40 protein-coding genes (1 of these 40 running past the window's edge) are annotated in these 42653 nt (G+C 63.8%); 8 read left to right on the top strand and 32 right to left on the bottom strand.

Translation table 11 applies throughout. The features are described 5' to 3' along the window. The 7 genes from E6X30_RS07870 to pheS all read right to left on the bottom strand — a co-directional run. Positions 1-197: hypothetical protein (locus tag E6X30_RS07870; protein WP_316335992.1), on the bottom strand; the 197-nt coding region annotated here is incomplete at its 3' end. A 299-nt stretch (positions 198-496) separates the two neighbouring features. Further along, complete coding sequence (gene tyrS / locus E6X30_RS07865) at positions 497-1771, bottom strand: tyrosine--tRNA ligase (RefSeq protein WP_070435824.1); 1275 nt, start codon at positions 1769-1771, stop codon at positions 497-499. A gap of 72 nt (positions 1772-1843) precedes the next feature. Then, positions 1844-3304 carry an argininosuccinate lyase gene (gene argH / locus E6X30_RS07860; protein ID WP_316335991.1) on the bottom strand — a complete coding sequence of 487 codons (1461 nt, stop codon included), beginning with the start codon at positions 3302-3304 and terminating at the stop codon, positions 1844-1846. 5 nt (positions 3305-3309) lie between these two features. Next, positions 3310-4551: an argininosuccinate synthase gene (locus E6X30_RS07855; RefSeq protein WP_316335990.1), complete on the bottom strand. Its 1242-nt coding sequence runs from the start codon at positions 4549-4551 to the stop codon at positions 3310-3312. 50 nt (positions 4552-4601) lie between these two features. After that, positions 4602-5144, bottom strand: a complete 543-nt coding sequence (locus tag E6X30_RS07850) for an arginine repressor (RefSeq protein ID WP_061212217.1) — start codon at positions 5142-5144, stop codon at positions 4602-4604. 165 nt (positions 5145-5309) lie between these two features. Beyond that, positions 5310-7904: a phenylalanine--tRNA ligase subunit beta gene (gene pheT / locus E6X30_RS07845; RefSeq protein ID WP_316335989.1), complete on the bottom strand. Its 2595-nt coding sequence runs from the start codon at positions 7902-7904 to the stop codon at positions 5310-5312. Between the two features lie 3 nt (positions 7905-7907). Continuing rightward, complete coding sequence (pheS, locus tag E6X30_RS07840; RefSeq protein ID WP_034374040.1) at positions 7908-8978, bottom strand: phenylalanine--tRNA ligase subunit alpha; 1071 nt, start codon at positions 8976-8978, stop codon at positions 7908-7910. A 260-nt stretch (positions 8979-9238) separates the two neighbouring features. On the opposite strand from pheS, the gene E6X30_RS07835 reads away from it, so the two are divergent. Both E6X30_RS07835 and E6X30_RS07830 read left to right on the top strand, forming a co-directional pair. Continuing rightward, complete coding sequence (locus tag E6X30_RS07835; protein WP_040386612.1) at positions 9239-10342, top strand: S-(hydroxymethyl)mycothiol dehydrogenase; 1104 nt, start codon at positions 9239-9241, stop codon at positions 10340-10342. Between the two features lie 39 nt (positions 10343-10381). Next, positions 10382-11017, top strand: a complete 636-nt coding sequence (locus E6X30_RS07830) for an MBL fold metallo-hydrolase (protein ID WP_016662958.1) — start codon at positions 10382-10384, stop codon at positions 11015-11017. A gap of 18 nt (positions 11018-11035) precedes the next feature. On the opposite strand, the gene E6X30_RS07825 is transcribed toward E6X30_RS07830, so the two are convergent. Next, positions 11036-12043 (bottom strand): carbohydrate kinase family protein, encoded by a 1008-nt coding sequence (locus E6X30_RS07825; protein WP_084813894.1) that lies wholly within the window; start codon positions 12041-12043, stop codon positions 11036-11038. Between the two features lie 91 nt (positions 12044-12134). Here E6X30_RS07825 and E6X30_RS07820 point away from each other — a divergent pair, with 91 nt between their 5' ends. Next, positions 12135-13523 (top strand): hypothetical protein, encoded by a 1389-nt coding sequence (locus E6X30_RS07820; protein WP_016662960.1) that lies wholly within the window; start codon positions 12135-12137, stop codon positions 13521-13523. On the opposite strand, the gene E6X30_RS07815 is transcribed toward E6X30_RS07820, so the two are convergent. From E6X30_RS07815 to infC, 5 genes are read right to left on the bottom strand one after another with little or no spacing between them, the layout of a single operon-like run. Beyond that, positions 13511-15607 carry a cytochrome c oxidase assembly protein gene (locus E6X30_RS07815; RefSeq protein ID WP_316335988.1) on the bottom strand — a complete coding sequence of 699 codons (2097 nt, stop codon included), beginning with the start codon at positions 15605-15607 and terminating at the stop codon, positions 13511-13513. The two genes, E6X30_RS07820 and E6X30_RS07815, sit on opposite strands and share 13 nt — an antisense overlap. After that, positions 15604-16479, bottom strand: a complete 876-nt coding sequence (locus E6X30_RS07810; protein WP_040386323.1) for an RNA methyltransferase — start codon at positions 16477-16479, stop codon at positions 15604-15606. The genes E6X30_RS07815 and E6X30_RS07810 overlap by 4 nt, the downstream gene beginning before the upstream one ends. A gap of 8 nt (positions 16480-16487) precedes the next feature. Next, entirely contained in the window at positions 16488-16868 is a 381-nt protein-coding gene (rplT, locus tag E6X30_RS07805) for a 50S ribosomal protein L20 (protein WP_016662963.1), read from the bottom strand. Between the two features lie 48 nt (positions 16869-16916). Next, positions 16917-17111 carry a 50S ribosomal protein L35 gene (gene rpmI / locus E6X30_RS07800; protein WP_016662964.1) on the bottom strand — a complete coding sequence of 65 codons (195 nt, stop codon included), beginning with the start codon at positions 17109-17111 and terminating at the stop codon, positions 16917-16919. Positions 17112-17140: 29 nt separating this feature from the next. Beyond that, positions 17141-17713: a translation initiation factor IF-3 gene (gene infC, locus E6X30_RS07795; protein WP_226998187.1), complete on the bottom strand. Its 573-nt coding sequence runs from the start codon at positions 17711-17713 to the stop codon at positions 17141-17143. A gap of 407 nt (positions 17714-18120) precedes the next feature. Between infC and E6X30_RS07790 the strand changes: the two genes are divergently transcribed. Genes E6X30_RS07790 through E6X30_RS07775 form a run of 4 tightly spaced genes read left to right on the top strand, consistent with a single transcriptional unit; the run spans position 18121 to position 22077 of the window. Continuing rightward, a complete protein-coding gene (locus tag E6X30_RS07790; protein ID WP_016662966.1) occupies positions 18121-19122 on the top strand; it encodes a siderophore ABC transporter substrate-binding protein in 1002 nt (333 codons plus the stop codon). Between the two features lie 15 nt (positions 19123-19137). Further along, on the top strand, positions 19138-20157 hold the full coding sequence (locus E6X30_RS07785) for an ABC transporter permease (RefSeq protein ID WP_040386324.1): 1020 nt from the start codon (positions 19138-19140) through the stop codon (positions 20155-20157). Then, positions 20147-21328: an iron chelate uptake ABC transporter family permease subunit gene (locus E6X30_RS07780; RefSeq protein WP_016662968.1), complete on the top strand. Its 1182-nt coding sequence runs from the start codon at positions 20147-20149 to the stop codon at positions 21326-21328. The genes E6X30_RS07785 and E6X30_RS07780 overlap by 11 nt, the downstream gene beginning before the upstream one ends. Beyond that, positions 21325-22077 (top strand): ABC transporter ATP-binding protein, encoded by a 753-nt coding sequence (locus E6X30_RS07775; RefSeq protein WP_016662969.1) that lies wholly within the window; start codon positions 21325-21327, stop codon positions 22075-22077. Before E6X30_RS07780 ends, E6X30_RS07775 begins: the two co-directional genes overlap by 4 nt. Positions 22078-22177: 100 nt before the next feature. Here E6X30_RS07775 and E6X30_RS07770 read toward each other — a convergent pair whose 3' ends face one another. From E6X30_RS07770 to E6X30_RS07750, 5 genes are read right to left on the bottom strand one after another with little or no spacing between them, the layout of a single operon-like run. Beyond that, a complete protein-coding gene (locus E6X30_RS07770; RefSeq protein ID WP_061212228.1) occupies positions 22178-23551 on the bottom strand; it encodes an MFS transporter in 1374 nt (457 codons plus the stop codon). Between the two features lie 9 nt (positions 23552-23560). Further along, the gene (locus E6X30_RS07765; RefSeq protein WP_070458902.1) at positions 23561-24370 is read right to left on the bottom strand and encodes an SseB family protein; all 810 of its coding nucleotides are present in this window, start codon (positions 24368-24370) and stop codon (positions 23561-23563) included. Then, positions 24367-25131: a HisA/HisF-related TIM barrel protein gene (locus E6X30_RS07760; RefSeq protein ID WP_016662972.1), complete on the bottom strand. Its 765-nt coding sequence runs from the start codon at positions 25129-25131 to the stop codon at positions 24367-24369. Before E6X30_RS07760 ends, E6X30_RS07765 begins: the two co-directional genes overlap by 4 nt. 9 nt (positions 25132-25140) lie before the next feature. Further along, a complete protein-coding gene (locus tag E6X30_RS07755) occupies positions 25141-25299 on the bottom strand; it encodes a hypothetical protein (RefSeq protein ID WP_016662973.1) in 159 nt (52 codons plus the stop codon). Continuing rightward, entirely contained in the window at positions 25296-26054 is a 759-nt protein-coding gene (locus E6X30_RS07750; RefSeq protein WP_016662974.1) for a hypothetical protein, read from the bottom strand. The genes E6X30_RS07755 and E6X30_RS07750 overlap by 4 nt, the downstream gene beginning before the upstream one ends. 94 nt (positions 26055-26148) lie before the next feature. Between E6X30_RS07750 and E6X30_RS07745 the strand changes: the two genes are divergently transcribed. Further along, a complete protein-coding gene (locus E6X30_RS07745; RefSeq protein WP_016662975.1) occupies positions 26149-26538 on the top strand; it encodes a DUF3054 domain-containing protein in 390 nt (129 codons plus the stop codon). Between the two features lie 25 nt (positions 26539-26563). Here E6X30_RS07745 and dnaE read toward each other — a convergent pair whose 3' ends face one another. From dnaE to mraY, 14 genes are all read right to left on the bottom strand, one after another. Next, the gene (gene dnaE / locus E6X30_RS07740; protein ID WP_316335987.1) at positions 26564-30115 is read right to left on the bottom strand and encodes a DNA polymerase III subunit alpha; all 3552 of its coding nucleotides are present in this window, start codon (positions 30113-30115) and stop codon (positions 26564-26566) included. A gap of 66 nt (positions 30116-30181) precedes the next feature. Beyond that, positions 30182-31108 carry an RluA family pseudouridine synthase gene (locus tag E6X30_RS07735; RefSeq protein WP_316335986.1) on the bottom strand — a complete coding sequence of 309 codons (927 nt, stop codon included), beginning with the start codon at positions 31106-31108 and terminating at the stop codon, positions 30182-30184. Then, positions 31105-31659: a signal peptidase II gene (lspA, locus tag E6X30_RS07730; protein WP_246826680.1), complete on the bottom strand. Its 555-nt coding sequence runs from the start codon at positions 31657-31659 to the stop codon at positions 31105-31107. The genes E6X30_RS07735 and lspA overlap by 4 nt, the downstream gene beginning before the upstream one ends. Continuing rightward, positions 31656-32327, bottom strand: coding sequence for a DivIVA domain-containing protein (locus tag E6X30_RS07725; RefSeq protein WP_259899421.1), 672 nt, complete (start codon positions 32325-32327; stop codon positions 31656-31658). Before E6X30_RS07725 ends, lspA begins: the two co-directional genes overlap by 4 nt. 99 nt (positions 32328-32426) lie before the next feature. Then, positions 32427-32717 (bottom strand): YggT family protein, encoded by a 291-nt coding sequence (locus E6X30_RS07720; protein WP_316335985.1) that lies wholly within the window; start codon positions 32715-32717, stop codon positions 32427-32429. Between the two features lie 2 nt (positions 32718-32719). Continuing rightward, positions 32720-33202: a cell division protein SepF gene (locus tag E6X30_RS07715; RefSeq protein WP_061212235.1), complete on the bottom strand. Its 483-nt coding sequence runs from the start codon at positions 33200-33202 to the stop codon at positions 32720-32722. A gap of 139 nt (positions 33203-33341) precedes the next feature. Next, a complete protein-coding gene (pgeF, locus tag E6X30_RS07710) occupies positions 33342-34076 on the bottom strand; it encodes a peptidoglycan editing factor PgeF (protein ID WP_316335984.1) in 735 nt (244 codons plus the stop codon). A 3-nt stretch (positions 34077-34079) separates the two neighbouring features. Continuing rightward, positions 34080-35336: a cell division protein FtsZ gene (gene ftsZ / locus E6X30_RS07705; protein ID WP_040386615.1), complete on the bottom strand. Its 1257-nt coding sequence runs from the start codon at positions 35334-35336 to the stop codon at positions 34080-34082. Positions 35337-35583: 247 nt separating this feature from the next. Continuing rightward, on the bottom strand, positions 35584-36633 hold the full coding sequence (locus E6X30_RS07700; RefSeq protein WP_316335983.1) for an FtsQ-type POTRA domain-containing protein: 1050 nt from the start codon (positions 36631-36633) through the stop codon (positions 35584-35586). Continuing rightward, entirely contained in the window at positions 36630-38114 is a 1485-nt protein-coding gene (murC, locus tag E6X30_RS07695) for a UDP-N-acetylmuramate--L-alanine ligase (RefSeq protein ID WP_316335982.1), read from the bottom strand. The genes E6X30_RS07700 and murC overlap by 4 nt, the downstream gene beginning before the upstream one ends. Beyond that, complete coding sequence (locus E6X30_RS07690; protein ID WP_316335981.1) at positions 38111-39259, bottom strand: UDP-N-acetylglucosamine--N-acetylmuramyl-(pentapeptide) pyrophosphoryl-undecaprenol N-acetylglucosamine transferase; 1149 nt, start codon at positions 39257-39259, stop codon at positions 38111-38113. The genes murC and E6X30_RS07690 overlap by 4 nt, the downstream gene beginning before the upstream one ends. Then, positions 39256-40560, bottom strand: a complete 1305-nt coding sequence (locus E6X30_RS07685) for a putative peptidoglycan glycosyltransferase FtsW (protein ID WP_316335980.1) — start codon at positions 40558-40560, stop codon at positions 39256-39258. The genes E6X30_RS07690 and E6X30_RS07685 overlap by 4 nt, the downstream gene beginning before the upstream one ends. Then, positions 40557-42062: a UDP-N-acetylmuramoyl-L-alanine--D-glutamate ligase gene (murD, locus tag E6X30_RS07680; RefSeq protein WP_316335978.1), complete on the bottom strand. Its 1506-nt coding sequence runs from the start codon at positions 42060-42062 to the stop codon at positions 40557-40559. The genes E6X30_RS07685 and murD overlap by 4 nt, the downstream gene beginning before the upstream one ends. Positions 42063-42100: 38 nt before the next feature. Continuing rightward, on the bottom strand, positions 42101-42653 hold the 3' portion of the coding sequence (mraY, locus tag E6X30_RS07675; protein WP_016662989.1) for a phospho-N-acetylmuramoyl-pentapeptide-transferase. It continues 530 nt past the right edge of the window; the window shows 553 of its 1083 coding nt (coding positions 531-1083); its start codon lies beyond the right edge, outside the window — the gene reads right to left on this strand; its stop codon occupies positions 42101-42103.

Genomic DNA, 42653 nt, shown 5'->3' with positions numbered 1-42653 from the left:
AAACAATCAACATTACGCTGACCATCCAGAAATTGAACAAGAAATTCAATGTTCCTGCCAAAAAAATTGGCATCAATAAACAGACACACTATTGAGATATCAAACAACACACGCACACCCCACTCACCCCATTTTCGTGGGGCCCGCGAGGAGCTGATGTTCGCCGGAAGTTCACTCGACCTCTCGGCGCGAGTCACTAGCTTAGCAACCCTTTCCGACCCGGTCAAGTTGACTCACCGTGTTTCGTGCCACTCTTTACCGGATGCTCACCCGGGGTTCGTGCACGATCTTCACGGCGGCCACTTTCGGCCGCGGCTGGAAGTCGAATTTCTTCGGCTTCGCGAACCAACGAACAACGACATTACGCGACCCCACACCCCTGGTCAAGCCACATGGGCGCACGCGTGCTCACCGCCACAATGCAAAGCGCCTGCGGCCCTCAGCGAGGGGGCAGCAGGCGCTAGATAGGCGAGTTCAGCAGCAGTTCACCGCGTGCTCAACTTGCAACTTTCACCATGGCGGCATTCTTCTTTCCACGCCGCAGCAGCAGGTAGCCACCGGCAAGCAGGGTGTACGCGCCTAGCTCGGTCTCAAGAACGTCGACGTCGCCCGCAATCTTTTCGCCATTAACCGAGAGGCCCCCTTCCTTGAGCGCCCTCCGCACTGCGCCGTTCGAGTTCAAAAGCTCGGTAGCTGTAAAGGCCTCGACGATGTTCGCCGTCGCGGGAAGCTCCACACACGGAAGCTCCCCTGCGATCACGGCAACCGTCGGACCATCGAGCTCACGCACATCTCCGCGCCCAAACAGCACCGATGCCGCCGACTTCGCCTGGGCCGTGGCCTGCTCGCCGTGAACGAGGGTCGTCATATCGTCCGCGAGAAGCTTTTGCGCCGCACGTTCATGCGGGCGCTCGGCCGTTGCCGACTCGACCGCTGCAATTTCTTCCTCGGGACGGAACGTAAAGTACCGCAGGTACTTGAGCACGTCGCGGTCGTCAGCTCCGAGCCAGAACTGGTGGAAGGCATACGGACTCGTGAGCTCGGGATCGAGCCACACGGCGCCGCCCTCGCTCTTACCGAACTTCGTTCCATCGGCCTTCGTCACGAGCGGGGTCGTGAGGGCATGCGTTTGCACGCCCTCGACTTTGCGGATCAGTTCTGCACCGCCAACGATGTTGCCCCACTGGTCATTTCCGCCGTACTGAAGCGTCACGCCGTAGCGTCGGTACAGCTCAAGGAAGTCCATCGCTTGGAGAATCTGGTACGAGAACTCGAGGTAGCTGAGGCCCTCTTCGGAGTTCAGTCGTTTCGCGACGATTTCCTTCGACAGCATCGTGCCCATGCGGAACTGCGAGCCGTAATCGCGAAGGAAACTCAGGACGTTGAGATCCTTGGTCCAGTCGTAGTTATTGACCATCGTGACCCCGAATTCGCCATCGGGATCGAGGAAGCGCTCAATCTGGCCGCGGAGCGACTCAACCCAGGTCGCCACGATGTCGGCCGAGTTCATTTTGCGCTCGCCCGACATGCGGGGATCACCCACGAGCCCCGTAGCGCCGCCGACGAGGGCGAACGGCTTGTTGCCCGCGAGCTGAAAGCGGCGCATGGTGAGGATCTGTGTGAGGTGCCCAACGTGGAGGGAGGACGCGGTCGGGTCAAAACCGCAATAGAGCTTGATCGGGCCCTCGTTTGCTGCGGTGCGGATCGCCTCGATCCCGGTCGAATTCACCAGCAGGCCACGCCATTCAAGCTCGTCAACGATGTTGACCATCGTGCCTCTCCATTCCTTTCGTCAGGGCGGCTCTCACACACCGCGCATCTTCTCCACAGTAGCGCACGCCCCCTAGAGAGGCTTCGCGAACTCCCGCAGTTCGCTCGAGGTCACTTTTGCGTGTCGAAGCTGGGTCGCGACGCTTTTTCGCCCCGTTCCCCCTTTCGAGGAACGCGAGTCGATCGATCCGAGGGTTGTGAGAACGCCGCGCACCTCGGGCTTGAGAGAGGGCGAGACCGACGCGAGATCCTCGTCGCTCAAGTCCCACAGCTCTTCGCCTCGCGATTCTGCGAGTTGGACGCATCCGCCGGAAATCTCGTGAGCCTCGCGGAAGGGAACTCCCTGGCGCACGAGCCATTCGGCGATATCTGTTGCCAGGGCAAAACCGCGCGGCGCGAGATACGCCATTCGTTCGGTGTTGAAGGAGAGGGTACGCACCATGCCCGCGAATGCTGGCAGGAGCAATTCGAGCTGGTCGGTCTGATCGAACATCGGCTCCTTGTCTTCCTGCAGGTCGCGGTTGTAGGCAAGGGGCATCGCTTTGAGCGTTGCGAGCAGCCCGGCGAGATCGCCGATGAAGCGACCGGCCTTGCCGCGCGTAAGCTCGGCGACGTCGGGGTTCTTCTTTTGCGGCATGATCGATGATCCGGTCGAATAGGCGTCGTCCAGGGTCACGAAGTCGAATTCCTTCGTGTTCCACACGATGATCTCTTCAGACAGTCGCGAAAGGTCGACTCCGAGCATCGTGAGACACCACGAGTACTCGGCGTACACATCGCGCGCGGACGTGCCGTCAATCGAGTTTTCGCTCGCCGCATCAAAACCTAGTTCGACCGCTACTGCCTCGGGGTCAAGCCCGAGTGACGATCCCGCGAGGGCGCCCGAGCCGTAGGGCGAGATCGCTGCGCGCGCGTCCAGGTCACGTAGCCTCTCGACGTCGCGCATGAGCGGCCACGCGTGGGCGAGAAGGTGGTGCGCGAGTAACACGGGCTGGGCGTGTTGAAGGTGGGTGCGGCCCGGCATGGGAGCCTCGGGGTATTCCGACGCTTGCTGAATGAGCGCGTCTACGACATCGAGCGTGAGTGCCGCAATCACGCGGGCGTGGTCGCGAATATACATGCGCCCAAGGGTCGCGACTTGGTCGTTGCGTGAACGGCCCGCGCGAAGCTTCCCTCCGAGGGCCGGGCCAGCGATTTCAAGGAGGCCTCGCTCGAGGGCGGAGTGGACGTCCTCATCGCTCACGTGTGGCGTAAATTCCCCGGTTTCAACTCGTCGCCCGAGCTCGTCGAGGGCCGCGAGCATGTCGCGAAGCTCGCTCTCACTCAAGAGCCCCGCGCGTGCAAGGACGCGCGCGTGCGCCCTCGAGCCGCGCACATCGTACGGCGCGAGGCGCCAGTCGAAGTCGGTGGACTTGGACAGGGCGGCCATGACGTCGGCGGGACCGGAGGCAAAGCGTCCACCCCACAGGGCGACGCGATCGACGGATTCCTCCGGCGCATCTGTGCGCCTGTGTGTCTCGTGTGTATCGCTCACGTGTCTCACTCCTCGCTAGCGCCGACGTTAGCCTCGAGGGAGGGTGCGTTGCCGAATTTTTCATCGCGAGCCGTTGCCTGCTTCGAGCCGAGACCGTAGATCTCAATGAAGCCTTTCGCATGCGATTGGTCGAAGGTGTCGCCTTCGTCGTAGGTCGCGAGATTGAAGTCGTAGAGACTGCTGTCGCTGCGGCGACCGGTTACCGTCGCGCGGCCGCCGTGCAAGCGCATGCGAATCTCGCCACTCACGTAGCGCTGGGTGTCGTCGATGAAGGCCTCGAGTGAGCGCTTGAGGGGGCTAAACCACTGGCCGTCGTATACGAGATCAGTCCAGCGGTCCTGCACCTCTCGCTTGAAGCGCCCCTGCTCGCGCTCGAGGGTCACACGCTCGAGTTCGCGATGCGCCTCGATGAGCGCCATCGCTCCCGGGGCCTCATAAATCTCGCGCGACTTGATACCTACGAGTCGATCCTCGACGATGTCGATGCGGCCAATTCCCTGAGCTCCAGCACGGCGGTTCATCTCTTGGATCGCTTCGAGCGGACCCACTGCACGAGAGTCGATCGCGACCGGGATGCCGCGCTCGAACGTCACGACGAGCTCATCGGCGACCGGTGGAAATGCCGGGTCATCCGTGTAGTTGTACACGTCTTTCGTCGGCTCGTTCCAAATATCCTCGAGGAACCCGGTTTCGATCGCGCGTCCCCATACGTTCTGGTCAATGGAGAACGGGTTGTGCTTCGTCGTGGTGATCGGAAGGTTATTTTTCTCCGCGTAGTCGATTGCCTTGTCGCGAGTGAGTGCGAGGTCGCGCACGGGTGCGATGCACTGAAGTTCCGGGGCGAGCGAGGTAATTGAGACCTCGAATCGCACCTGGTCGTTACCCTTACCGGTGCAGCCATGGGCGACGGTGCTCGCACCGTATTTCTTCGCGGCCTTCACGAGGTGTTTTGCGATCACGGGGCGCGAAAGGGCGGAAACGACCGGATACGCGTCCATGTACAAGGCGTTCGCTTTGAGGGCGGGCATGCAGTATTCGCTCGCGAACTCCTCACGTGCATCGGCGACGTATGCTTCGACGGCTCCGCAGTCCAGTGCACGCTTGCGGATTACTTCGAGGTCTTCACCTCCCTGGCCAACATCCACCGCGCACGCGATGACGTCAGCGCCCGTGGCATCGTGGATCCAGCCGATAGCCACGGATGTATCGAGACCGCCTGAGTAGGCAAGAACGATGCGTTCTGTCATGGGATTTTTCCTCCTATGTCGAGTGGATCGGGGTGGCTCGCATCCGTGTTCTACGTGTGGTCGTCGGCTGTTATCCGGCGACCGTCGGCGAGCTCGCGCAGCGTAGACGCGAGTTCGCGCCCCTGCGCTGCGCCGCGAGCGACGATGAGGATCGTGTCGTCTCCCGCAACCGTGCCGAGGATCGAGGGAAGCACGGAGTGATCCAGTGCGCTCGCGAGATACTGTGCCGCCCCGGGCGGCGTGCGCACGACCACCAGGTTGTCGCTCGCCTCCGCGCTCACGAGCAGCTCTTCCGCAAGGCGTTGAAGCCTCGCCGCGTAGTGTTCTTGCGAGGGTGGGCGTCGCAAACTGTGAACCCGCTCGCCTCCTTCGGGAGGGAGCATGTACACGAGAGAACCGGAGCTCGAGCGCACCTTTTCGGCACGCAGCTCCACGAGGTCGCGCGACAGCGTCGCCTGGGTAACGCTCACGCCGTCTTTCTCCAAAAGCGCGAGAAGAGCGGTTTGCGATGTGACCTCGGTGCGGTTCAGGATGTCGACGATCTTGCGTTGGCGCGAGATCTTGGTCTGCGGTTGCTGCGGCTGATCGCTCATCGATGTCCTTTCATGCCGAGGGTCCTCGCGCGGGCGGCACACCGCGCATCACCAAAGCATTCTATTGCAGTCGCATGCATGACTATACATAAAAAGCCTGAGCCCCGCCGCTCAATGCAAGCGACGGGGCTCAGGCCGACTGCTTACCCGCGAGGGGCGAAGTCCTTAGGCGCGCAGCTCACCCCCCACGGCCGATTCAACCGCGGCGATGGCTCGGGCACGAATCTCGTCGATCTCGGCGCCCTTGAGCGTCTTCTCATGAGGCCTAAGTCGCACGGCGAATGCGAGCGACTTCTTGCCCTCAGGGACCTGGTCACCGCGGTATTCGTCAAAGAGGCGAACCTCTTCCGCAACATCGCCAATCCCCACGATGAGGGCCGCACGCACGGCCTCGGCAGGCGTGTCGTCATTCACGACGAACGCAAAATCTTCCTTGGCGATCGGGAACGTCGAGATCGGCTCCGCCGGCACCACGGCGGGTGCGGACTCAATCACGGCTTCGAGATCAAGCTCAAACGCAGCCGCGTTCTTCGGAAGACTGAACGCCTTGATGACCGCCGGGTGAAGCTCGCCGGCAATGCCCACACGCTCCCCCTCGATGGTCGACAGGATCGCCGTGCGACCCGGATGGAAAGCACTCGCCGTTCCCTGTTCGACCACGAGTTCGGTACCGGCAGCGGCAGCGACGCGACGCGCGAAGGCAATCGCATCGGCCCAGTCCCATGCACGAGGCTTGGTCAACGGTCCCGCAGCAGTGATGGGGCCGCCCGCCACGAGAGCAACGTGGCGATCTTGCTTTGCGAGCGAGGAAGCGATCTCCTCCAACTCGGCATCGCTGGGACGTGAGGAAGCGCTCGGCAGCGGAACGCGTTCGCCTCGCTTTTCGAAAACGAGACCGGACTCGAAGACCGCAACCGAATCCTCGCCGCGCGCGAGATTGCGCTGGGCAACGGGAAGAAGAGTTTCGAGAATCGCCGTTCGCATGAGCGGTTCATCGTCAGCGAGCGGATTGAGCAGTCGCACCGCATTGCGCAGCGGAGAATCCTCCGGCAAACGAAGCTTCGCGAAAGTTTTGTCGTTCGTGAACGGGAAGCTCACGACTTCGGTCGCGCCCGCCTCAGCGAGGGCATTTGCGACCGCACGCCTCGCCCGCTGGGCGCGAGTGAGGCCGCGCCCGCCGGGGGCCGACGGCAGCCTCGACGCAATCGCGTCATAACCCTCGAGCCGCGCAATTTCCTCGACGAGATCCTCGGGGATGCGAAGATCGCCGCGCCACGTGGGCGGAACAACCGTGAGAGTTTCCTCTCCGTTGTCTCCGCCGGCGGCGGAGGAAACGGTGCAGCCGATCTTCTCGAGCGATCCGACGACCTGCTCACGCGTGTATGCAACGCCCACAACACGCTCCGCGTAGTCAAGAGGCAGCGAAATCTCGGTCGCGACCTCCTTTCCGGCGCGCGCGTGCGTTCGGTTCGAGTCAAGCGTTCCACCGCCGTACTCGACGAGGAGCTGGGCGGCACGCCGGGCTGCAACCTCCACCAGCGCAGGATCGACCCCGCGCTCGCCACGCTTGCCGGCCTCGGACACGAGCTTGTGGCGGCGCGCGGTGCGCGCCTGAGTCGTCGGGTCGAAATGCGCAGCCTCAATCACGACGTCGACGGTCGAGGAGTCGACCTCGGTTTCGCTTCCGCCCATGACGCCCGCGAGCGCGACGGGACGTGCGCCGTGCCCGCCGGTCGAGTCCGCCACCACGAGGTCCTCGGGGTGAAGCGTGCGGGCCTTGTCGTCGAGAGTAGTGAGCACCTCGCCTTGCTTAGCGCGGCGCACCACGATCGGTTCCGTAAGCTTCGCGGCATCGAACATGTGCAGCGGCTGGCCGAGATCGAGCATGACGTAGTTGCCGACGTCGACGATGAGCGAGATCGGGCGCATGCCAGCGAGCGAAAGACGCTGCTGCATCCAACGAGGGCTAGGAGCCGAGGTGTCCACGCCGTTCACGCGCTGGGCGACATAGGAGGTCGCGCCGACGTTGCCGCGGATCGGGGCGTCATCTTCGAGGAGGACCTGAATGCCCTCACCGCTTGCCTCGGGCACCTCGATCTCAAGGGCGGGGTCGGTGAAGCGCGCCCCGGTCGCGTGGGAGTACTCGCGTGCAACGCCTCGCATCGAGAAACAGTAGCCGCGATCGGGCGTCACGTTGATCTCAACGACTTCCTCATCGAGGCCAAAAAGGGCGATCGCGTCATCGCCAGGCTTCGCTTCGATACCGTCGGCGATCCCGCGGCCGAGAACGATGATGCCGTCCTCGGGATCCTCGCCGAGGCCCAGCTCGCTGGTCGAGCAGATCATGCCGTCGGAAATGTGACCATAGGTCTTGCGTGCCGCAATCTCGAAGTTCCCGGGAAGAACGGTTCCGGGAAGTGACACCACGACGAGGTCACCTTCGACGAAGTTGTGCGCACCGCAAATGATGCCGCGGCTCGGCACTTCTTCGCCGGGCTGCGGATCTTTCGGGTTGTCGAGTGCTTCATTGTGCGCGTCGCCAACGTCGACGCGGCACCAATTGACGGTCTTACCGTTTTTGTGGGTTTCTTTGACGAGGTTCAAGACGCGGCCCACGACGAGGGGCCCCGTAACCTGAGCGCCAAAGATACCTTCTTCCTCGAGGCCGACGGAGACGAGCGAGGCTGCGACAGCCTCGGCGGTAGCGCCATCGGCAAGCTCAACGTGTTCGCCGAGCCATGAAAGGGGAATGCGAGGCATTGCTCAGATCTCCGTTCCGTAGTGCTGGGAGAAGCGCACGTCGCCCTCCACGATGTCGTGCATGTCCGTTACCGAGTTGCGCAGCATGAGGATGCGCTCAATTCCGAGGCCGAACGCGAAGCCGCGGTATTCACTCGGATCGATCCCGCAAGCGCGAAGCACAGCGGGGTTGACCATGCCGCAGCCGCCCATTTCAATCCAGCCCGTTCCGCTGCACACGCGGCACGCGGGATCCGCATCGGCATCGAGACCGTTCTTCGCCTCGCATTTGAAGCATCGGAAGTCCATCTCGGCGCTCGGTTCGGTGAACGGGAAGTATGAGGGTCGCAGACGCGTGATCGGCTTGCCGCCAAACAGAGCCTCGGCGACTTTGTCGAGCGTGCCCACGAGATCCGCCATCGTCAGATCCCGGTCAATCGCGAGCCCCTCGACCTGGTTGAACACGGGGGCGTGGGTGGCATCGAGTTCATCGGTACGGAAAACTTTGCCGGGGCAGGCGATGTAGAGGGGAACGCCGCGCTCAAGCAACGTGCGCGCTTGAACGGGAGAGGTGTGCGTTCGCAGCACCTGACCGCTTCCTTCGGGCGCCACGTAGAACGTGTCTTGCATCTGGCGCGCAGGATGGTCCTCGTCGAAGTTGAGCGCGTCGAAGTTGAACCACTCGGCTTCGATCTCTGGGCCTTCCGCGATTTCCCAACCGAGGCCAACAAATACGTCCGCGATGCGGTCCTGGAGGATTCCGAGTGGGTGGCGTGCACCGCGCGGAAGCCGGTCAACTGCTGTCGTGACATCCACGCGATCCTTCGCGAGCGCCTCGGCTTCCTCCTTCTCGGCGATCTCCTTCGAGCGCGCCGCGAGTGCCTGCTGCACGCGCCCCTTGGAACCGCCGATGAGCTTGCCAGCAGCGGCTTTCTTCTCGTTGGGTAGATCCTTAATGCCGCGGTTCGCGCGTGAAAGCGGGGAATCGTCCCCGACATGGGCGATGCGCACCTGCTTGATCTCGGCCGACGTCGTGGCCTCCGCAATCGCGGCGAGCGCAGAATCGACCGCGCGCGCGATCGCCTCCTCGCTCATGTCCACACTGTTCGTCACATCTGACACGAATTCTCCACATCCTCACGTTGACACAGCACGCGCGCATGCCCGCACTCGATCGCCGCTGGCATCGGATACATACGCGGGGTGCACGTTCTTTGCATTAGTAATGATACGTGGGCGATACGGTGGGGCTTGCACGCCCTCTCAGCGCAAAGCTCCGCACCTGGCGGCGCACGCGCACCCTTCCGGGCGTTCCCCCGCGCCTTGAACCGCGCGACAACAGAAAGGCTCCCCTCATGCCCACGACAGTCCAAGGACTCGTCTCCTTCGCCGCACATGAACCCGCGGAGGTCGTCGACATTATGATTCCCGAGCCCGGCCCGCGCGACGTGATCGTCGACGTGAACACGTGCGGGGTGTGCCATACCGATCTCGCCTACCGCAACGGAGACATCACCGACGACTACCCGTTTCTGCTCGGTCACGAGGCAACCGCAGTCGTAAGTGAGATCGGCGAGGATGTCACCCACGTCGAGGTTGGAGACACCGTCATCCTTAACTGGCGCGCCGTGTGCGGGCAGTGCCGCGCATGCAAAAAGGGCGAGCCGAAATACTGCTTCGACACCTTCAATGCCTCGAAACCGATGACCCTCACCGACGGCACCGAACTCACGGCCGCCCTCGGCATCGGCTCCTTCGCCGAAAAAACCCTCGTTCACGAACTCCAGTGCACGAAGGTCGATCCCAATGCCGATGCGGCAGCCGTCGGCCTCCTCGGATGCGGCGTCATGGCCGGAATCGGCGCGGCGCTCAACACGGGCGAGGTCCAGCGTGGTGAGTCGGTTGCGGTGATCGGCGCGGGTGGCGTCGGACTCGCCGCCGTTGCCGGCGCAAAACTCGGTGGCGCCACCACGATCATCGCTCTCGACCTCGACGACAAGAAGTTTGACAAAGCACGCGCCCTCGGAGCCACCCACACGGTTGCCACGAAAGGGCTCGAACCCGAGGAGGTTGCCGAAAGAATCCGGGAGCTCACGGGCGGCTTTGGTGCCGACGTCGTCGTCGATGCCGTCGGTATCCCCGCCACGTACACCGCAGCCTTCTACGGGCGCGACCTCGCGGGGCGTGTTGTCCTCGTCGGCGTACCAAACCCGACCGCCGAAATCACGCTGCCCCTGATCGACGTGTTCAGTCGGGGCGGCTCCCTCAAGAGCTCGTGGTACGGGGACTGCCTGCCCGAGCGCGACTTTCCTTACCTCGCTGATCTCTTCGCACAAGGCCGCCTGCCCCTCGACGAATTTGTGAGCGAACGCATCGCGCTCACGGATGTCGAGGGCGCTTTCGAGCGCATGAAGGGCGGCACCATCCTCCGCAGCGTCGTGGAAATGCCACGCGCCTAGATCCAACCCTCACGCACATCACCGAAAAAGGACTTCACCATGAACCTCCGAATCGACCATGCCGTCACCGAGGGCACATTCACCCTCGACGGCGAGACATTCGACGTCGCCAACAACGTGTGGGTCGTCGGCAACGACGAGGACTGCGTCGTGATCGACGCTCCACACGACATCGACATCATTGAAAAGCTCGTGGGCGAGCGTACGCTCCTCGCGATCCTCTTGACGCATGCCCACGACGACCACGCGCGTTTTGCCCCTAAGCTCGCCGAGCGCTTTGACGCACCGATGCTCCTGCACCCGGGCGATAAGAAGCTGTGGGCACTCACCCACGGGGATCTCGAATGGGATGCCGACCTTGAGGACGGCGACGCTTTCAGCATCGCCGACCACGAGCTCAACGTCATCCACACGCCCGGGCACTCCCCCGGGTCGGTGTGCTACCTCCTGCGCAGCACCACCGAAGGCGAGCCCGATCAACTGTTCTCCGGCGACACGCTCTTCGAAGGGGGCCCCGGCGCGACCGGACGCTCCTACAGTGACCGAGGGCAAATTGAAGACAGCATTCGCGAAAAGCTCTTTAGCCTCGACGACGCGACCATCGTTCACACGGGCCACGGCCCGGATACAACGATCGGCGCCGAGCGTGAGCGCGCGAAGGGCGACTGGCTCTAAACGCGCCTCACGCCGCGATTATCGCGAAGCGAGCTGGTCGAGGGTCTCCTCGACCAGCTCTTTTTCTCGCGCTCCATACGTGCCAGCGAAAGCGCTGAGCGCCTCTCGGCCCGGCGGCATACCGTGCGCGGCAGCACCCGCAACGCGCGCAGCGGCGACGAGCTGCGCAAAATCGAGAGCCTCCCCGAGCTCACGCCCCGCGACCACCGCGGTCACGAGCGCCGCCACGAGCGTGTCCCCCGCTCCCGTCGCATTCGCGCGCTCGACGACAAACCCCGGCCTCTCGAGCACCTGACCGCGACCCGCATCGATCGCGACAAGCCCCTTTCGGCCACGAGACACCACGACGAGCTCCACCCGATCGGCAAGTGCGCGCGCGGCCTCGAGCGCGGAATCGGTGCGTGTGTAGCGTTTGGCTTCCTCGTCATTTGGGCAAAACGCGTAGCAATGCTCGAGGTGGCGCAAGATCGCCGGATCCCACGCGCCCGAGTCGTCGTGGCCAACGTCGGCCCAGATTCGCGTGCCGCGCTCCCGCTCCCCCGCAAGCAGAGGCATGGTGTCGCGCTCGAGCGAGACCGTGAGGTGCTGCGCTTGCTCGGCAAGAACATGCTCGGTCGTCGCAAGCGGAGCGCTCGGCAGGCCCCCCGTGTAGAACATGCGATCGCCTTCGTACGGGATCGCCGCTGTACACGGAACATCCCAGCCCGCGCGCCTCACGCTCGCTCCGAGTCCCACACCGTCGGCCTCGAGCATCGGCTCGACGAGTCGGGAAATGGGCCCTTCACCAAGCTCGGTTCCGAGCGTGACGTCCATATCGAGCGCCGCCGCGGCACGCGCAACGTTTGCCGCGCCTCCAACAGCGAGGGCAACGGACTGCGTATGGCACTCCTCGCCAAGCTCCGGGAGCTGGGTGAAAGGCGTGAAAAGGACATCGAGGAACACAGGTCCCACGCATGCGAGATCACGAAGCGATAGGGTCGTTGGTGCCGCATCGTTGCAGGCTAGATCTTGATTCAGGTTCGTCACGTAAAAAGGCTATGGCGCGCACGGGCGCCCGTCAAAGACGCGAGTGCACCTGTCGCACTCGTTCACACCACACCCATGAGGAGGCCCTCACATGAAACTCACGCTGCTCGGTGGAGGAGGCTTCCGCGTCCCGCTCATGGTTCGCACGCTCCTCAAGGACAGCTCCGAACAGCGGGTTCGCGCCCTCACCCTGTGGGATGCGAATGAGGAGCGTTTGCGCACGATGGCGCGGATCGTCGAGGCCATGACCGCCTCGGTGCCCCACGCGCCGAGCGTACGCATCGCTACTGACATGCGCGATGCAGTGCGCGGAGCCGATTTTGTTTTCAGTGCGATTCGCGTCGGCGGCACCGATGGCCGCGCGCAGGACGAGCGCATCGCGCATTCGTGCGGCGTGCTCGGCCAGGAGACGACGGGCTTCGGCGGCCTGAGCTACGCACTTCGCGGTATTCCCGTGGCGAGGGCCATCGCGGAGGCAATCCGCGAAGAAGCCCCAAGCGCCTACCTCATCAACTTCACGAACCCCGCGGGAATCATTACCGAGGTCTCGAGCGAGATTCTCGGTGACCGCGTGATCGGCATTTGCGACTCCCCCGTGGGCCTCGCCCGCCACGCCCTCACAGCACTCGAAGATGCCGGCGAGGTCGATACCGGCACGAGCAGCCGCATTTTCGAAACCGGCGGTCCGGTACACATCGACTACCTGGGCCTCAACCACCTCGGTTGGGTGCACCGCATCCTCGTGAACGGCCGCGATGTTCTCCCCACGGTTCTCGAGCGCCCCGACCTCATTGAATCGTTCGAGGAGGGCAAGCTTTTCGGCGCCAAATGGGTTCAGCACATTGGCGCGCTGCCGAACGAGTACCTACACTACTACTATTACGCGCGCGAGGCTCGCCTTGCCGACGACCGCGCGGAAGCAACGCGCGGGATCTTCCTCGCCGCCCAGCAGGCCGACTTCTATCGCGAAGCCGCGCAGCTCGACGGGCACGCGGCATTCGAGGCATGGAACCGCACGCGTGAAGAGCGCGAAGAAACGTATATGGCGACGAACCGCGAAGCCGCGGGTGGAATCGAGCGCGAGGCCGCGGACATCGAATCGGGCGGTTACGATCGCGTTGCGCTCGCCGTGATGAAGGCCCTCGCCTTCGATCAGGCGACCGAGCTGATCGTCAACACGCCCAATAGGGGCCGCATTCCGTCGCTCCCGGACGATGCCGTCGTCGAAGCTCCGTGCCGCATCGACTCCAAGGGCGCGACGCCACTGGACGTCACCGGGCTCACGGGCCACCAGCTCGCACTCGTCACCCAGGTAAAGAACGCCGAGCGCACCGTAATCGCTGCTTCCCGCGAGGGAAGCGCCGATCTGGCCGTCGAGGCGTTCTTCTCCCACCCGCTCGTCGACGGCGTCGGTGTCGCGCGCGAGCTGCTCGCGAAGGCCAAAGAAAGCTTCGCCGAGGACCTCGCCTACCTACGCTGAGCGGAATCAGACTCATCGCCTACGTGCGTGCCCTCGCCATCCTGTAGGGCACGCAAGTAGGCGTTGTAGTTTTCGAGCTCAGCCCCACCGTCGCGCTCCGCCTTGCGGTCATAGTTACGGGCCGCCCTCTCTTCGCTGCGCGACCACTGGATTCCCGCGATGAGGGCATAGAACGCCGTGGGGACCTCGCTGATACCCCACATGATCGAGCCGCCCGCAAATTGCTGACGCTCAAGTTCAGCGCGCGGGAACATATTGAGAAGCGTGTACCAATCTCCGCCGATGAGCCAGGTCGCGCTCACGACAGCGATGCCAAAGAAGGCGTGGAACGTGAGCGTCACAAGCAGCGTGACGAGCTTGAGTACGGGGCTTATGGGCTTTTGGGCGGGGTCGATGCCGATAATCACCCACGCAAACAGGTAGCCCGCAAGGAGGAAGTGGACGGTCATGAGGAGGTGACCGACGTGTTCGAACATCGCCCACGTGAAAAACGGGGTGAAATAAAACAGCACGAGCGAGCCCGCGAAGAGGAAACCCGCAATCGGCGGGCTTGAGACGACGGTCGCGTAGCGCGTGTGAAGGATCGCGAGGATCCACTCGCGCATGCCGCGCGAGCCGTCGCTCCTGGGCGTCGCGGCCCGGCTGAGCATCGTGACCGGCGCGCCGAGTACGAGAAGCGGCGGGACAATAACCATGAGCGCCATGTGCTGGGTCATGTGGGCATCGAAGCGCACGCGCCCGAACGCGGCCGCACCACCGCTCATCACCCAGAAAAGTGCGAGACACCCCGCAAGCCAGAAGATCGTGCGCGAGTGCGGCCAGTGGTCTCCGCGTGCACGCAGACGGGCAAGCCCCAGGAGGTAGAGCACGGCAAAGAGAGCAGCAACGCCCGTGAACATCCAGTCCATCTGCCATACGGTGACGAGGCTCAGGAGGGAGAACTCGCCGCTCGGAGGCTCGTATCCCACGAGAGAAAGTACGCGATAGGTCTCGGGCGGCACGTACTGGGGTACGGGCGGCTCGGAACGGCCGAGGGCACTTGAGGCGCCGAGAATGACGGCAGCAATGAGCACCTCCACGCGCGCGAGGCGAGCGAAAGCGCGGCGGGCTGCGCGCTCGACATGCGCGTGGGCCGGTCCGACGGTTCCCTTCATCCTGTCGCCGCGCGCGACGGAGGTGTAGGTATTCACAAGCGGGGTGAGCGCGCGGCGCCGTTGCGCGTACCCAATCGCGGCGATGGCAACCGTAAGCAGGGCCTTGAGAAGCACGAGCCATCCGTAGCGAGTGGTGACGAATTGCGCGGGGTTTTCCAGCCGGATCGCGGCGTTGATGATCCCGGAATAGACGAGCGCGAGGATGGCAAAGAGAGCCCACGGGCTATAGCGCTTGAGCCACGTTGCGAGAGTCGCGGTATCGGTTCGGTGTGCTTCGGCAAGAAACACGAGGAGCGGACCGAGCCACGTGAGAACGCCAAGGAGATGCGCGATCATGGCGTTGACGGCGTTGAGGTGGTCGGTCGAGTTGCCGGCGTGCCCGAGGAAGCCGAGGGCGATGACGCTCAGGGCAAGCAGGGCGGTCAGCCACCCTGCTCCGCGCAGGTGCCTCGTGAGGGCGCCGATTCCCGCGGATAGGAGCGCGAAGACGAGGGCCCACACGGTGGCGCGCCCCAGGTCGGTCCTCCATATGAAGTATCCGAGCTGCTGAGGGGACATCGACCCCCGCGCGTTGGCGTACGTGAGATAGGTGCCGAGCGCGAGGAGCAGCCCGTAGCCGAGGGTGAAGCGTACGGCGAGCCGGCGCTGCCGATCCTGCATATCGCTCAGACGAGGGCTCTTGTGGCCGCGCGTGCGGCCGACGCCCGGTTGAAAGAGGCTTAGCGTGAGGGCATAGCCGAAGGCGAGGGCAAGCGCGAGGTATTCGGCGCAGTTGACGGCGACGACAAGGTCGTTGGTAATGGTGCCAAACGTGCTCGCAAGCGGTCCGTTTGCTTCACCGGTGAGGGTGAGGCCAAGGACCCCGGCGAGACCACCGGCAACAATGACGAGGACGCTCAGGGGCAGGAGAGTGCGCGAGAGTCCTTTCACCGCGCACCTGCTCGTGCGCGCGCCGACTCGAACAAACACAGGGTTGTGGCCGTTGCAAGGTTGAGAGATTCGGCGCTCCCGTAAATCGGGATGGCCACGCGAGCATCGGCCGCCTCGAGCGTTGCCGCGTCAAGACCGTGGGCCTCGTTGCCCATGAGCCACGCGAGGCGCTCGGGAGGAGTCCAGTCAAAAAGATTCTGCGCACCGCGCGGGCTCGTCGCTGCCGTTGCGATGCTGCGAGAGCGCAGCGCATCGAGGAGTTCCCCCATGGGGACCTTGCGGGCAAAAGGAACGTGAAAGAGGCTTCCGGCACTTGCGCGTACAACCTTGGGCGCGAGCGGGTCGACAGAGCCCTCGGAAAAGAACACGGCGTGGGCACCGGAGGCGTCGGCCGTGCGCATGACGAGCCCGGCGTTACCGGGGTCCTGAAGGCGCTCGCACACGACGATCGTCACGGGCCCCGTCCCCTGGGCATCGAGCAGATCACGCCAGTCACGCTCCACACTTCGCGCAACGGCGATGGCACCCTGAGGATTTGTGACGCTCTGATGGCCCTGCTCGCGCACCATGGCCTCAATGACGTCGGGGGTGACGAGGCGCGGGCGCGCGCCGACCGTCTCAGCAAGCTGCTCGAGCTCCGGATGTGCGTCGCGCGCTTTTGTCGTCAGGTAGAGCTCGTCGAGGATGCCATCCCGCCCCTCGGCTCTGTCGCGAGCTTCGCGTTCGAGGAGTGCGCGTATCGCTTGGGGCCCCTCCACCCGGAATCGACCTTCGCGCTGACGCACTGAGCGCCCGGAAAGGGCGGCGATTTTTCCGACACGCGCACTGCGCGGCGTCAGCATCGCACCCTCCGGGCGCTCAGAGTGTGTCATTGGGTAGATCAGGCTACCGGTGCGTTGACGTCCTTCGGGAGGGCGTTCTTCGCGATGGTCACGAGCTGGGCGAAAGCAGCCGAGTCGTTCACGGCGAGTTCGGCGAGCATACGGCGATCAACCTCGACACCCGCGAGGCCGAGGCCCTGGATGAAGCGGTTGTAGGTCATGCCGTTGGCGCGTGCCGCAGCATTGATGCGCTGGATCCAGAGGCGACGGAAGTCGCTCTTGCGAACCTTGCGATCGCGGTAGCTGTAGGTACCCGAGTGGAGCACCTGCTCCTTCGCCTTGCGGTACAGGCGCGAGCGCTGACCGCTGTAACCGGAGGCCTGTTCGAGGATCTCCCTGCGCTTTTTCTTGGCGTTGACCGCCCTTTTCACGCGTGCCACGTGATTCTCCTTTGGTCGAAATGAAAAGTCTTATGGGGTGCTGAAAACTCAGCGGCCAAGCATGCGCTTGAGGTTCTTGACGTCGCTCTTGGCAACGTCGGTCACGCCGGCGAGGCGGCGCTTGTGGCGCGAGGTCTTGGCCTCGGCCTTGTGGTACGCGTTTGCGCGTTGGCGCTGCAGCTTGCCGGAGCCGGTGATGCGGATGCGCTTCTTCGCACCGGAGTGCGTCTTGTTCTTCGGCATAGTGCCTGTTCTCCTTCTGATTAAGCGCCCTATTCGGCGCTGGCTTCCTTCGCTGCGGCCTTTTCCGCATCGCTCTTGCGCTTGCGGGCTTCGGCGCGAGCCTGGGACTTCTTCTTGTGCGGCCCGAGCACCATGACCATCGTGCGGCCATCGACGCGCGGGTGGGATTCGACGAAGCCTGCTTCAGCGACGTCCTCAGCCATTCGCTGCATGAGCTTCATGCCCATTTCGGGGCGCGACTGCTCACGGCCGCGGAATCGAATCATGACCTTGACCTTGTCGCCACCGTTGAGGAACTTCTCGACGTTGCGCTTCTTGGTCTCGTAGTCGTGCGTGTCAATCTTGAGGCCCATGCGAATTTCCTTCTGCTGGGCATTGACCTGGTTCTTGCGCGCCTCGCGAGCTTTGAGCTTCGCTTCGTATTTGAACTTTCCGTAGTCCATGAGGCGTGCGACCGGTGGGTTCGCACCCGGAGCAACCTCGACGAGGTCGAGATCGGCTTCGTTCGCGAGCCGCAACGCGTCTTCGATACGGACTTCCCCGACCTGTTCACCGTTGGGCCCCACAAGAAGGACCTTGGGCGAGCGGATCTGCCCGTTGATTCGCTGTTCGCTGATGACTGCTCCTCACACAATAGAAATGCCTGGAACATCAAAAAAGGCCCCCGTGCATGCGGAGGCCCAACTCACGCGAGGGTGCGTGAGTCTCGTACTGACCCGGCAGCCTCGGCCGCTCGGGTGGGAGTGGGCTCCACTTGTAAGGGAACGCGAATGTTCCGAACAACAACGTTAGCAGGCGGCGCGATTGTGCGGAAGGGATGGCCGCGCCCGTGTGGCAGGCCTTACAAGCCCGACGCCACCCATCCCCTACGACTTTCCCGTTCGCCACACTTCTCACACATCACCAATTAAGAAATCCTGATTTTGCATAATCGGCGCGGCCTCTGTAAGGATAGGGCAGCCTTACCTCAGTCGATGAGCGACCGAGGACGACACAGAAAAGAGACTCTATGACGTCCATGACGCGCCGACAGCTCGGCCTCTTCACCCTTGCCGCGTGCTCCACGGGCGCCCTCGCCTCGTGCAGTGGCGACTCGACAAAGCAGGACGCCCGGTCGTCAAGCGACGCGAGCGGCACCCGCACCGTCACCGACGCTCGCGGCAAAGTGGACGTTCCCGTATCACCGAAACGCATTGGTGCAACCGACAACCGGATCTTCCGCAGCCTCGAGGCATGGGGAGTCGACCTGGTCGTCGCGCCGCGCCAGCTCATGCCGAAGGGCATTTCCTACAAGGATGACGAGAACATTCTCGATTCGGGATCACACCGCGAACCCGACCTCGAACAGTTCGTCGCTGCCGATCCCGATCTCGTTCTCAATGGCCAGCGCTACGCGCAGTACTACGAGGACATCAAGGCTCTCGTGCCAAACGCGGCGATCGTCGACACCGACATCGACACTGAGAAGAAACCGCTCGACGACGAGCTCAAGCGCCAGATCACACTCCTCGGCGCCACCCTCGGACACGAAACCGAAGCGCAGAAGCTCATCGAGGCTTTCGAGGCCGCCATCGAGCGCGTCAAGACGGCATATTCCACCGACAACACGGTCATGGGGCTCATTACCTCGGGCGGAACGATCAATTATGCGGCTCCCAAAACGGGCAGGGCCGTAGGCCCCCTGTTCCCCGTCCTGGGCCTCACTCCCGCGCTCGAGGTCGAAGGCACGAGCGATCACCAGGGCGATGACGTCTCCCTTGAAGCCATCGCCTCCGCGAACCCCGACTGGATCATCGTCATGGACCGCGACGCGGCCGTCGCCGCCGACGAGGAAGGTTACAAGCCCGCCGCCGAACTCATCGAGAACGCTGAAGCCCTCGCGCACGTCACGGCCATCACCGAAGGTCACGTCGTGTACATGCCCTCGAACTTCTACATCACCGAGGACATCCAGGCCTACACGGAATTCCTCGAGACCTTCGCGGACGCTCTCGAGTCGAAAAAGAGCTGACGCACAAAGGACTGCATGAGTGTGACAGAAGCCGCCCCACCGGCGGAGCGGAGAAGGCCCGCGAGCGGAACCTCGCTCGCGGGCCCTCGACGCAATCGCATCGCCCTGATCGTCGCTCTCTTCGCGACCCTCGCCCTTCTCGTGCTCTCACTTTTCGTGGGCGTCTACGACATCACGGGTGGCGATCGTGGATGGGACATCTTCCTCATCACGCGCGTCCCACGAACGCTTGCGCTCGTGCTGTCGGGCAGCACGATGGCGATGTGCGGCCTCATCATGCAGCTGCTCACGCAAAACAAGTTCGTTGAGCCCTCCACGACGGGCACGACCGAGTGGGCGAGTCTCGGCCTCATAGCCGTGATGATCCTCTTCCCTACGGCAGGGCTCGTTCCCCGCATGGTCGGTGCGATCATCTTCGCGCTTATCGGCACCCTCGTATTTTTTGGGTTCCTCGAGCGCGTAAGCCTCAAGAGCTCTCTCATCGTGCCCATCGTCGGCATCATGCTCGGCGCTGTCGTCGGGTCACTGACAACCTTTATTGCCCTCGAAACCGACACGCTGCAAAGCCTCGGCATCTGGTTCACGGGAAGTTTCACGGGTCTTGTCCGCGGCCGCTACGAGCTTCTCTTCCTCGTGCTCCTCGTTCTCGTCGCGGCGTTCATCGTCGCGGATCGCTTCACGGTCGCGGGCCTCGGCAAGGATGTCGCCACTAACGTGGGCCTCAACTATCGCGCCGTCGTTTTTCTCGGTGTCTTCCTCGTCGCAGTGGCCACCGGAATTGTCACCGTGATCGTGGGGCGCCTGCCCTTCCTCGGCCTCATCGTCCCGAACATGGTCTCAATGATCCGCGGAGACGATCTGCGCTCAAACCTTCCCTGGGTCATGCTGCTCGGGGTGTGGGTCGTGACGGTCTGCGACCTCATCGCACGCACGATCATCGCCCCATTCGAGATGCCCGTGAGCGTCGTGCTCGGCATCATCGGCGCGGCAGTTTTTCTCGCCCTTATCGTGAGGAGGAACCGTCGTGGACGATAGCACCCGCGAGCCCACCCTCCATCCGAGCGCGGCAACTCTCAAGGATCCCTCGCTCGCGACCGTCACCGACATTCGCGACGTCGAGAAAGCACAGGAGCAGCGCACACACAAGGGCATTCCCAATCTGCTGGCAACCGTCGGACCAGCGCGCGTAAGCGCGTGCGCTCCCGAACGGCACTCCGGTCCCTTCATCACCCGTTCCTCACGCACCCGATACGCGCTCCTGCTCGCGAGTCTCGCCACGATCGCGGTGCTGACGACCACCGGAATCTTGGCGTGGAACAACCCGCTGCCCTTCGGAAGCGAGGGTTTCTGGCGGATCGCGACGATGCGCGCGAGCGCGATCGTCGTCATGGCGGTGGTCGCCACGTGCCAGGCATTCGCCACCATCGCCTTCCAAACGGCGACGGCGAACCGCATCATCACGCCCTCGATCATGGGCTTCGAGTCGCTGTACGTCCTTTTGCACACGTCCGCGGTATTTTTCCTTGGCGCGGCGGGGATTACGCAGCTCACGGGTACCGGGCAGTTCTTCCTTATGGCGGCCCTCATGGTGGGCTTCTCCGGGCTCTTGTACGGCTGGCTGCTCAACTCAAAGACGGGCAGCATTCACGTCATGCTCCTCGTGGGAATCGTCCTCGGCGGCGGCCTGGGCTCGCTCTCAACGTTTATGCAGCGGCTGCTTGATCCGAGCGACTTCGACATCCTCACAACCCGCATGTTCGGCAATATCTCAAACGCCGAACTCACCCACCTCCCGTTCGTGATCCCGATTGTCGTGCTCACCGCAGCACTGTTGTTCGCTTACTCGCCTCGCCTCAACGTTCTCGCACTCGGGCGCGAAACGGCGACCAACCTCGGCGTTCACCACAAGCGCGCAACGATCCTCGTGCTTCTTCTCGTCTCGATTCTCATGGCGATGACGACCTCGCTCGTCGGCCCGATGACCTTCCTCGGCTTCCTCATCGCCGCCCTCACCTATCAGCTCACCGACACCTACGACCACCGGCTCCTGTTTCCCGCGGCAATCCTCATCGGCTACGACGTCATGACGCTCGCCTACTTCATCCTCCGGCACGTCTTTAACGCGCAGGGCGCGGTCACCGTCATCATCGAGCTCATTGGCGGGCTCGCGTTTTTGCTGTTCATTCTCCGAAAGGGGCGCCTGTGATTCGCGTAGAGAACCTCACGAAAAACTATGGGCAGGGCGTACAGATCGGTCCCGTCAACGTCGAGATTTCGAGCGGCCTCACCGCTCTCGTGGGCCCGAACGGCGCGGGCAAATCTACTCTCCTGACCATGATTGGCCGCCTGCTCGAGCCGGATTCGGGCACGATCACGATCGACGAGCGCGATATCGCTACGATGCCCTCGCGCGAGGTCTCGACGATGCTCGCGATCCTCCGCCAAGACAATCACTTCGTCACTCGCCTCACGGTGCGCCAGCTCGTCGCTTTTGGTCGCTTCCCGTATTCGCGTGGCCGGCTCACCGTCAAAGACGAGCGAATCGTGTCCGAAGCGATCGATTTCGTGAACCTCACGCCGCTCGAGAATCGCTTTCTCGACGAGCTTTCGGGAGGCCAGCGCCAGCGCGCATACGTCGCGATGGTGCTCGCGCAAGACACCGAATATCTGCTGCTCGATGAACCACTCAACAACCTCGACATGCAGCACAGCGTGCAAATGATGAAACAGCTTCGTCGCGCGAGCGACGAGCTGGGGCGCACGGTCGTGATCGTCGTGCACGACATCAACTTCGCGGCCCATTACGCGGACCACATCATCGCGATGAACGACGGCAAGGTCACTGTCCAGGGCTCGCCCACCGAAATCGTGTGCGGCGAGACCCTCTCGCGCGTGTTCAAGACCGACGTCGACGTCGTCGACGGACCGCGCGGGCCGCTCGCCGTCTACTTTTAAGCCTGCCGGGCACGCCACCCGAGGGAGAAAATCCGGCGGGCGGGCCGGGAATCAGGGCACGTCAGGCGGCTACCTGGACCGTTTTGGGGCCGACGGTCGCCTAGGCCGCCTCGATGCCGAGTTCTTTCGCGGCGCGCGCCCTCACGCGTGAGCGATGCACGCGCATGGCCACGAGCCCGCACACGGCGACGACGAGACCGAAAGCACCCGCGGAAAAGAACGCCGCGCCGGCGCCACCCGCGTCGATGACGACGCCCACGATCGGGCTGCCAAGGCTCGAGCCGATCGTCATGGCACTGCCGTGCCAGCCCATGGCCTCGCCGCGCGCAATCTCGGGAACGCGCCGCGAGATCGCTTCGCCCGTTGCGGCGATGCTCGGCGCGATCCCGAGCCCGGATATGAAGCACAGGATGAAGGCCGTGGGAAGGTTCGATACAAGCGCGATGGGCATGGTCACGATCGACAGCCAGAACAGCACCCACAGCGGGTGAAGATCGTTTTTCATGGCGCCGTAGGCGAGGCCACCGATCGCGCTGCCGAGGCACCAGATCGCGACGACGGGGCCGATGAAGTCTTTGTGATCGAGTTCTTCCATGAGGGCAACGATGCCCAAGTCCCCGGTGACGAGGATGACGCTGCCCACCGCCGTCGCGATGAGGATCGCGATGCCGCCGAGCGAGAGGAGTTGCCTGCGCGCGAGGGAGCGGGCTTCGTCGAGCGCTCGCGACGTTTCGGGAGAGGTCTCGTCGAGGTCGGCCTGGGACAGAGCGGTGATTTGACCGGTTTGTGTGTTCTCGAAGGCGATGCGCTCAGCGACCGCTGCGGGCGAGCGCTCGAGGCCGCTCTCAGCAACTTCGAGCGGCTCGGGCATACGTGTGGGCAGCACGATCTGCTCGCTCGAGAGGGGCGGGTCAACGATCATGAGCCCGATGCCGGCGATGACAACCGCGCCGCCGATCACCCACATCGCCACGTACGAGCCCCACGTGAAGACAAGGACGGTTCCCGCAGCCGGGCCGAGCATGAACACGAACTCGGTGATAACGGAGTCCAGAGCGAACGCGGATTTACGGATTTTTGCGGGGATGACGACCGAAAGGGAGGTACGCACGATCGAAAAGACCGGGATCGAAAACAGCCCCGCAACAAAGACCGCTGGGAGGAGAAGTCCGAACGGCAAAAACGGCGCGATCGCCCAAAAGGCGAGGTTGACGATGATCGGCGGGATGAGGGTGCGCGCAAGCCCCTTCGTATCCATGAGCCGCCCTCGCCACGGCGCCGAGATCGCTGCACCAAGGGTCGAAGAGGTCACGACGAGGCCGGCCATCATGTAATTCTGGCCGAGGCTCATGACGGTGTGGAGCGTCAGCACGAGACCCGTTGCAGAAAACGGGAAGCGTGCGAGGAACCCAAGGAGATAAATGGAGGGTGCCTTGGGAACCTGGAGAACCTCGCGGTACGTCGAAAGAGCCACCAGACGATCCTATCGCCGCGCGGGGATCACGGTGATTTTCAGGGAACTGACTCGCTCCGCGATGACCTGGGAGTGGGCGAGGTAGGTGTGGACCCGCGCCATGAGTGCATCGAGCTCTGCTTGCTCGAGGCCGGGAGTGAGGCCGAGCTTCAACTCGACTTCGCGCTCCTGCCCTGCCAGCACTTCGGCACCCTCAACTCCGTCGATGGCAGCCACGAGCGCCTCAATTTCGTCGAGCACCGTCGAGTCTTTGTAAGGCGCGCACCAACGCCTGCCCTGCGCGATTGCCCAGAGCGCCGATCGGCGAAGAACGAGCGGTGCGCCGTCGCGTCCGAGGTCGAGGGCGAGGCACGTGCACCCCTCGGCGACGGCCGACTGAGCTGCCTGTTCGAGCACCATCGGCACGGGTCGGGCCTCGGGACTCCACGCGGATAGAGCCGCGGCGCTTGTGAACACGGGAAGCGCCATGTGCCCATCGCGCAGTTGAAGCTTGAGCATAGCCATGTCGGAGGCGTTATCGGCGTGCAGCCCGCTCGCTGTTGTCGCGGTCTCGGTTGCGATCGCTTGGATTGGAATGAGCACACGCGTGCCGGCTAGGGCCTCGACGAGCTTTTCGCGTGTAGGGTCCTCCCCCGCATCGCACGCGTCGAGCGCCTTGGCGACACCCTCGTGTCGCTCCCCCACATCACCGGGGAAGTGTGAGGGCGTGAGGTCGCGCCCGTGCCACGGTGTTCCCGCGGTGTCCGCGCGCTGATCCTTCGTTGCGAAATGCGGGGGTAGCGTGCGCGCGACCTTGGGATCTTGTCTCCGAAGGCTCATTTTTTCCTTTCCGACGGTTGCTCGGCACCCTCGCTTTCGGCTCTCTGCACGCATGCGAGAGCCTCCGCGAGACCAAAGCGCCCTTCGAGGAGGGCACGGCCCATGATGGCACCCGCCACTCGGGTGTGGCCGGCAAGCCGCGCGAGCTCCTCGATGTCTTTCAGATCCGCGATTCCTCCCGATGCGATGAGTTCGGCGTCGGTCGCCCTCGAGACGCTCTCGAGGAGGGCAAGGGGCGGGCCCGAGAGAGCGCCGTCGCGATCGATCTCCGTGACGATGAGGCGAGCGCAGCCCGCGTCGTTGAGAAACGCGAGGATGTCCGTGAGCTCCCCGATGGGGTCCGCGCTTCCGCGAGGGTGAACGAGGGTTCCGCGCACGTCGACGCACACGGCGATACGCTCTGCGTGCATATCAATCGCCTCTCGCACAAAGCCACGGTCCGCGAGCGCGGAAGCGGAGAGATTGACGCGCGCACACCCGGTTGCGAGCGCCGTGGTGAGGGCATCGGGAGAGTCGATACCGCCCGAACACTGGGTGCGAACCCCGAGGTCCTGTGCGCCGCGCACGATCTCGGCGAGCAGCGTGTCATTGCTCCCTCTCCCAAAAGCCCGGTCGAGGTCAGCAAGGTGGATCCACGCGGCGCCGCTGCGCGCGAAGAGGCGCGCAGCCTCGGCTGGGTGCGGGCCGTCGTGCCCGCGCGGTGCGCGCGCGAGAGCCCCATCCGCGATGTCAATAGCGGGCAGAAGGGTGAGCTGAGACATGCTCCATCCCTAGCCCATCCGGATACGCCAAAAGGCGACGAGAACGCACGCGAGGCCAGTAACTGCGAGCGCGATGACAGCGAGAACCGGCTTCTTTTGCTTCGTGAACGAGTAGGCGCCGCCGAGGAGAATCCCTCCAAAGGCAAGCATGACGTAGGCGAGAATCACTTGCGTCGCCCGCCCGCGATCCACTTCACCGCTTCGAGGCGGCTGATGCTCGAGGGATCGTACGTCTCCTCGAGATCCTCGAGCGCATCGACGCCGAGGAGAAGATCCTCGACCTCCCCCGCGAGCGCGCCGAGCACGAGTGCCGGTGAGGTCTCCCCTTCGTTGCGACCCGCGCGGTAGCGGAACGCAATCATGCGATCACCGCGGCGCCAAAACATCACGACGCCTTGGCGCTGAAGCCCGAGGGACACGAGGCGGGCAAGCGTGTGTGCCTCTTCCTCATCCACGTGGCCCGTGAGGATCGCGCCCGTTTCCGCCTGCGCAGTGACGGCTCCCTCGGGAAACGGTGTGCGATCGTCTTCAGCGGCGAGCGCAAGACGCACCACGCCCGCGAGCGCCTTCGCCGACGCGAGTGGGGTTGCGACAATGGCGATCGGGGTAGGGGCTGCCGGGTCTTCGGCCGGCGCGGAATCATGGAGGGTCGAGAGATCGTCGGGGACCTCCACGTCATCGCCGCTTCCGCCGGGCGTCGCTGGAGTGGGGCCCGTGAGCGAGCCGGCGCTTCCCGGCGTGTTGGGTCCCGTTGGCTTGCGCAGACTGCCGGGAACCGCGTATCCGGTGGGCGGTTCGTCCCCTGAGCCTAGGATCGAATCGTCGATGTCGATCCCCCGCATCATCGCCTCGAACTCGGCATCGATTTTCGCCTTATCGCGATCGCTCTCGCCGTTCTCGCCGTTGCTGGGGGTCGCGGTCATCGTGCGGGCCTTTCGTCGACGTCGGTGGGCGGGTCCGTCACCTTCACGGACCCTCACGTAATTTTACGCCCCGGGAAGGGGCTAGGGTGGCGGGGTGAGAAATTACTACAGGGCCCTCGCGGCCGACGCTTTCCTTGTTGTCCTCTTTTCCGTACTCGGAACTCTGAGCCACAACGGCGCGCTCACGCTCGTGAACCTTGCGCGTGTCGCGTGGCCATTCCTCGCGGGACTCGTGCTCGCCCACCTCGTGCTGCGCGCGTGGCGGGTCGAACCATGGCGGCTGTGGCCCCACGGCGTGTTCATCGTTGCCATCACGGTCGTGACCGCGATGCTTCTGCGCACCCTCACGGGCGCGGGCACCGCGCTGCCGTTCGTTCTCGTCTCCTTCGCCGTCAACGCGCTCTTCCTCCTGGGCTGGCGTGTGATCGCGGGGCTTGTGACGCGACGGAAGCAGGCAGACGTCGGACACAGCTCCACGCACTAAACCCGCGGCCGCACCCCGAGCGCCCCTAGTTCAAGCACTGCGCGCCCAGCAAGGTCTTGAGGGAGGCAAAAAGGGCAGGCGAAGGCGCCACCGACAGTCGCCGGTCCACGCGCATAAGCGTCGATCGGCCGGGCTCGGTAAGACGCAGGCGCACCTCGCTCCCGCCCGGGTTATCCTCGAGAATCCCCCGGAGCTGCTGGGCGACCTCGCTCGTCATGCGTGAATCGGGAACGGTGATCATCAAGGGACCATCGGACATCGCCCCGGACGTGTCAAGCACCCGCAGCTCCTGCACGCGCATCTCGGGTGAGCCCTTCGAGTTATCGACGCGCCCCTTCATCGAGACGACGAGATCGCCCGCGAGCTCCGTCGCAACCTGCTGATACGACTGCGGGAACATGAGACAGTCGATTGCACCCTCGAGATCCTCGACGGTGACGATCGCCCACGTATCGCCCTTCTTCGTGATCTTGCGCTGAATATTCGTGATGAGACCCGCGATCGTGACCATCCCAAGCGAGTCCGTATCCTCGGCTTCCGCGAGGGCTGTGATCGAATGCGAGCTCGCCTGCGCAATAACGTGCTCAAGGCCCTGAAGGGGATGATCGCTCACGTAGAGGCCAAGCATCTCGCGCTCAAACGCGAGCTTCTGCTTGCGATCCCACTCGGGAAGCTCCGGAATCTGAATCGTCGCGGCGCTACCCGACGCATAGTCGTCGCCGAACATGCCGCCGCCGAAAAGGTCATCCTGCCCCTGAGCTTCCTTGCGTTTGACGTCCACGATCCCGTCAACCGCGTCCTCGTGCACGAGGACGAGCGAACGGCGGTTGTGACCGAGCGAGTCAAACGCGCCGCCCTTGATGAGCGAATCGATCGTGCGCTTGTTGCACACCGAAAGCGGAACCTTGTCGAGGAAGTCCGTGAATGACGTGAACTCGCCCTTCTCCTCACGCGTCTTGATGATCTCTTCGACGACGTGCGCGCCGACATTCTGAATCGCCGACAGCCCGAAGCGGATATCAGAACCGACGGCCGCGAAGTTCATGAGCGAGGAGTTCACGTCCGGCGGAAGCACGGTGATGTGCCGGTGGCGGCAATCGCCGAGGTAGAGGCCGAGCCGGTCGCGGTTGTTCTGGGTCGACGTGAGAAGCGCCGCCATGTATTCGGTGGGATAGTTCGCCTTGAGGTAGGCGGTCCAGTACGACACGACCCCGTACGCCGCCGAGTGCGACTTGTTGAACGCGTAGTCCGCGAACGGAAGCAGCACATCCCACAGGGCCTGCACGGCGGAATCGCTATAGCCGTGGTCGAGCATGCCCTGGCGAAAGCCCACGTACTGCTTATCGAGTTCTGCCTTCTTCTTCTTGCCCATGGCTCGACGAAGAATGTCAGCTTGACCAAGCGTGAAGCCCGCGACTTTCTGCGCGGTCTGCATGACCTGCTCCTGGTACACGATCACGCCGTAGGTCTCGGCAAGAATGTCGTGAAGCGGTTCTTCGAGCTCCGGGTGGATCGGCGTGATCTCCTGGAGTCCGTTCTTCCTGAGCGCATAGTTCGTGTGCGAGTTCATACCCATCGGGCCCGGACGATACAGGGCTGACACGGCGCTAATGTCGCCGAACTTATCGGGTTTCATCTGGCGAAGCAGGGAGCGCATGCCCGCACCATCGAGCTGGAACACGCCGAGAGTATCGCCGCGTTGAAGCAGATCGAATGTCGCCGGATCTTCGAAGCCAAGGTGGTCGAGGTCGGGGACCTCTTTGCCGTTCGATTCGATGTTCTCAATCGCGTCAGAAATCACCGTGAGGTTACGCAGCCCAAGGAAGTCCATCTTGAGCAGGCCGAGGGTTTCACACGTCGGATAGTCGAACTGCGTGATGATCTGCCCATCGGAAGGGCGACGCATCATCGGGATGATGTCGGTGAGGGTCTCGCTCGACATGATCACCGCGCACGCGTGTACACCCCAGCCGCGCGTGAGGCCTTCGACGCCCTGCGCGATATCCATGACGCGCTGCCACGAAGGATTCTCACGATACTGACGGCGGAAATCCTCAGCCTCCGCGTAGCGCTTATCGTTCTCGTCGAAGATGCCCTTGAGCGTGATGTCCTTGCCCATCACGGCGGGCGGAAGCGCCTTCGTCATCTGGTCGCCGAGCGCATACGGCTCGCCGAGCACGCGCGCCGAGTCCTTGATCGAGTTCTTCGTTTTCATCACGCCGTACGTGATGACCTGAGCGACCTTGTCGTCTCCGTAGCGTTCGGTCACATACTCGAGCACCTCGCCGCGACGGCGATCGTCGAAGTCCACGTCGAAGTCGGGCATGGACACGCGATCTGGGTTGAGGAAGCGCTCGAAGAGAAGCCCGTGAGGAAGGGGGTCGAGGTCGGTAATTCGCATCGCGTACGCCACCATCGAGCCCGCACCGGAGCCACGACCCGGTCCCACGCGGATACCGCGTTCCTTCGCCCAGCGGATGAAGTCGGAGACGACGAGGAAGTACCCCGGAAAGCCCATGCGCGTGATGATGCCAACCTCGTAGTCGGCGCGTTCCTGCACTTCGTCGGGGATCCCGCTCGGGTACCGTTCGTGAAGACCCTTTTGGACTTCCTTCACGAACCAGGAGTGCTCGTCCTCTCCCTCGGGAACCGGGAAGCGCGGCATGTAGTTCGCGCCCTCCGCGGTCGTCGTGAACTGCACGTCGCACATTTCGGCGACCCTCAGAGTGTTATCGCACGCCTCGGGTAGCTCACGAAAGAGTTCGCGCATCTCGCGTGCGCTCTTGAGGTAATAGCCCGAGCCATCAAACTTGAAGCGCCCCGGCGTATCGAACGTCGAGCCCGAGTTGATGCACAAAAGTGCGTCTTGGATTTTCGCGTCATCTTCGTACACGTAATGCAGGTCGTTGGTGGCAAGAAGAGGCGCGCCAATCTTCTTCGACAGCTCGATGAGGTCTTTTGTGACGCGCCGCTCAAGCTCAAGACCGTGGTCCATGAGCTCGACGAAGTAGTTCTCCTTACCGAACATGTCCTGGTATTCGCCAGCGGCCTTGACGGCTTCGTCCCACTGCCCGAGGCGAATGCGAGTCTGGATCTCACCGGACGGGCAGCCCGTCGAGGCGATCAGACCATCGGAATACTTCGAGAGAATCTCGCGGTCCATGCGGGGCCACTTGCCCATTTGACCATCGAGCGAAGCGAAGCTCGCGAGCCGGAACAGGTTGTGCATGCCCGCGGTCGTGCGGCTCAGGAGTGTGAGGTGGGTGTAGGCACCGCGCGCCGAAACATCATCGCCGGCATCCTGCTGCGCCTTCGTGCCCCACTGCACGCGCGATCGATCGTGACGGCTCGTGCCGGGCGTCACGTACGCCTCAACACCGATGATGGGCTTCACGCCCGCGGCTACAGCGTTCTTGTAAAACTCGTAGGCCCCAAACACGTATCCGTGGTCGGTGATCGCGATTGCCTTCTGGCCGGCTTCAGCGGCGGCGTTCACGAGCTTGCTGATCTTCGAGGCCCCATCGAGCATCGAGTAATCGGTGTGGACGTGAAGGTGAACGAAATCCTCTGAAGCCATGCCCACGATGGTAGTCGGCCGAACGCGAATAGGCGGCCTCAGAAACCCGCGCGTGCGATCCTGCTCTTAGCTTGAGCGCAACACCTCGAGCGCGTGCTCGAGATCCGTCGGGTACGGGGCCTCGAATGTTACGCGCGTATGCCTCGTGGGGTGCTCAAACGCGAGCGCTCGCGCGTGCAGCCACTGCCGCACGAGGCCAAGCTTTTCGGCGAGTTTCGGATCGGAACCATACTGTGGGTCTCCCGCAAGGGGATGCCCAGCGGCACTCATGTGCACGCGTATTTGGTGGGTCCTGCCGGTCTCGAGTTTGATGTCAAGGAGGGAAGCGCCCGGAAACATCTCAATCACGTCGTAGTGTGTGACCGACGGCTTTCCGCTCGCCATGACGGCGAACTTGTAGTCGTGCTTCTGGCTGCGCCCGATAGGTGCATCGATTGTGCCCTTCATGTTGTCGAAGTGCCCCTGGGCGAGAGCGTGGTAACGCTTGTCGACGAGCCGATTGCGAAACGCGTTCTTCAAGACCGAGTAGGCGACTTCGCTCTTCGCGACAACCATGAGGCCGCTCGTACCCACATCGAGGCGGGAGACGATACCGCGACGCTCCTGCGCGCCGCTGGTCGTGATAGCCACGCCCGCGCCAAGCAGGCCGCCAAGAACGGTTGGGCCTTCCCACCCGACGCTCGGATGCGCGGCAACGCCCACGGGCTTATTGACCACAACGATATCGGCATCCTCGAAGACGATGTCCATACCGTCCACTTTTTCGGGGGCAACATCGGCGATGTCACGCACCTCGAGAAGCGTCACCGCGAGCTCCTGGCCCTCGCTCACGCGTTCCGAGCGAGCGGGGACCTCCCCGTCGATGAGGACGTTGCCCGACTGCACAAGATCCGCAACCTTCGTGCGCGAGAGCCCCAGGAGGCGGGAAAGAGCGACGTCAACGCGCTCCCCTTCGAGCCCACCGGGGACGAAGAAAAGTCGCTCGCCACTCACTCGCTCACCTCGATCTTCTCCCCCGCATCCAACGGGGCGTTGACAAGGGTGAGGAGCACGAGCAGAACGGCTCCGCTCGTGACGGCGATGTCCGCGACGTTAAAGATCGGCCAGTGCGGGAGCTCGAGGAAATCGACAACGTGACCGGTGAGCGGCCCCGGGTCCCGAAAAAGGCGATCGACGATGTTTCCGAGTGCGCCCCCGAGAAGAAGCGAGAGCGATATCGTCCACGCGCGCGAGCGCACGGAACGGACGAGAACGACGATAACGGCGAGCGCGATCCCGATCTGAACACCGGTGATGATCGGGGTGATCGAACCGCCGAGCCCGAAAGCAGCGCCCGAGTTATAGATGAGGCGGAGTTTGAGGATGTCCCCGACGAGGGGCTGCGCGACGTTGTGCTCGAGGGTGTTTTCGGCCCACAGCTTCGACAGCTGGTCGAGCACAAAGACGATCGTGGCGATCACGAACGCCACGATCAGTGTGGAACGGGCGGAAGCGCCGGCCGCACGTGCGGTTCCGGCGCTTCCCTTCATCGTGTTGCCGCTCACAGGCCGTAGTTGGCGGCCTTCTCCTGGCTTTCGCCAGTGTCGAGATCGCGAAGCTGGTTCTCGAGGTAGTTACGCAGGCGAGTGCGGTAGTCACGCTCGAAGGTGCGCAGCGATTCGATTTCCTTCTCAAGTTCGCTCTTGGTGCCTTCGAGGCGCTCGAGCGTGGTGCGCGAGGTCTCGTTGGCCTCGTTGATGATGCGCTCGTGCTCGGCGGTACCCTCGCTGATGAGACGATCGCGCTCGGCCTGACCGTTCGCAACGTGCTCGTCGTGGAGGCGCTGCGCGAGCGAGATGAGCTCGGAAGCGGAATCGGTTTCGCCAACGCGAGTCGCGCCTGCGGCCGCAGCGGGAGCAACGGCAGCGACAGCGGTTTCGGTCTCCGGCTCGGTCGCGGGGGCCTCGGTCGGCTCATCGGCACTTTCGGTTCCGACGGCTGCCGGCGTGACGGCACCGTCGCCTTCCTGGTTGACGCGGGCCTCGAGTTCGGCAACGCGGCTCTGTGCTTCCTCGAGCTCGCGCTTCAGGCGGTCGTTTTCCTCGATGAGTTCACGAAGGCGGGGAATGACGTCGTCGTCGAGGTACTTGTCGACCTCGTCCATGTCGTAGCCCTCGGTAAAGCGCACGGGAGTAAAGCGCTTGTCTTCGAGATCCTTTGGCATAAGAGCCATGGGTTCCACCTCTTGTCGTTTGAACAGATGATGACTATTTAACTCTACCTGAGAGTGCGGGCGCACCCTGAAAACACGGTTCGTTTCCCGCAGCTGTGCTCACAGCACGAAGGGAGCGACGAGCATCGAGATGATTGAGCACACAAAGAAGATCACGAGGACGCTCACATCGAGCGCTACATCGCCGAGCCTCAGTGGCGGAATCACGGACCTCAGGGCCTTCACCGGAGGGTCCGTCACCGTATAGATCAACTCGCATACGACGAGCACAAAGCCGCGCGGCTTAAACGATCGCGCGTACGACTGGATCATCTCGAGGCCAATCCGCACGAGCAGAAGGATCGAGAAAAGATACGCCGCGAGGTAGACGACAGAGGCGAGGATCGCCATGTTCAGCTCTGGTTGTAGAACGTGCCCTCGTCGGTGCGGGACTCACCCTCAACTTCGATAAACTCCGGCGACAGCAGGAACACCTTGGTGGTCACGCGCTCAATCGTGCCGCGAAGACCAAACACAAGACCCGCCGAGAAGTCCACCATGCGCTTGGCATCAGCTTCACTCATATCGGAGAGATTGAGGATAACGGGAACGCCATCGCGGAATGATTCACCGATGCTCTTGGCGTCGTTGTAGGAGCGGGGGTGAATCGTCGTGATGCGCTGCATGGTCTCCGGTGCGGCCGGCGCAAGCGAGACGCCAGTCTGGTGCGGACGAAGCGGGGTCACGTTTGCCTCCTGGACCTTGGGCTCCGCGGTGCGCTCCGGGACGCGCGCAGCGTGCGTGTCCTCGGCCGCGTAGCTCTGAGTGTCGTCGTAGTAGGTGTCCTGTTCTTCGGCGAGCCCAACGCTCACCATCAAGTTGCGCAATGCGCCCATCGAAGTTCTCCCTATAAAGAAGCCGGTTGTTCGCCCCTGGGGAAGCACGGGAGTGCGGGGTCTTTCTTGAAACTACCGCAGGAAACCCTGGCGCCGCGGAATTTACACGCGTGTCGCACGTTGCGCTTAGGCGCGATTCTCACACGGCCCGGGGGCTCCGTGTAATGACGCCCGCAAAGCGCCCGGTTCGTGGATCACGGCGGTAGGAAAAGAGTTCTTCGCTTTCGAGCGTGCACCGCTCGAGAACCTCGATCCCCTCGGGCGCAAGACCCGCGTCTCGCAGCGCGGCGACAGCACCGGCAGGCAGGTCGAGCGCCGGGGTATTCCACGACGTGCGCGAGGCTAGCGCAGGCTGAATCTCGACCGATTCCCGGAACATCGGCTCGGGAACTTCGTAGCATCGCCCGCACACCGACGGGCCGATAAGTGCGCGGATATTCGCGGGGCATGCACCGAGGCCCATCATCGCCTCAACACTCGCACCGAGAACTCCGCCGAGAAGGCCGCGGCGCCCCGCATGCGCTGCCGCGATCACGCCACGCTGTTCATCGGCGAGCAGCACCGGAACGCAATCGGCGACCATGATCGCAAGGGCGACGTCGGAACGGTCCGTCACGAGGGCATCCGCGACGTGCTCGTGCTCCCGCATGGCATGGACGTCCCGCTCGCTGCGCACGATGGCGACGTCCGCGGAATGTACTTGTTCGACGAAAACGAGAGGTACCCCGAGTTCGCGCTCGAGAACCTCCCGACGCGCACGCACCCTATTCGGGTCGTCGCCTACGTGCAGCGCAAGGTTGCCTTCAGCAACGCCCGTGAAAAGGGCGCGAGCCCCCGACAAGTCGAAGGCCCGCGCATATGATTCGCTGCTCATGGTTCAGCGAAGGAACTGGGGAATATCGAGGTCGTCGTCCGGGTTCGAATCCTGCTGGATCGAGGGAACATTGGGCACCTGCGGCCGCTCAACCTGGACTGCGCCTTCCGCCTCAGCTGGATCCTGCTGCGCACCCTGAGCCTGTTCGGTGTTGACCTGCGGCGAGCGAGCCGGGATGTAGCCCTGGCCCTGCGCGGGAGCCGAAACCCAGTCGCGGCTTGAGCTTTGCTGCTCGGGCTGGGCGGGGGCGGCCTGCGGGGCGCTATTCGGCACACCCTGCTGCTTCTGCTGCGCGGCATCCTCTGCGCGCTCGGGCTTCGGGTCGAAGCCCGCGGCGATCACGGTCACGCGGACTTCGTCGCCGAGGGCATCATCGATGGCGGTACCGAAGATGATGTTCGCGCTCGGGTGAGCGGCTTCCTGGATGAGGCGCGCGGCATCCGACACTTCGACGAGGCCGAGATCGCTGCCACCCTGAACCGACAGGAGCACGCCGTAGGCGCCGTCGATCGACGCTTCGAGCAGAGGGCTCGAGACCGCGAGTTCAGCGGCCTGGAGGGCACGGTCGTCACCGCTCGCGGTGCCGATACCCATGAGCGCCGTGCCGGCATCCTTCATCACGCTCTTGACGTCAGCGAAGTCGAGGTTGATGAGGCCCGGGGTGGTAATGAGGTCAGTAATGCCCTGCACGCCCTGAAGGAGAACCTGATCGGCGAGCTTGAACGCGTCGATCATCGACACCTTGACATCGGCAAGTTGGAGCAGCTTGTCGTTCGGGATGGTGATGAGCGTGTCGACCTCGGCCTGGAGGGCGTCGATGCCCGAATCGGCCTGGGTCGAGCGGCGGCGGCCCTCGAACGTAAACGGACGCGTCACCACGCCGATTGTGAGAGCACCGAGCGAGCGAGCAATTTTCGCGACGACAGGCGCGCCGCCGGTTCCGGTGCCGCCACCTTCACCAGCGGTCACAAACACCATGTCGGCACCTTCGAGCGCCTCGGCGATTTCGTCGTTGTGGTCTTCGGCAGCCTTGCGCCCGACCTCCGGGTCAGCACCGGCGCCGAGGCCGCGGGTCAGTTCCTTGCCGACATCGAGCTTGACGTCGGCATCCGACATGAGCAGCGCCTGGGCATCGGTGTTAATGGCAATGAACTCGACGCCCTTGAGGCCGGATTCGATCATCCGGTTCACGGCGTTGACGCCGCCGCCGCCGACACCGACGACCTTAATGACTGCGAGGTAGTTCTGCGATCCGTCCACGTGGATGTCCTTGCTTTCGTTGCTCCAGCTCCACCCCATCACACTGCCTAGTGCGCCTCCCGCGCCCGGCGCGGACAGGACAGAAGAGACATGGAGTGGCACATTTGTCTCGTACTCGACGCTATTGCCTGACAGGCGTCTAGGGCAACATTGTCGGGCGCGTGTCTTACACGAATGTCATTTTCTCGTCACAGCCTCCACGGAACGTGGGAACGACGCGCGCGTAGTTGGGCGTACGTGCTTCCCTTTAGCGAATCGTCGGGGCCTCCGGCGAAGAGACGTCAATCACCGCGCCAGGCTGGCTGAGAAGTGCCTCGAGCACCTTCGCTTTGAGCTCGGAATCCTCGGGGCCTCCCCACACGACCGTGCGAGGGCCCGCTTCCGTGGAAACTTCGAGTGTCACGTTCGACGGCGCGCTCGCCGTGGCCTTCGTGAGGGCGGCACGCAAATTCGGCGGGAGTACGCGCACGATCTCGAGGAGGGCCGCTTCGGTCGCCTTCGTATTCGCCGATGCCGGATCGACAAAAAGGTGCGGCAGATCCGCCGGGTTCGCCGCAGTCGAGGGAAGCGCGGTGCCCGAGCCATCCACGAGCACGCTGCGGCCGCCCGAATCGAGGTTGGCGATCGCGGTCCGCTCCGTGACGACGACGCGGATCGTGCTCGGCCAGTGACGCGATGCCTTCGCCTCCTTGACCCCTGGAACAGCGGCGAGGTCCTTTTCGAGAGAGTCGAGGTCGGCAAAGGCGAGAGCCTGACCCTCACGGGCGCTCCCAATCTGTTCCAGGGCGCTCGCATCGACGTACGTTGCGCCAGCCACGCGCACCTCGGAAACCTTGAGCTGCGGGAGAAAGGCCAGGGCGAGCAACGCGAGAACGACAAGCGCCACAATCGTGCCGACGGTGAGAGTAAGCCAGTGCCGGCCCTGCTGCCACGGCTTCCTCCGCACGCGACTCGTGAACCTCTCCCTTGCATCGACAATCGGCCCGTCCGAGGGTCTCGTTCGGGAAGGGGCGTGGGCACCAACGGGAGTCTTTTTTTTCTTCCGACGGTTGCCGAGCGCACGCCAGGGCTTTGGGACTTGGCTGCTCTTTGCCTTCTTATCCCCCGCGCGTTCGGGATTCACGGGCGGACGAGGGTGTGCACCCGAGCGAGGCTTTGCCACGACTCGAGACTGTTGGGCGGATTCGTGGGAAGCTTCGGCGCTCGCGTTCGGCGCGGCCTTCGCACCTGAACGGGCTGAGTGTTCCGTCCTGCGCGTGGGGCGCACGGGGCGCGGCGGGCGTTTTGCTGGGCTCATGCGCCCCTCGCCTTGAGCGCCTCGAGCACGCGCGGGCTCACATCCACGATGTCTCCGGCCCCCATCATGAGGATCACGCGCGCGTCATGCGCGTGCTCAGCGAGGTAGTTGGGCACATCGCCCGCCTCCAAAACGCGGGCACCGCCGTCCACGAGAGCGGCGATGTCCTCGCTTCGAATACTCGGATCGAAATCCTCGCGTGCCGGGTAGATCGGCAGGAGAACGGCTTCATCTGCGAGGCTCAGTGCCTCGGCAAACTCGCGCGTAAACGCTTTCGTGCGCGAGAACAGATGCGGCTGAAAGACGGCAACGAGCCGCCCGCCCTCTGCACGCTCGCGGCCCGCCGCAAGCGCAGCCGCGACCTCGCGCGGGTGGTGCGCATAATCATCGATCACGGCGACATCATTCACTTCGCCCGCAACCTGGAAGCGACGATCCGCCCCCTCGAACTCGGCGAGTCCGCCAAGGGCGCTCTCGCGCTCAATGCCCAGGACGTCGAGAGCGGCGAGCACGCCGAGGGCGTTGAGGACGTTATGTCGGCCTGGAACGCGCAAGGCGAGGTCGACGTTCTGCCCGTTCGGTGCGACGACCTGGACGTGAGCGCCGGAAGCATTCGAGTGATCGGCGACAATCCGCCACGTCGCTTCGGGGTGTTCGCCATACAGCACGACGCGAAGGCCTGCGTCGCGCGCGTCCAGGGCAAAGGCGTGCGCGCCGGGGTCGTCCGCGCACGCAACGAGCGTGCCGTTCGTCTCTGAGAGCCTCGCGGCGAACGCCGAGAGCACCGCGCGGAGGTTCTGTTCGGTGCCGTGGAAGTCGAGATGGTCGGCCTCGAAGTTCGTGAGCACGAGAACCGAGGGAGCGAAGGCGACAAAGGAGCCGTCGGACTCATCCGCCTCCACGACCGCATATTCACCCGCGCCCTGGCTCGCGTTCGCACCGAGCTGCGCGACCGCCGCACCAACCGCCCAGGCGGGCTCGGCACCCGCTGCGCGCAGGGCCAGTGTCGCCATCGCACTCGTCGTAGTCTTGCCGTGAGTGCCCGCGACAGCGATGATCGCATGCGTGCCGAGGAGACCCGCGAGCCCCGCCGCCCTGTGAATCACGGGGATAGACAGCTCGTGCGCGCGTCGTACTTCGGGGTTATCGGCACGTACGGCAGTCGACACGATCACGAGATCGGTGTCCTCTTCTACGGAGTCAGCGTCGAAACCGACGGTGATACGTGCACCGAGTTCGCGCAGGGGCGGCAGGAACCGACCCTCTTGGGATTCGGAGCCCGTAACTTCGAGGCCCGCTTCGAGCGCGAGGCGCGCGACGGCGCTCATACCCGCCCCGCCGATGCGGATCACGTGGACCTTCCTGACGCTCTCTTCGGGCCACTCGGCAGCAGTCACGACTGCGCCGGGCCTCAGCATAGTGCGCACCTCCCCCGGGGAGAACGGGCGAAGGCGAGAGAGAAAATCGCTCGACGTGGTCATCGGGCACCTCCTTTGGGGCGCTGAGTCGCGAGCGCCGGAATCGTCGCAGCGATGCGGTCGGCGACCTTTTCAGCAGCATCCCGCTTGCCGAGGGAGAGAGCCGCTTTCTCCATCCGCCCGCGCACTTCGGTATCGAGCAGGCATTCACCGACGGTCTCGACGAGAAGCTCGGGGGTAAGGAGCGCATCCTTGATCATGCGCGCGCCGCCGGCCGCGACCATGTCGGCCCCGTTGAGCGCCTGTTCGCCATTGCCGATGGGGAGCGGCACGAACAGCGCGGGCAGCCCGACGGCGGCGAGTTCACACACGGTTCCCGCTCCCGAGCGTGTGAGCGCGAAATCGGCGGCTGCGTAGGCGCCTTCCATGCCGTCCACGTACTCGACCTGCACGTAGTGTTTTCCCCGAGCCGGGATCCGCTTGCCCTTGCCGGTGACGTGGAGAATCTGCACGCCGAGGCCCTCGAGCGGGCCCATAGCCGCGATCAAGGTTTCGTTGAGGCGCTGCGCGCCGAGCGAGCCGCCCGTCACGAGAAGGGTCGGCTTGTCGGGGTCAAGGCCGAACGACTCCCGCGCCTCGGCCCGCTTTGCCTCGCGATCGAGATGCGCAATCTCCGGTCGCATGGGCATTCCTACCCACTCTGCCTGTGAAAACGGCCCCGACGTCCCGCTCATATCGAAAGCGGTCATGGCGCGCGCCCCGAGCCGCACCCCAAGCCTGTTGGCCATTCCGGGCCGCTTATTGGCCTCATGGACCACTAGCGGAAGCTTGGCGTGCCTCCCCGCAAGGTAGGCGGGCGGACACACGTAGCCACCAAACCCCGCGATCGCATCGACGTGCTCGGTGCGAATGAACCGCCGAACATCGCCCAGTCCGCGACCGAACTCGCGCGGAAATCGCAAGGCTGCGGCGTTTGGACGGCGAGGGAATGGCACCTTATCAATCGTGAGGAGCTCGAAGCCCGCCGCCGGAACGAGATCCGCTTCGAGGCCGACCTTCGTGCCGAGGGCGACCACTCGCACTCCCTCATAGCGCTCCGTTAGTGCTCTGGCAACCGCGAGCATGGGCGAGACGTGTCCCGCGCTTCCGGCGCCCGCGACGAGAACGGTTGCCTCGGCATCTGCCTGGATGCTGGGTTGAGGTGTCATGAGCGCGATCCCTTCGTGGCACGTGTTTCCGACGCCGGCTTCGCGACCACCGTCGCCGACTTCTTCGAGTAGTTCGCGTGCGCCCGAAGTGCCTCGGCCGCACCGGGTTCCGATTTCGCAAAGGCGAGTAGCACGCCGAGCGCGAGCATCGAGGCAATGAGCGCCGATCCACCAGCCGACACAAAAGGTAGCGGCACGCCAAGAACCGGCAGTAGGCCCGTCACAACGGCCATGTTCACGAACGCCTGCGCGAGAATCCACGACGTGATGCCCGCGATCGTGATCTGTACGAAGGGATCGCGCAGGCGGACCATCATGCGGTACAGCATGAGAGCGAGCAGCGTAAAGAGCACCACGATCAAGAGCGTGCCGAAAAGTCCGAGTTCCTCGCCGATGATCGAAAAAATGAAGTCATTGTCGGCCTCGGGCACACGCCCCCATTTTTGGCGGGACTGCCCGATACCGACGCCCCACCAACCGCCTGTCGCGAGCGCCATGAGGCCGTTGTCGGCCTGGTAGCACGAATCGCCAGCGCACTCTCCGTGCAACCAGTTGAGAGCGCGCGCCATGCGGTTAGGGCTCGCGAGGACGAGTCCTATGACGATCGCGGCGGCACCGCTACCAGCGATGAGGAACCAGCGTTTCGGCACGCCGGCAACCCAGAAGGCTCCCGCGGCGAGAATGCCCACCATCATCATCGTGCCGAGGTCTCGGCCGAGAATAATGAGTCCGAGCGCCGCGCTCGTTCCCGCGATAGCGGTTGCGAGCACGGGAAGTTCGCGCAGCCGGTCGCGGTTCTTCGACAAGAACGCGCCGAGCCACACCGCGAGTGCAAGCTTGAGAAATTCCGACGGCTGGCCACGGATCGGGCCGATGTGGATCCAGTTCCTATTGCCGCCCTTGCCGAGCCCGAGAGGCGTGAACACGAGCGCCTGGAGGAACAGGCCGAGAACGAGCAGCAGCGTCGCAACGCCGATGTTCTTGTACCACCTCACCGGAGTGAGCGCCGCGGCAATCAGCAGTACAAGGCCGATGACGGCAAAGGCTCCCTGGGTCATGAATGACGCGTACGGGGAGTGTCCTTTCGCGATGTTGGTCACCGAGGAGCTGGACAGCACCATCACGAGACCAACCGTGATGAGAATGCCGCCGATCACGGCGATCGCGTAGAAATCAAGCGCGGGCGACTGGAGCCAGCGGCCGAGCGTTGATTTCACTTCGCCGCCAACGTCACCGAGCGGGTTTTGCTCGCTCGGGCGTTGCGGCGTGCGTGCGCCCCGCTGCCGTGCGCGCTCGCTCACGGCGTGCCCCCGAGCCCCCGAGCAGCTTCCGCGAACAGGTTCCCCCGCTCGGCGTAATTCGTGAACTGATCGATGCTCGCAGCAGCCGGCGCCAAAAGCACAACGTCACCGTCGCTCGCGTGCGACGCTGCTTCGGTCACGGCCGCCTGCATAAGCGCACGCGTGTCCCCGTATTTTTCGGGGTCAATCCAGACGCGAGGGACATCCGGGGCGTTGTCATTAAGCGCCGCGGTGAAAGGCTCCGGATCGCGGCCAATGAGCACGACCGCCTTGAGCCGTTCGGCCTGCGCGGCGACGAGGCTGTGGAGGTCCGCCCCCTTGGCGTCGCCGCCGGCGATCCACACCACTGACTTCGCTGCGCTGAGCGCCGCCGCTGCAGAATCGGGGTTCGTCGCCTTCGAATCGTCGATGAAGGCGACGCCGCCCTCAACGTGGACGATTTCGCTTCGATGTTCCCCAGCGCGATACGCCGCGAGACCTTCGCGCACGTGGATCGGTTTGACGCCGAACGAGCGCGCGAGGCCGGCCGCAAAAAGGGCGTTGAGTGCAACGTGCGGCGGGGCGCCGTGGGGACCGAGGTGCGCAACGGTATCGAGGTTCGCGATCTCCGCTGCCTGAGAGTACCGGTTCTCGCAAAAAGCGCGATCCACGAGGAGATCCTCAACAAGGCCAAGTTCGCTCGGCCCCGGCGAGGAAAGCCCAACGCCAATCGCGCGGCAGCCTTCGACCACATCGGCATCCTCGAGTGCACGGAGCGTGCGTTCGTCGGCTTTGTTGTACAGACACGCGTGCTGCGTCCCGGCATAAACCTTCGCTTTTGCCTGCGCGTAGGCGTCCATCCCCCCGTGCCAATCGAGATGATCGGCACCGATGTTCAGGATTGCGCTCGAATGAGCGCTGAGGTTGTCCGTCCAGTGAAGCTGGAAACTCGACAGCTCCAACGCAATCGCTTCGAAGCCCACGGGATCGAGGGCCGCTTCGATCAGCGGGAGCCCGACATTGCCCGCTGCGACCGCCCGAACACCGGCATGCTGCAGAATCGACTCAAGCATCGTGACGACCGTGGTTTTCCCGTTCGTCCCCGTGACCGCGAGCCACGCCGGGCCATCGGCCTTTTGCATGCGGCGCGCGAGCTCGATCTCCGACCAGATCTCGATGCCTTCGTTCTGCGCGGCAACGAGAAGCGGGTGGTCGGGCCGCCACCCGGGAGACGTGACAACGACGTCGAAGGGGGAACCGTCGGCGTTCGTGGGAAGCGCGCGAGTGTGCTCTTCGCCGAGCAGGATCCGGGCTCCGAGGGTCTCGAGCACCTTGGCACGCTCGAGGTTCGATTCTGATCGCGACGCGTCCACGGCGGTGACGTGCGCTCCTCGCTGAAGGGTCTGGTCCACGATCGCGTAGCCCGAGACTCCAAAACCCGTCACGAGAATGCGGGCGCCCGACACGTCGAGACCCGGGAAGGGGCGCTCGGGAAGTCGCTTAGATGTTTCAGATGCAGTCACGCGATGCCACCTGGCAATTGGTCGAGAACGGACGTGGGTTAGATAAAGCGCAAAGCGTCAAGGTAGAACAGGCCGAGGCCGAACGCCGCGAACACCCCCGCGATGATCCAGAAGCGCACGACGATCGTCACCTCATTCCAGCCTTTGAGCTCGAAGTGGTGCTGGAGAGGCGCCATTCGGAAAACGCGCTTGCGCGTCAGCTTGAAGCTCGTGACCTGAATGATCACGGACAGCGAGATGATGACGAAGAGGCCGCCAATGATTCCGCCGACGAGCTGCGTGCGCGACAGGATTGTGAGGGCCGCAAGCACGCCGCCGAGAGCCAGCGAACCCGTGTCGCCCATAAAAATGCGTGCGGGCGAGGTGTTCCACCACAGGAAGCCCACGCACGCCCCGAGCACCGCGGCAGCGACAATCGCAAGGTCGAGCGGATCCCTCGCGGCATAGCACGAGCGAATCTCTTCGATGCCGCACTGCTGGCGCCACTGCCAAAATGAAATCAGCACGTAGGCACCCGCAAAGATAATCGTGGCCCCAGAGGCCAGACCGTCGAGGCCATCCGTGAGGTTGACCCCGTTCGACCACGCGGCA

The organism is Dermabacter sp. (assembly GCF_032550575.1).
In the GTDB taxonomy this organism is placed as follows: domain Bacteria; phylum Actinomycetota; class Actinomycetes; order Actinomycetales; family Dermabacteraceae; genus Dermabacter; species Dermabacter hominis.
The sequence above is the reverse complement of the archived record's forward strand: the minus strand, read 5'-3'. Positions and strand labels throughout refer to the sequence as shown.

Excerpts from the sequence above, each read along its gene's own strand:
- tyrS (WP_070435824.1), bottom strand. The coding sequence starts at position 1,771 with ATGGTCAACATCGTTGACGAGCTTGAATGGCGTGGCCTGCTGGTGAAT.
- E6X30_RS07855 (WP_316335990.1), bottom strand. The coding sequence starts at position 4,551 with ATGACAGAACGCATCGTTCTTGCCTACTCAGGCGGTCTCGATACATCC.
- E6X30_RS07850 (WP_061212217.1), bottom strand. The coding sequence starts at position 5,144 with ATGAGCGATCAGCCGCAGCAACCGCAGACCAAGATCTCGCGCCAACGC.
- pheT (WP_316335989.1), bottom strand. The coding sequence starts at position 7,904 with ATGCCTCGCATTCCCCTTTCATGGCTCGGCGAACACGTTGAGCTTGCC.
- pheS (WP_034374040.1), bottom strand. The coding sequence starts at position 8,978 with ATGAGCGAGGAGGCGATCGCGCGCGCGGTCGATTCTGCGCTCGCCGCG.
- E6X30_RS07835 (WP_040386612.1), top strand. The coding sequence starts at position 9,239 with ATGCCCACGACAGTCCAAGGACTCGTCTCCTTCGCCGCACATGAACCC.
- E6X30_RS07830 (WP_016662958.1), top strand. The coding sequence starts at position 10,382 with ATGAACCTCCGAATCGACCATGCCGTCACCGAGGGCACATTCACCCTC.
- E6X30_RS07820 (WP_016662960.1), top strand. The coding sequence starts at position 12,135 with ATGAAACTCACGCTGCTCGGTGGAGGAGGCTTCCGCGTCCCGCTCATG.
- E6X30_RS07810 (WP_040386323.1), bottom strand. The coding sequence starts at position 16,479 with ATGACACACTCTGAGCGCCCGGAGGGTGCGATGCTGACGCCGCGCAGT.
- rpmI (WP_016662964.1), bottom strand. The coding sequence starts at position 17,111 with ATGCCGAAGAACAAGACGCACTCCGGTGCGAAGAAGCGCATCCGCATC.
- E6X30_RS07790 (WP_016662966.1), top strand. The coding sequence starts at position 18,121 with ATGACGTCCATGACGCGCCGACAGCTCGGCCTCTTCACCCTTGCCGCG.
- E6X30_RS07785 (WP_040386324.1), top strand. The coding sequence starts at position 19,138 with ATGAGTGTGACAGAAGCCGCCCCACCGGCGGAGCGGAGAAGGCCCGCG.
- E6X30_RS07765 (WP_070458902.1), bottom strand. The coding sequence starts at position 24,370 with ATGAGCCTTCGGAGACAAGATCCCAAGGTCGCGCGCACGCTACCCCCG.
- E6X30_RS07760 (WP_016662972.1), bottom strand. The coding sequence starts at position 25,131 with ATGTCTCAGCTCACCCTTCTGCCCGCTATTGACATCGCGGATGGGGCT.
- E6X30_RS07750 (WP_016662974.1), bottom strand. The coding sequence starts at position 26,054 with ATGACCGCGACCCCCAGCAACGGCGAGAACGGCGAGAGCGATCGCGAT.
- dnaE (WP_316335987.1), bottom strand. The coding sequence starts at position 30,115 with ATGGCTTCAGAGGATTTCGTTCACCTTCACGTCCACACCGATTACTCG.
- E6X30_RS07725 (WP_259899421.1), bottom strand. The coding sequence starts at position 32,327 with ATGGCTCTTATGCCAAAGGATCTCGAAGACAAGCGCTTTACTCCCGTG.
- E6X30_RS07720 (WP_316335985.1), bottom strand. The coding sequence starts at position 32,717 with ATGGCGATCCTCGCCTCTGTCGTCTACCTCGCGGCGTATCTTTTCTCG.
- E6X30_RS07715 (WP_061212235.1), bottom strand. The coding sequence starts at position 33,202 with ATGGGCGCATTGCGCAACTTGATGGTGAGCGTTGGGCTCGCCGAAGAA.
- pgeF (WP_316335984.1), bottom strand. The coding sequence starts at position 34,076 with ATGAGCAGCGAATCATATGCGCGGGCCTTCGACTTGTCGGGGGCTCGC.
- E6X30_RS07700 (WP_316335983.1), bottom strand. The coding sequence starts at position 36,633 with ATGAGCCCAGCAAAACGCCCGCCGCGCCCCGTGCGCCCCACGCGCAGG.
- murC (WP_316335982.1), bottom strand. The coding sequence starts at position 38,114 with ATGACCACGTCGAGCGATTTTCTCTCTCGCCTTCGCCCGTTCTCCCCG.
- E6X30_RS07690 (WP_316335981.1), bottom strand. The coding sequence starts at position 39,259 with ATGACACCTCAACCCAGCATCCAGGCAGATGCCGAGGCAACCGTTCTC.